This is a genomic window from Candidatus Nitrososphaera gargensis Ga9.2 (assembly GCF_000303155.1).
GTDB classification, from domain to species: domain Archaea; phylum Thermoproteota; class Nitrososphaeria; order Nitrososphaerales; family Nitrososphaeraceae; genus Nitrososphaera; species Nitrososphaera gargensis.
Genome location: NC_018719.1, coordinates 1,486,868 through 1,544,538, shown reverse-complemented (window position 1 = coordinate 1,544,538; position 57,671 = coordinate 1,486,868). Strand labels below are relative to the sequence as shown.

At 48.5% G+C, this 57,671-nt stretch carries 64 protein-coding genes and 1 pseudogene (2 of these 65 running past the window's edge); 45 read left to right on the top strand and 20 right to left on the bottom strand.

Features of this window, described 5'->3' with window-relative positions; genetic code table 11:
• Positions 1 to 999, bottom strand: partial view of a cupredoxin domain-containing protein gene (locus NGAR_RS09265; protein ID WP_015019445.1) — the 5' portion only. 342 nt of this gene lie to the left of the window's left edge; only the first 999 of its 1,341 coding nucleotides appear in the window; its start codon is at positions 997 to 999; its stop codon lies beyond the left edge, outside the window.
• 145 nt (positions 1,000 to 1,144) lie between these two features.
• Between NGAR_RS09265 and NGAR_RS09260 the strand changes: the two genes are divergently transcribed.
• The 3 genes from NGAR_RS09260 (at position 1,145) to NGAR_RS09250 (ending at position 3,636) form a co-directional block, all read left to right on the top strand.
• Positions 1,145 to 1,828 carry a PDDEXK family nuclease gene (locus tag NGAR_RS09260; protein WP_015019444.1) on the top strand — a complete coding sequence of 228 codons (684 nt, stop codon included), beginning with the start codon at positions 1,145 to 1,147 and terminating at the stop codon, positions 1,826 to 1,828.
• Positions 1,829 to 1,982: 154 nt separating this feature from the next.
• A complete protein-coding gene (locus tag NGAR_RS09255) occupies positions 1,983 to 2,513 on the top strand; it encodes a hypothetical protein (RefSeq protein ID WP_015019443.1) in 531 nt (176 codons plus the stop codon).
• Complete coding sequence (locus NGAR_RS09250) at positions 2,503 to 3,636, top strand: DUF3179 domain-containing protein (RefSeq protein ID WP_148681243.1); 1,134 nt, start codon at positions 2,503 to 2,505, stop codon at positions 3,634 to 3,636. Before NGAR_RS09255 ends, NGAR_RS09250 begins: the two co-directional genes overlap by 11 nt.
• Here the strand turns inward: NGAR_RS09250 and NGAR_RS09245 are convergent.
• The 3 genes from NGAR_RS09245 to NGAR_RS09235 form a co-directional block, all read right to left on the bottom strand.
• Positions 3,633 to 4,142, bottom strand: a complete 510-nt coding sequence (locus tag NGAR_RS09245; RefSeq protein WP_015019441.1) for a hypothetical protein — start codon at positions 4,140 to 4,142, stop codon at positions 3,633 to 3,635. The genes NGAR_RS09250 and NGAR_RS09245 overlap by 4 nt on opposite strands.
• Positions 4,143 to 4,148: 6 nt before the next feature.
• Positions 4,149 to 4,568, bottom strand: a complete 420-nt coding sequence (locus NGAR_RS09240; RefSeq protein ID WP_187147446.1) for a TlpA family protein disulfide reductase — start codon at positions 4,566 to 4,568, stop codon at positions 4,149 to 4,151.
• Between the two features lie 147 nt (positions 4,569 to 4,715).
• Positions 4,716 to 5,273, bottom strand: coding sequence for a hypothetical protein (locus NGAR_RS09235; RefSeq protein WP_015019439.1), 558 nt, complete (start codon positions 5,271 to 5,273; stop codon positions 4,716 to 4,718).
• A 64-nt stretch (positions 5,274 to 5,337) separates the two neighbouring features.
• On the opposite strand from NGAR_RS09235, the gene NGAR_RS09230 reads away from it, so the two are divergent.
• The 9 genes from NGAR_RS09230 to NGAR_RS09190 all read left to right on the top strand — a co-directional run bounded on the left by NGAR_RS09230 (position 5,338) and on the right by NGAR_RS09190 (position 13,555).
• Positions 5,338 to 5,724 (top strand): winged helix-turn-helix transcriptional regulator, encoded by a 387-nt coding sequence (locus tag NGAR_RS09230; protein WP_148681241.1) that lies wholly within the window; start codon positions 5,338 to 5,340, stop codon positions 5,722 to 5,724.
• A 72-nt stretch (positions 5,725 to 5,796) separates the two neighbouring features.
• A complete protein-coding gene (locus tag NGAR_RS09225) occupies positions 5,797 to 6,075 on the top strand; it encodes a hypothetical protein (RefSeq protein ID WP_015019437.1) in 279 nt (92 codons plus the stop codon).
• Positions 6,076 to 6,306: 231 nt separating this feature from the next.
• Complete coding sequence (gene merA / locus NGAR_RS09220; RefSeq protein WP_148681240.1) at positions 6,307 to 7,713, top strand: mercury(II) reductase; 1,407 nt, start codon at positions 6,307 to 6,309, stop codon at positions 7,711 to 7,713.
• Positions 7,714 to 7,862: 149 nt separating this feature from the next.
• Positions 7,863 to 8,264, top strand: coding sequence for a hypothetical protein (locus NGAR_RS09215; protein ID WP_015019435.1), 402 nt, complete (start codon positions 7,863 to 7,865; stop codon positions 8,262 to 8,264).
• Positions 8,265 to 8,280: 16 nt separating this feature from the next.
• Positions 8,281 to 8,808, top strand: coding sequence for a hypothetical protein (locus NGAR_RS09210; RefSeq protein ID WP_148681239.1), 528 nt, complete (start codon positions 8,281 to 8,283; stop codon positions 8,806 to 8,808).
• Between the two features lie 66 nt (positions 8,809 to 8,874).
• Entirely contained in the window at positions 8,875 to 9,261 is a 387-nt protein-coding gene (locus NGAR_RS09205) for a CBS domain-containing protein (RefSeq protein WP_015019433.1), read from the top strand.
• A gap of 30 nt (positions 9,262 to 9,291) precedes the next feature.
• Positions 9,292 to 9,759: a CBS domain-containing protein gene (locus NGAR_RS09200; RefSeq protein WP_015019432.1), complete on the top strand. Its 468-nt coding sequence runs from the start codon at positions 9,292 to 9,294 to the stop codon at positions 9,757 to 9,759.
• 95 nt (positions 9,760 to 9,854) lie between these two features.
• Complete coding sequence (locus tag NGAR_RS09195) at positions 9,855 to 10,844, top strand: hypothetical protein (protein WP_015019431.1); 990 nt, start codon at positions 9,855 to 9,857, stop codon at positions 10,842 to 10,844.
• 11 nt (positions 10,845 to 10,855) lie between these two features.
• Positions 10,856 to 13,555 carry a type IV secretion system DNA-binding domain-containing protein gene (locus NGAR_RS09190; protein ID WP_015019430.1) on the top strand — a complete coding sequence of 900 codons (2,700 nt, stop codon included), beginning with the start codon at positions 10,856 to 10,858 and terminating at the stop codon, positions 13,553 to 13,555.
• 197 nt (positions 13,556 to 13,752) lie between these two features.
• On the opposite strand, the gene NGAR_RS19345 is transcribed toward NGAR_RS09190, so the two are convergent.
• On the bottom strand, positions 13,753 to 13,908 hold the full coding sequence (locus tag NGAR_RS19345; protein ID WP_407637202.1) for an SEC-C metal-binding domain-containing protein: 156 nt from the start codon (positions 13,906 to 13,908) through the stop codon (positions 13,753 to 13,755).
• Positions 13,909 to 14,003: 95 nt separating this feature from the next.
• The gene (locus NGAR_RS09180) at positions 14,004 to 14,474 is read right to left on the bottom strand and encodes a HEAT repeat domain-containing protein (RefSeq protein WP_015019428.1); all 471 of its coding nucleotides are present in this window, start codon (positions 14,472 to 14,474) and stop codon (positions 14,004 to 14,006) included.
• 225 nt (positions 14,475 to 14,699) lie between these two features.
• On the opposite strand from NGAR_RS09180, the gene NGAR_RS09175 reads away from it, so the two are divergent.
• The 3 genes from NGAR_RS09175 to NGAR_RS09165 all read left to right on the top strand — a co-directional run bounded on the left by NGAR_RS09175 (position 14,700) and on the right by NGAR_RS09165 (position 19,065).
• On the top strand, positions 14,700 to 15,026 hold the full coding sequence (locus tag NGAR_RS09175) for a hypothetical protein (protein WP_015019427.1): 327 nt from the start codon (positions 14,700 to 14,702) through the stop codon (positions 15,024 to 15,026).
• 58 nt (positions 15,027 to 15,084) lie between these two features.
• Positions 15,085 to 17,307: a helicase-related protein gene (locus NGAR_RS09170; RefSeq protein WP_015019426.1), complete on the top strand. Its 2,223-nt coding sequence runs from the start codon at positions 15,085 to 15,087 to the stop codon at positions 17,305 to 17,307.
• An 81-nt stretch (positions 17,308 to 17,388) separates the two neighbouring features.
• Positions 17,389 to 19,065: a DEAD/DEAH box helicase gene (locus NGAR_RS09165; protein ID WP_015019425.1), complete on the top strand. Its 1,677-nt coding sequence runs from the start codon at positions 17,389 to 17,391 to the stop codon at positions 19,063 to 19,065.
• 46 nt (positions 19,066 to 19,111) lie between these two features.
• Here the strand turns inward: NGAR_RS09165 and NGAR_RS09160 are convergent, their stop codons facing one another.
• On the bottom strand, positions 19,112 to 19,705 hold the full coding sequence (locus NGAR_RS09160) for an IS1096 element passenger TnpR family protein (protein ID WP_148681238.1): 594 nt from the start codon (positions 19,703 to 19,705) through the stop codon (positions 19,112 to 19,114).
• Between the two features lie 909 nt (positions 19,706 to 20,614).
• Between NGAR_RS09160 and NGAR_RS09155 the strand changes: the two genes are divergently transcribed.
• The 10 genes from NGAR_RS09155 (at position 20,615) to NGAR_RS18425 (ending at position 27,221) form a co-directional block, all read left to right on the top strand.
• Positions 20,615 to 20,929, top strand: coding sequence for a hypothetical protein (locus tag NGAR_RS09155; RefSeq protein ID WP_015019423.1), 315 nt, complete (start codon positions 20,615 to 20,617; stop codon positions 20,927 to 20,929).
• On the top strand, positions 20,926 to 21,375 hold the full coding sequence (locus NGAR_RS09150; RefSeq protein ID WP_015019422.1) for a hypothetical protein: 450 nt from the start codon (positions 20,926 to 20,928) through the stop codon (positions 21,373 to 21,375). The genes NGAR_RS09155 and NGAR_RS09150 overlap by 4 nt, the downstream gene beginning before the upstream one ends.
• 181 nt (positions 21,376 to 21,556) lie before the next feature.
• Positions 21,557 to 21,865: a hypothetical protein gene (locus tag NGAR_RS09145; protein ID WP_148681237.1), complete on the top strand. Its 309-nt coding sequence runs from the start codon at positions 21,557 to 21,559 to the stop codon at positions 21,863 to 21,865.
• A 160-nt stretch (positions 21,866 to 22,025) separates the two neighbouring features.
• Positions 22,026 to 22,544 carry a hypothetical protein gene (locus NGAR_RS09140; protein ID WP_015019420.1) on the top strand — a complete coding sequence of 173 codons (519 nt, stop codon included), beginning with the start codon at positions 22,026 to 22,028 and terminating at the stop codon, positions 22,542 to 22,544.
• 5 nt (positions 22,545 to 22,549) lie between these two features.
• Positions 22,550 to 22,792 (top strand): hypothetical protein, encoded by a 243-nt coding sequence (locus NGAR_RS09135; RefSeq protein WP_148681236.1) that lies wholly within the window; start codon positions 22,550 to 22,552, stop codon positions 22,790 to 22,792.
• Between the two features lie 175 nt (positions 22,793 to 22,967).
• The gene (locus NGAR_RS09130; protein ID WP_148681235.1) at positions 22,968 to 25,286 is read left to right on the top strand and encodes a hypothetical protein; all 2,319 of its coding nucleotides are present in this window, start codon (positions 22,968 to 22,970) and stop codon (positions 25,284 to 25,286) included.
• Positions 25,283 to 26,020: a hypothetical protein gene (locus NGAR_RS09125; RefSeq protein WP_015019417.1), complete on the top strand. Its 738-nt coding sequence runs from the start codon at positions 25,283 to 25,285 to the stop codon at positions 26,018 to 26,020. Before NGAR_RS09130 ends, NGAR_RS09125 begins: the two co-directional genes overlap by 4 nt.
• Positions 26,021 to 26,036: 16 nt before the next feature.
• On the top strand, positions 26,037 to 26,399 hold the full coding sequence (locus NGAR_RS09120) for a hypothetical protein (protein ID WP_015019416.1): 363 nt from the start codon (positions 26,037 to 26,039) through the stop codon (positions 26,397 to 26,399).
• Positions 26,386 to 26,604 carry a hypothetical protein gene (locus NGAR_RS09115; RefSeq protein ID WP_015019415.1) on the top strand — a complete coding sequence of 73 codons (219 nt, stop codon included), beginning with the start codon at positions 26,386 to 26,388 and terminating at the stop codon, positions 26,602 to 26,604. The genes NGAR_RS09120 and NGAR_RS09115 overlap by 14 nt, the downstream gene beginning before the upstream one ends.
• Before the next feature lie 473 nt (positions 26,605 to 27,077).
• Positions 27,078 to 27,221: a TRAM domain-containing protein gene (locus NGAR_RS18425; protein WP_228369139.1), complete on the top strand. Its 144-nt coding sequence runs from the start codon at positions 27,078 to 27,080 to the stop codon at positions 27,219 to 27,221.
• Positions 27,222 to 27,533: 312 nt separating this feature from the next.
• On the opposite strand, the gene NGAR_RS09105 is transcribed toward NGAR_RS18425, so the two are convergent.
• On the bottom strand, positions 27,534 to 27,932 hold the full coding sequence (locus NGAR_RS09105) for a DUF6788 family protein (RefSeq protein ID WP_228369138.1): 399 nt from the start codon (positions 27,930 to 27,932) through the stop codon (positions 27,534 to 27,536).
• 510 nt (positions 27,933 to 28,442) lie between these two features.
• On the opposite strand from NGAR_RS09105, the gene NGAR_RS09100 reads away from it, so the two are divergent.
• The 4 genes from NGAR_RS09100 (at position 28,443) to NGAR_RS09085 (ending at position 32,669) form a co-directional block, all read left to right on the top strand.
• Positions 28,443 to 29,132 carry an A24 family peptidase gene (locus NGAR_RS09100; RefSeq protein ID WP_228369350.1) on the top strand — a complete coding sequence of 230 codons (690 nt, stop codon included), beginning with the start codon at positions 28,443 to 28,445 and terminating at the stop codon, positions 29,130 to 29,132.
• An 80-nt stretch (positions 29,133 to 29,212) separates the two neighbouring features.
• Positions 29,213 to 30,019, top strand: a complete 807-nt coding sequence (locus NGAR_RS09095) for a hypothetical protein (protein ID WP_015019412.1) — start codon at positions 29,213 to 29,215, stop codon at positions 30,017 to 30,019.
• A gap of 11 nt (positions 30,020 to 30,030) precedes the next feature.
• On the top strand, positions 30,031 to 31,338 hold the full coding sequence (locus tag NGAR_RS09090; RefSeq protein ID WP_148681234.1) for an argonaute/piwi family protein: 1,308 nt from the start codon (positions 30,031 to 30,033) through the stop codon (positions 31,336 to 31,338).
• On the top strand, positions 31,326 to 32,669 hold the full coding sequence (locus NGAR_RS09085; RefSeq protein ID WP_148681233.1) for a hypothetical protein: 1,344 nt from the start codon (positions 31,326 to 31,328) through the stop codon (positions 32,667 to 32,669). Before NGAR_RS09090 ends, NGAR_RS09085 begins: the two co-directional genes overlap by 13 nt.
• An 849-nt stretch (positions 32,670 to 33,518) precedes the next feature.
• Here NGAR_RS09085 and NGAR_RS09080 read toward each other — a convergent pair.
• The 9 genes and pseudogenes from NGAR_RS09080 to NGAR_RS09045 form a co-directional block, all read right to left on the bottom strand.
• Positions 33,519 to 34,106, bottom strand: a complete 588-nt coding sequence (locus NGAR_RS09080; RefSeq protein WP_015019408.1) for a hypothetical protein — start codon at positions 34,104 to 34,106, stop codon at positions 33,519 to 33,521.
• A gap of 692 nt (positions 34,107 to 34,798) precedes the next feature.
• The gene (locus NGAR_RS09075; RefSeq protein ID WP_148681232.1) at positions 34,799 to 36,310 is read right to left on the bottom strand and encodes a tyrosine-type recombinase/integrase; all 1,512 of its coding nucleotides are present in this window, start codon (positions 36,308 to 36,310) and stop codon (positions 34,799 to 34,801) included.
• 34 nt (positions 36,311 to 36,344) lie between these two features.
• Positions 36,345 to 36,629, bottom strand: a pseudogene (locus tag NGAR_RS09070) (helicase-related protein); the annotation flags it as partial.
• A gap of 78 nt (positions 36,630 to 36,707) precedes the next feature.
• The gene (locus NGAR_RS17520; RefSeq protein ID WP_228369137.1) at positions 36,708 to 36,887 is read right to left on the bottom strand and encodes a hypothetical protein; all 180 of its coding nucleotides are present in this window, start codon (positions 36,885 to 36,887) and stop codon (positions 36,708 to 36,710) included.
• A 95-nt stretch (positions 36,888 to 36,982) separates the two neighbouring features.
• On the bottom strand, positions 36,983 to 37,627 hold the full coding sequence (locus NGAR_RS09065) for a DEAD/DEAH box helicase (RefSeq protein ID WP_148681230.1): 645 nt from the start codon (positions 37,625 to 37,627) through the stop codon (positions 36,983 to 36,985).
• A 223-nt stretch (positions 37,628 to 37,850) separates the two neighbouring features.
• Positions 37,851 to 38,447: a hypothetical protein gene (locus NGAR_RS09060; RefSeq protein WP_015019402.1), complete on the bottom strand. Its 597-nt coding sequence runs from the start codon at positions 38,445 to 38,447 to the stop codon at positions 37,851 to 37,853.
• Positions 38,448 to 38,513: 66 nt separating this feature from the next.
• Complete coding sequence (locus NGAR_RS09055) at positions 38,514 to 39,071, bottom strand: hypothetical protein (RefSeq protein ID WP_015019401.1); 558 nt, start codon at positions 39,069 to 39,071, stop codon at positions 38,514 to 38,516.
• Between the two features lie 138 nt (positions 39,072 to 39,209).
• A complete protein-coding gene (locus NGAR_RS09050; protein ID WP_148681229.1) occupies positions 39,210 to 41,345 on the bottom strand; it encodes a 3-hydroxypropionate--CoA ligase in 2,136 nt (711 codons plus the stop codon).
• A 102-nt stretch (positions 41,346 to 41,447) separates the two neighbouring features.
• The gene (locus NGAR_RS09045; protein WP_187147443.1) at positions 41,448 to 42,137 is read right to left on the bottom strand and encodes a type 1 glutamine amidotransferase; all 690 of its coding nucleotides are present in this window, start codon (positions 42,135 to 42,137) and stop codon (positions 41,448 to 41,450) included.
• An 86-nt stretch (positions 42,138 to 42,223) separates the two neighbouring features.
• Between NGAR_RS09045 and NGAR_RS09040 the strand changes: the two genes are divergently transcribed.
• The 3 genes from NGAR_RS09040 (at position 42,224) to NGAR_RS09030 (ending at position 44,770) form a co-directional block, all read left to right on the top strand.
• Positions 42,224 to 42,679: a toprim domain-containing protein gene (locus NGAR_RS09040; RefSeq protein WP_015019398.1), complete on the top strand. Its 456-nt coding sequence runs from the start codon at positions 42,224 to 42,226 to the stop codon at positions 42,677 to 42,679.
• An 88-nt stretch (positions 42,680 to 42,767) separates the two neighbouring features.
• On the top strand, positions 42,768 to 44,057 hold the full coding sequence (gene dnaG / locus NGAR_RS09035) for a DNA primase DnaG (RefSeq protein ID WP_148681228.1): 1,290 nt from the start codon (positions 42,768 to 42,770) through the stop codon (positions 44,055 to 44,057).
• Positions 44,058 to 44,062: 5 nt separating this feature from the next.
• Entirely contained in the window at positions 44,063 to 44,770 is a 708-nt protein-coding gene (locus tag NGAR_RS09030; protein ID WP_015019396.1) for a DUF120 domain-containing protein, read from the top strand.
• Here the strand turns inward: NGAR_RS09030 and NGAR_RS09025 are convergent.
• Positions 44,758 to 45,384 carry an adenylyltransferase/cytidyltransferase family protein gene (locus NGAR_RS09025; protein ID WP_015019395.1) on the bottom strand — a complete coding sequence of 209 codons (627 nt, stop codon included), beginning with the start codon at positions 45,382 to 45,384 and terminating at the stop codon, positions 44,758 to 44,760. The two genes, NGAR_RS09030 and NGAR_RS09025, sit on opposite strands and share 13 nt — an antisense overlap.
• Before the next feature lie 558 nt (positions 45,385 to 45,942).
• Here NGAR_RS09025 and NGAR_RS09020 point away from each other — a divergent pair.
• The 7 genes from NGAR_RS09020 (at position 45,943) to NGAR_RS08990 (ending at position 53,480) form a co-directional block, all read left to right on the top strand.
• Positions 45,943 to 48,735: a S8 family serine peptidase gene (locus NGAR_RS09020; RefSeq protein ID WP_148681227.1), complete on the top strand. Its 2,793-nt coding sequence runs from the start codon at positions 45,943 to 45,945 to the stop codon at positions 48,733 to 48,735.
• Between the two features lie 97 nt (positions 48,736 to 48,832).
• Positions 48,833 to 50,026 carry an Nre family DNA repair protein gene (locus NGAR_RS09015; RefSeq protein ID WP_015019393.1) on the top strand — a complete coding sequence of 398 codons (1,194 nt, stop codon included), beginning with the start codon at positions 48,833 to 48,835 and terminating at the stop codon, positions 50,024 to 50,026.
• Positions 50,027 to 50,068: 42 nt separating this feature from the next.
• Positions 50,069 to 50,362: a hypothetical protein gene (locus tag NGAR_RS09010; RefSeq protein ID WP_015019392.1), complete on the top strand. Its 294-nt coding sequence runs from the start codon at positions 50,069 to 50,071 to the stop codon at positions 50,360 to 50,362.
• A gap of 396 nt (positions 50,363 to 50,758) precedes the next feature.
• The gene (locus tag NGAR_RS09005; RefSeq protein WP_148681226.1) at positions 50,759 to 50,905 is read left to right on the top strand and encodes a hypothetical protein; all 147 of its coding nucleotides are present in this window, start codon (positions 50,759 to 50,761) and stop codon (positions 50,903 to 50,905) included.
• A gap of 118 nt (positions 50,906 to 51,023) precedes the next feature.
• Positions 51,024 to 51,296, top strand: a complete 273-nt coding sequence (locus tag NGAR_RS09000; protein ID WP_015019391.1) for a hypothetical protein — start codon at positions 51,024 to 51,026, stop codon at positions 51,294 to 51,296.
• Between the two features lie 30 nt (positions 51,297 to 51,326).
• On the top strand, positions 51,327 to 52,784 hold the full coding sequence (gene proS / locus NGAR_RS08995; protein ID WP_228369136.1) for a proline--tRNA ligase: 1,458 nt from the start codon (positions 51,327 to 51,329) through the stop codon (positions 52,782 to 52,784).
• Positions 52,785 to 53,480, top strand: coding sequence for a DedA family protein (locus NGAR_RS08990; protein WP_015019389.1), 696 nt, complete (start codon positions 52,785 to 52,787; stop codon positions 53,478 to 53,480).
• Here NGAR_RS08990 and NGAR_RS08985 read toward each other — a convergent pair.
• Entirely contained in the window at positions 53,477 to 53,719 is a 243-nt protein-coding gene (locus NGAR_RS08985; RefSeq protein WP_148681225.1) for a hypothetical protein, read from the bottom strand. The genes NGAR_RS08990 and NGAR_RS08985 overlap by 4 nt on opposite strands.
• A gap of 763 nt (positions 53,720 to 54,482) precedes the next feature.
• On the opposite strand from NGAR_RS08985, the gene NGAR_RS08980 reads away from it, so the two are divergent.
• The 6 genes from NGAR_RS08980 (at position 54,483) to NGAR_RS08955 (ending at position 57,107) form a co-directional block, all read left to right on the top strand.
• Positions 54,483 to 54,920: a hypothetical protein gene (locus NGAR_RS08980; protein WP_015019386.1), complete on the top strand. Its 438-nt coding sequence runs from the start codon at positions 54,483 to 54,485 to the stop codon at positions 54,918 to 54,920.
• Between the two features lie 4 nt (positions 54,921 to 54,924).
• Complete coding sequence (locus NGAR_RS08975) at positions 54,925 to 55,194, top strand: hypothetical protein (protein ID WP_148681224.1); 270 nt, start codon at positions 54,925 to 54,927, stop codon at positions 55,192 to 55,194.
• A 116-nt stretch (positions 55,195 to 55,310) separates the two neighbouring features.
• Positions 55,311 to 55,661 (top strand): hypothetical protein, encoded by a 351-nt coding sequence (locus tag NGAR_RS08970; protein ID WP_015019384.1) that lies wholly within the window; start codon positions 55,311 to 55,313, stop codon positions 55,659 to 55,661.
• A 30-nt stretch (positions 55,662 to 55,691) separates the two neighbouring features.
• A complete protein-coding gene (locus NGAR_RS08965) occupies positions 55,692 to 56,363 on the top strand; it encodes a hypothetical protein (RefSeq protein WP_015019383.1) in 672 nt (223 codons plus the stop codon).
• 88 nt (positions 56,364 to 56,451) lie between these two features.
• Positions 56,452 to 56,688 carry a hypothetical protein gene (locus NGAR_RS08960; RefSeq protein ID WP_015019382.1) on the top strand — a complete coding sequence of 79 codons (237 nt, stop codon included), beginning with the start codon at positions 56,452 to 56,454 and terminating at the stop codon, positions 56,686 to 56,688.
• Between the two features lie 65 nt (positions 56,689 to 56,753).
• Positions 56,754 to 57,107 carry a hypothetical protein gene (locus NGAR_RS08955; protein ID WP_148681223.1) on the top strand — a complete coding sequence of 118 codons (354 nt, stop codon included), beginning with the start codon at positions 56,754 to 56,756 and terminating at the stop codon, positions 57,105 to 57,107.
• A 71-nt stretch (positions 57,108 to 57,178) separates the two neighbouring features.
• On the opposite strand, the gene NGAR_RS08950 is transcribed toward NGAR_RS08955, so the two are convergent.
• Positions 57,179 to 57,671, bottom strand: partial view of a hypothetical protein gene (locus tag NGAR_RS08950; RefSeq protein ID WP_015017779.1) — the 3' end only. Its footprint extends 725 nt past the window's final position; the window shows 493 of its 1,218 coding nt (coding positions 726-1,218); its start codon lies beyond the right edge, outside the window — the gene reads right to left on this strand; its stop codon occupies positions 57,179 to 57,181.

Genomic DNA, 57,671 nt, shown 5'->3' with positions numbered 1-57,671 from the left:
ACCTGCATCTTCTTCCGTTACGAGCACTTTGAATCTGGCGCCTGCATGACCATACTGCACATCTGACACCGGGAGTGAGTTTGTATCTATATCAATGATGTAGAACCCGGTTGTAGGGAACACCACGGTCAATGCCATCTGGCCAGTGTGGCCATGGTAGGCACCGTTCATGGGCATCATCGGGCTCCCTGCAGGTGCAGATTTTGTCAGGATGAAGCTGCCTTGCCTCACTGTCATGAGGGCGTCGGGATGCATGATGTGCTTGCCGGTTGTCGCGTCTTTGACATCCAGTATCAGGGTTGTAGGCTGCCCTGCTATCACTGTCTCAGGGTTTGTTGACAGGCTGAGCTCTACCTTCTTACCCATGTCGGTGGATATCGTCTTGACGCCGCCGGGGCTCCCAACGTTTACGACAAAGTCATGCGACCGCGTACCAAAGAAGAAGGTCTGGTCAACCTCGGGGCTCTTCATCGGGTCACCCGACTTGAAGACGCGGGTCTGCGCTTCTTTTGGCACGTCCATGCCCATCATCTTGGGTCCAAGTGACGCCACCTGTACTTGCACCGTGTTCTTGCCAGGGTGCATGAATGCATAGCTGAAGCTCTCTATTCCCATGTGAGAATGCGAAGTGGATGTCTTGTAGACTTCTCTGCCGCTTGGGTCCTTTACTATGATTGCCCAGTCGACGTGTGACAATGGCGCACCAGAAGCGGTGTCGGTTATCTTGATGTTCATGTTCACCAGATCTACAGCGTGTACCTCCTTTGGCGTTAGTTCAAAAGAAACAGTAACACCGTCAAGGTCCACTTTCTGCGGTTCGTTTACAGGTGTTGCTGCAGGTGTGCCCTGGGCTGCTGCCTGCTGGATCTCCGGTGAGATAACACCTGTTTGTGTTATCCCAAACAAGGTCCCAGTCAGTAGCGCCCCGGACGCCACAACAGCCAGCAGCAATTTGCTGCCAAGTATGCCTGTGGAATTCATTGGAAACGGCTGCGACATGAAATTATGTATGCATTGCCTAGAATCATTCAGGAACACCCTTAACAGTTAAAGGTAAGGGGAGGCGTCCCCAGTTTTAGGAGTTTGAGGAGATCTTTAACAGTTTGACATCAACCTTATTACCGTTATTGGAGTCATCGGATACATGGCTCAGACCACCCCGACCTTGCAAATAGCAACGTTTGGTAACGATGGTCAGGAAGGAATAGCGTCAGGCATCCGAAACTTTCCGATACACAAATTGGCACTGTTATGCTATAGCACAGATAAGCAAAAGGCTGAAGAATTTGCGAAAAAGTTCGCAAATGTTCTGGGCATACGCGTGACTGTCAACGTTGTTGCAAGAGAAAACGTCGTCAGGGACACCATGGAGAGGGTGAGCGAAATCCTCGGTCGCGAAGGCAGGGAATTTCAGCAGGTATTGATGAATGTCAGTTGCGGTGACAAGTTGATGGGTTGTGCAGCCCTTTCTGCAGCGTTTGTCAACGGCATCAAGGCTTTTGGCATGGATGAAGCGGGGATGCCGATGCTCTTGCCTGTCCTCAAGCTGAGCTATCATGAAGTAATATCTGATGCCAAGCTCAAGATTCTGAGATCCATAAACGACCAGGGCGGTTCTATAGAGAGTCTTGAGCAGCTGGAACAGGCATCCGGGTATGGAAAGCCGCTGCTAAGCTACCATGTCATGGGTTCGAGGGAATCGAAGGGCCTGGTAGATTTAGGACTGCTAGAGGTTGAAAAGGGAGACAGGGGCAGAATATTGGCCAAGCTTACGACACTGGGCAAATTACTGGTGATAAGCGACTCCATCAGGAGTGCTCAACCATGATGGTGATTGTCCGATCACTCCAAATTAACAACGGAAATTTGACCTCCCTGGCGCAACTTTATCTGCCAAAGCCGATCTTGAACTGTTCAAATATCAAATTAAATAATTAAAATCCCTTTACATAGTCGTGACCGAATCGCCCAGTATGATGCATTTGAGTTACAATGCCAAAAGGTCACTATCAAGAGGTCTTGCTGTAAGCGGGATCACGATAGCGGCCTATCTTCTCATAGTGGTTGTGACAACCCCTAGTCTTCCTCCGCTTGCTGCAGTCAATACTGCTTTTGCAATAAACTCGCCTATCATCTTTGGCACGGCGGCAGGGACAGGGACACAGTCGTTCATCTCCAGCTATGGCAAAAGGATGGGCTGCCAACTAAATAAGAGAAAGCATATCGTCGGCGCCGGTTCGGGCAGCACTGCATTCAGCTCATTTCTTTCATTTTTTTCTCTTGTACCGCTTGGCTGCTGTGGAAGTTGGCTTTTCATACTTTCATTTCTTCCATCTATTTTTGGAAGCACCTTATCGGTTGTCCTGATCCAGTACTCTACACCACTTTCGTACATAGGTCTCTCGATTGTGCTTGGTTTTGCAGGCCTATCTGCATTCAAACTCAACAGGGAGTTAAGATTGCGAAAATATCTAGCACAGGGCAAAGACAGAGGTTCAAACCATGGCCGGTAGAACGGCAGGAATGAGCAAAAAGAAGGTTGTCGTTACCATCATGGCAACAGTATCTGCCGCCGTGGTTGTCGCCATCCTTGTGGGTGTAATGACGGGGAAAAATGTACTAAACCAAGGTTCTGACTATCAGGACAGGGCAAACGTCAATCCTCTGAGCGGAAAAGACACCACAAAACCACGATCCATTGTTCCACTTGATCAGATAGTCAGTGGCGGTCCACCCAGGGATGGGATTCCGTCTATCGACAAGCCCAGGTTCGTGTCAGTACCAGAAGCTGGCAAATTCCTGCAAGATTCTGACATTGTTCTTGGTCTTGACATCAACGGCGACATCAGGGCGTACCCGCTACAGATTCTAGTCTGGCACGAGATTGTAAATGACAAGGTCGGCGGTGTTCCCGTCGCTGTAACTTACTGTCCGCTGTGCTTTACAAATCAGGTTTTCAACCGTATGGTAGATGGTCAGACACTGGAGTTCGGGACGTCCGGCAAACTATACAACAACAATCTTGTGATGTATGACAGGGCAAGCGAATCACTATGGAGCCAAGCGCTTGGTGAGGGAATTGTGGGCAAGTATGCAGGTACAAAGCTCGAAAGAATCCCGTTCGATTTAGCGTACTGGAGAGAATGGAAGGGACTGTATCCTGACGCCAAAGTGCTATCTGCGGATACAGGATTTGGGAGACCCTACGGTGCGGATCCCTACGGCGATTATTACACGAGCCCGTCAATATACTTCCCCATTTCAAACCACGACAGCAGGCTCGGTCCCAAGGAGATAGTCATCGGGCTTGAGCACGACGGCGTGTACCGCGCTTACCAGCTGTCGAAGATAGAAGAAGAACATGTGATAAACGACGACCTTGCCGGCAGGCCTGTTCTGATAGCGTCACACTATCAGTTCATGACAAGGGTATTTGAGAGGACAGTAGACGACCAGGTTCTTGAATTTGAATACAAAGACGGCGTCATGACTGACAGGCAGACTGGAAGCGTATGGGGTTTTGATGGTGTTGCGACGGATGGAGAGATGACAGGCAAGAGATTACAACGGCTGCCGCTTGATCAAGGATTCTGGTTCGCGTGGGCGGCATTTCATCCCGGGACTGAGTTATACTAGGAATCAGATGGAAGATCAAATCTCCCGCCAGGGTTGCTCCAGAACGTGCCCTGCGCTACCTGCCTTTTGAGCCCGCCAAGCTTGTATATCGAGAACAGGACCATAGCTATCGAGATTCCGGTGAATACCGGGGAGTAGGACGTGAGAAACAGAGTTGGTCCAAGGGGCAAGAGTACTCCTATAAACGAAAAGCATGCAGGACACACACCTACCATGAACCCGACAACAGAGCCGGCAAACCCCGCCCTAGCCTTCTCCGGTCTGCAGTCAAAGCACTTGTTCTTCGCATACAGATATAATGAAATGAACATGCCAAACAGGACGGAGAAGGCCAAGTATGCTATAGAGCTTGGCGGCTTTTGGTAAAGATCGAGGAACCATATCTCAAATGCAAGTGGCGTATTTACCAGCTGCAAGACAGGCATGAGCAAGAAAATGCCTGCAGCTGCTAACGCTGCAACGGCTGGCTTGTCCTTTGTGGCTGCTACGAGTCTTATGTAGGCCATGTTATGTCACACGAGACGGGCAAGCACTTGCTTGACCTTTGAATACTCGAGTGGATTGAGGTCGACCCATGTGATTTTGCCGTCCTTGTCCAACACGTACTTGGTGTCAAGGTAGCGCACCTTGTACGCTGTGGCCATGCCGACTCCCTCTGCCACGTACCAGTCATCCCTACCATACTTGCCCTTCCAGTCGACGTACTGCTGGTCGCCCTCCCGCGGGTCAACAAAGACTATAAGCACATCGAAGGCGCTTCCTCCTGTCTCGTCGTCGTACTTGGCAAGGTTCTGCGCGCCTATCTGGCAGGGCGTACACCACGTCGTCGTAAAGAAAATGAACAACGGCTTTCCTGTAAACGTCCGTTTGGTGACCGTTCCCTTGACAGGATCTACCAAGGTGAAATCAGGAGCTGAATTTCCGACCTGCAAGCCTTGTGGAGACGTTTCTGAGGTAGCAGTAGTGAGGTTGGGGCCGGTTCCCCGCTGACCTGAAAAATTCAGCGAAGCTGCGACAGTGGCTATTACAGCTGCGGCGATTATGCTGCCAATAATTGCATATTTGTTTGCGCCAGCCGTCTAGCATCCCTCCGTCTTGCTTACCTTGCTTGACATCATGTATGTACCTGCAACCAACACTGCTATGGTCATAGGAGCCATGTACTGGCTGTACAGCGAGAGGGATGAAAATGCTGCCGAACCTATGGCAAGCGTGAGCGGCCCGGTGCCGCAGCAGGAGAAGCTTGTAAAGAACGCCGGAAGAAGACCGAGCAATCCTTTTGACTTGGAAAACCTGTTCATCCTGCATGCTCTTGTCATCCTTCTTGCGTAAAACATGAGGGAGATGTTGAGCCCTACCAAAAACGACGACGCAGCAAGGAACGCGATGGCTCCGTAGAATATGAAGAAAAACACGTTGCCAGCAATGATGGCCGATATGCCCAGTGACGTAAAACGGATGATCGGGTATGGGCCCGTGACCGAATGCAGACCTGGCACGTACGACACTACGCCAACCACCACCATATACAGAATGCCGTAAGCCAGCCCCGACACGATTAGAATCGCTGCATATCTTCTCTCAGAAAGCACATCGAGAATCGGCCAGAACCTTGAATGACGATTGACGCACTGCATGCCTCATTAATTACTGTAAATTGCATAGCATTTATACTATCAAGTTTATAGAAAGATAGTGGCTATGGCAAAGCATAGTGAAGGCGTGGTATGCCTCTGTCCTTTGGAGGGCGTGATCGACATCATCAGCAAAAAGTGGGCGCTTTTGATAATAAACGAGATAGGAAACCACAGGCGCATACGGTACAACGACCTGATGAAGGAGATAGAAGGGATTAGCCCCAAGACGCTTGCCGATACACTCAAGGAGCTGGCAAAGTACAACCTCGTCAAGAGGGAGGCGTTCAACGAGATACCTCCGAGGGTCGATTACACTTTGACAGAGGACGGTAAGGAGCTGAGGGAGGCAATAATACCTATCCTGCGATGGGCTCTGACGAAAAAAGGGACGGTGGTTGCGCACTGCTCGTGTACACTGATAGAAAGGGGCAAGAAGATAGAGGGCATCTAGCTATGCTGGAGCATAGCGGCTTTCCTTTCCGAAACTTAGCAGCTTAAATAACTTGTCAACGCAGCTAGGTCCATGTTCTGCTGCGCAGGGCTGTTCGGCGGATTTATTGCAGGAGCTGCGACCGGGATACTCTGGGTGCCTTTTGTGACTGCAGCCGCAGGAGCTGGGGGCGGGCTGCTGATTGACATCAAGATGTTTCGCGCGTTGAATAAAAAGAACGATAGTAAGGAATCTCATCTTGGCCGGATGTGCTGCGACGCGTTGAGATTGAGCAAGAAAAAAAGAAGCAACCTGCGGCCACTGAAGCTTCCGCAACAACTATGCACAAAGATAGTCACTATGTTGATATAAACGTGATAGCTTAAATCCTATCTATTCTATAGTATTGATGCAATGTGTGACTGTTGTTGCGGAAGCGGAATGAACGAGAAAGAGTCTGAAAAGAGGGCGGACGAGATACTGGAGGAAATCAAGCAGACACGCAAAAAGCCCAAGGTGGAATGATCGGTGTGTTTTTTCAGACCTCTATCATTTTTTAGTTCCAAGAGAAATTACATGAAGAAGAGCAAGAGAGAGAAAACCATGGAAAACAAATATGACCTGATAATCATTGGTGGAGGTGCCGCAGCATTCAGCGCCGCCATCAAGGCCAACGCGTATGGCGTCAAGACCGCCATGATTGAGCGTGGCAGGCTGGGTGGAACATGCGTCAACGTGGGCTGCGTTCCAAGCAAGAATCTTCTCGCGGCAGGTGAACACCTACAATCTGCAAGGAAACCTGCTCACCCCGCGATAAAGCCTTGCGACGCCGATTTTGACTTTACCCGAATTATTCATGATAAAGACAAACTTGTAGGCAATCTCCGAAAGCAAAAGTACAATGACGTTCTGGAATCCTTACAGTATGTCCAGCTCATTGAGGGAAGCGCGGCTTTTGTTTCCAAGAACCAGGTTAAGGTGGATGGTAAGGTCCTCTCTGGAAAGAAATTCATCATAGCGACCGGCTCTTCAGCTTTCGTGCCAAAATTCAAAGGCATAGAGGACATCGACTACCTCACAAACATAGAGGCGCTTTCACTCAAAGAAAAACCGTCATCAATGATAGTTGTGGGAGGAAGGGCTCTGGGTCTGGAGTTTGCCCAGATGTACTCCAGGTTTGGAACCAAGGTCACTCTTCTTCAGAGGAGCGACAGGATAATCCCTGAACACGAGCCAGAGGTCTCGGCAGCTTTGCACCGTTATCTTGCTGAAGAATGTATTGAGATAGTGACAGGAGTTAACGTCAAAGAGGCATGGCAGAAGAATGGCGGCAAATTCATTAGAGCATCTGTGGACGATAAAGACAGGGTTTTTGAAGCAGATCAGCTTTTGATGGCAACTGGAAGGAAGCCCAACACTGCTGACCTGCATCTTGAAAACGTGGGCGTTAAAGTCAGGCAGGACGGCGCAATAGTCGTCAATTCGGAGATGCGCACGTCTGCTCCTCACATATGGGCTGGCGGCGACGTGGTGGGAGAGCCGATGCTTGAAACTTTGGCTGCCAAGGAAGGCGCCACTGCAGCGGAGAATGCTCTTACCGGAAGCCACAAGAAAATAGATTTGCTGTCGGTTCCTTCTGCCATATTTACTTCCCCTCAGGTAGCATCAGTCGGGATGACTGAAAAGCAGATGATGCAAAGGTACGGCTACTGTTCCTGCAGAACCCTTGACATGGACAAAGTCCCAAAGGCCCTGACCGTGAACGACACCAAGGGGCTGATAAAAATGGTCGTTGACCCGAAGAAGAAAAACCGCATTGTAGGTGTTCACATCCTATCAAGCATAGCCGCGGACATGATTCACGAGGCAGTCCTAGCAGTGAAGTACAAACTCACAGTCGACGACATTATCGACACCGTGCACGTGTTCCCGACCATGAACGAGGCGATAAAGCTGGTAGCCACTTCGTTCAAGCAAGATGTGAGCAAGCTATCATGCTGCGCGGAGTGACCGCTTCTATTTTTAAATGAGGAGGGCAAGGAGCGTTGTGCAAACAATCAGTGTGATAGTATAAGATAGTTCTCGCTGCAAAAAGCGGACAGTCCTCACCTTTCGCGTTGTTAAATACGCATGCAGTGTGTTTTTTTGGTGAAATGTGATTGTTCATTGATGGAGCAGTAATAACTTCGAATCTATCCTCGGTTTCGACCCTTGTCATGTGGATAGTGATCTCCCTTGTCGCATCTCTAGCCCTGAGTCATAGACTCACATTTGTCAGGGGAGGCTCCGAGCAGGAACAGGCAAAGGGGCAGAGGATCATAGTTGGAGGAATATTGGGAGGTGTTGTAATGTACCTCGCACCCTACTTGGCCACATGGCTGACAGGCATCGACTATAGAAATCCTCCTGCCAATCTGCCACCCCAGCTGGTATCGATGGTAGGAAACCTCCTGACTATGATCCAGTACATAGGAGTCGCAGTGATAATTGGAGGGATAACGTGGGGAGCCATAGAACTTACCCGAAATAGACACATCCTGACAGGCGAAAGACGAAAGTAGATCAGGTTCTGGCAGATTGAACAGGCAGGCAGCTCTTCGTGTATTCAGAACGTTCTTCCTCATCTCTCTGGGCGCGCCCATCGTATTCTTTATTTATGATAGTTCCAGTTCAGGCGTCCTTTTCTCATTCACAAGCTTCCTTTATCTGTCAATATGGGCATCCGGACTTTCACTCGATGTGTGGACTACCTACAGGTTCTATGCTGCGGACAGGGTGAACTTTTCAGTCAACGAGACCAATGCAGTATTTTCAGGGCTTGTAAGGAGGTTTGGCTTTGCGAAGGGTTTGGCGGTACAGCTGGCCATTATAGAAATTCCTACCGCCATGGTTCTTGTTGTGCTACTGTATCATGTATATTACGCGTTTACTGAACACTACTCAAATGGTGTTGTAGCCGTTTTGAATTCGCCAGTTTCATTGTTATCTTACCTGCCTGCGGCCCTCTGCCTGTTTGGAGTGATACACATGATTGACGCCTTTGTGAACCTGAATATGGAACGTGAAGAAAAGAATCGTAGCGGCATAAATAGCGGGACGCGATGAATGATTGCAATGCGGTACATAAGATGCCTACAGTTTATCTGACTGTTAGACCAAGTTATTCTACGATTGGCAATAGAACAGAAGCCGATAAGGGAGGCGGTTCCACATATCTTCAGGAGGCCAGTCCTGTCCGTTGAACCCCATGATTCGCTCCTCAAGGCTGGGACCTTTCTTGCCATAGGGCCGCAGATCTATGTCGACGGGCTTGTGGTTCTTGACGGAACCAGTCCGGTAGGAAGGATAGGCGGCAAGAGCATTATCAAGCACATCTTGGAATCCAGAGAATGGCAGTATGCAAAAGTAACCGATATGGTGGACAGGTCGGTATACGGAGTTGATGCAGGATCCAACCTAGGCTATGCGCTTGACATCTTTGATGAAACAAGGTTTGCATTCGTGCCGGTGACAATCAACTACAAGATTGCAGCTTCCCTTACCATTCGCGACATGTAAAGGCATGTTATTTCAGCAGGCACCTCTGGATTGGACAGGCCTGTCAAGGAGATTTCGTCCCCCATCGTAGCGCTTGAAAATGATGCAAGCGTTGGGAATGCACTTGCGGCCATGGTTCAGAACAACGTCCGAAACATGGTGATAAGGGCTGAAAAGGGCAGCGGTGCCAACAACATGCAAATCATCAATGACAGGAAGATACTCGAGTTCCTTCTGAGCCACGACGGAAGGCAGATGATGTCTGAAAAAGGCCTGACGGGCCTTTACGAGATCAAAGTTGCAGAGCTTGAAATGCTTGTACCAAAACAGGTCGAACCGGACATGCCTGCCAGAAAGGCCGGAGAATTGATGTCTGACATAAGCACGCCATGCTTGTTGGTAAATGCCGCTGAACATCCCCATCATCCTGACTCAATAATAACGCCCTGGGATATCGTGATGAGAGGATTCAGAAATAAAGACGGTAGCGCTGCACAAGAAATAGACTTACTGGGTTAGAACCAAATTGCATGCTCTGTTGCTTTTGCAATTGGGTAGGCTTTCTGCTTATATTATTTTGGGCGTTGGGATGCTGGGCAGGCGGGTTTGCGATTATGATCGAGGTCAGACCGTTTCAAATAAGCAGCTCACAAAAATATCCAAGTGATGGCTACGTAGAACTATTGCAGAATTTGCATTCGAGTGGGAGGAGTTGTAAGATACTGCTGCAATGCGACAAATCTCAAACCTATCCAGACAAGCTGTCGGTCAGGTACTTCATAGACATTGATGACCACGACAAAAGACAGGTTGTAAACAGCCTGTCAAAAATGCCAGTACAGATCCTCACAGGCTCGCCTCGACCAAGACATTATGGCTATTTTGCAGAATTAAAACTCAGAAGACCGTATCCCCTTCCCCTGATAGACCATTCTTCCAAAGGAGAGAATAATTCAATCAACCCATTTTCTTCTGCAGCAGGAAACATAGCTGAATCATTGTATGGCGTGCCGTCTATGCTGGAGATAGTTTTCAAAGCAGACACTCATGCAGCTGCGAGAATATGGAGCTACCTTGAAAAGTTTGAAAAGAAATTGCCATCCTCTGACATACTCTCCCAACTGGCCAGCATTGGCACAGGATTTGCAAGTGAAGCTGCACGTTTTGGCTCGACCAAGAAAGGCGCATCCATGGGTCCGGCCAAACAAGACAAGGAGCTATCACTTTTTGAAAAGAACCTGCTTGATGCCATGAAAACCAAGGCCAGATCGCACGCATTTTTTCTCACAAAGATAACTGTATTCGGTGAGAGCAGTGGCCATGTGGAAAATATAGCGAAGCAATTTCCAAATTGGCATAACGGGTTCTCTGCAAGGGTAAAGAAGGTCGATCAAAAGGAAGGGCCTCTTCCGGGAGCTGCGCCACCAGCGCTATCACGATCTAGAGCATCCCTTCTTTTCTCATTCCATGAATATAGGCTCGCAGTCCTCAGCATGGAAGAGATATTGTCTATGATATCAGTCCATCCGTCACCACAACAGTCAGCACACTTTGAGCAGGGGGTGTCAAGGCCGGGGGCAGATTCCTCCATGCCATCCAAATAACATGATGACAGATGGGATTATTCGAACGCATCAGAAAGAAGCCGGACGGAGGGAAGGAAGGAAACAATCAAGAAGAGTTTGACATTTCCAAATACGTAGAACCCAACACAGAACCTGTATACCTGCTGGGCGTCGACAGCAACACCGGAGAGAAGAAAGGCCTGTACAAGAGCGACAGGGGACATACGCTCATAATAGGAAGGACGCAGTACGGCAAGACCACTCTTATAGAAACGCTGATACTTGAGCATGTACAGGAAGACGAGCCATTCGTCTACATAGACCCGTCTGGCGATTCTGTTAACAAGATACTGGCGTTGATACCTGACGAAAAGAGAAAGAACACGATACTGATAGACCCTATGACAATACATACCCATGGCAAGGTAGTCAAGATTGACTTTCTGGAATACTCGAACAGCCTGTCCCGCCTGAAAGTTGCACAGGGTTTCATTGATGCGGTAAAGAAGCTCTCGGGCGGGATGTGGGGGCCTCTGCTTGAGAGGATAATGAGAAACACCATCCTGCTTCTGATAGACCAAGAGAAAGGTTCCACCGACATAACAGACTGCTATTACGTGGTAAACAATGTTGAATACAGAGAACGACTGATGAGAAACTGCTCAAACAAAGACGTGGTCAACTTTTTTGTCAATGACTTTGGCAGGATAAGGCCAGAGTCTCTGGAACCTATCCTGACAAGGCTCAACACCATCCTTGTCGACCCTCTTGTAAAAGAGATGTTCAAGACCAAGAGGAAAGATGGTGCTGTAGTCAAGACTCTTGACCTGAGAGACGCCATTGACAGCGGCAAATTCGTCTTGGTCAATCTATCAAAGGCAAGACTGGGCGACATGTCTGCGTTTATCGGCAGCCTGCTACTTGACAAGATATTCCAGACTGCAATAAGCAGGGCAGACGAGAGAGTGAAGGAGAAAAGGAGAGCATGTTACCTGTACGTAGATGAAGCCCACACCTTTGTCACAGATGCAGTGATAGACATCCTCCGTGAGGTAGCAAAGTACCGTCTCTACCTCACGCTGGTTAGCCAGTACCCCTCCGGATTTACCGAAGAGATAAAGAAAGCCGTGTTTGGAAACTGCTCTACAATCATAACGTTCTCTGTAGGGCCTGACACTGCAAAAGAGATAGCGCCTTTCTTTGCACCTTATGATACACAGACGATAATGCTCCTTCCTAGGTACGAGTTCATGGTAAGCACCAAGATGAAGGGGATGCCACTAAAACCATTCTCACTCTCAACGCATTACAAACAGATCAGTGACTCGGAATTGATCATGAGAAGCGAGGAGTGCATGGTAGAAAGCCTGTGTATATACGGGCAGGAGGTAAGCTCGGATCTGGAAGACAAAGCTGACAGCAGTGAGACTATTGTTATCGCTCCGAAAAACGCTTCCTTTCCGAGGCCGCCATTCTTCACCACGCCCCTAAAGTGGTTTATCCAGACAAGGCTCTTTTTTGACCGAAATGGAATGACTACAAAAGCTCTCTTTGAGCAGGCCGTATCATCGCCACATCACCACAAACCCTACAATGCAGGGTTCCAGAAGGTAAAGGCAGTATTACACGAGATGGTCAGAGAAGGGCTGGTGCAGACAACCCAGATAACTGCTGCAGACAGTCAATCAGACGAAAAGAGGTTCACATTTACGCTGACAGAGTCAGGGTTGAAGCCTTTTTACGAAATACCGAAAGGCGCCAGAGCAGGCGGGGACGTACATCTCAACTGGATTGACCTCTTCCTCCATGCGTTCTGGAGGATGGGATGGTACTGCATTGCAGACAATGGACATCTCAGCGAAGGGCATTCGGACATCTATGCATTCTCACCAAAACTGGCAGACAACGGTTCAAAATACGACTCCGACGAATGGGAAAGCCCGCCGGCCTGGGCTGTGGAGTTCGAGGTGTACCCCGAACGACATCCAGACAGGGTAATCGAGAACTATCTCCGAAACGCCGCCAGCGGGATAAGGACAGTCTTTGTAACAGACAGCGAAGAGAGGAAAAAGAGGATACTGCAGGCATTGAAAGAACGCAGCATTTCTGCTTATGTGCCGGTCTTGCTTGTAAGCAGGGCTGCAACTCATTCAAATGTAGAAAAAGTGGTCCACGCATTAACCGCAATCAGGGAACCCGCATTACTGAAACAAGTGATAGCGGATGCAGAATCATTCGTTTCAAAAGGACAAGAAAAGGAGAACGTAAGAGATGATGTGGAGATGACTGCAGAAAAGCACAGCCGGGTGGAAATGACGTCTACTGCTATTTCAAGACCCGAAGTCGAAGGGGCGAATATGAAAGAGCGCGATCCAGAAGATGATGATGATGCAAGCAATACAGATGTCTCTGGCGAAAATGAAGAGCAGATAATATGGGGTGAAGATGTGGAGAGAGGAGAACCCTCAACAACGGTCATGGATATGCTGTATCAGGAACTTGCTGACGACGAGTCCTTGGTCAAGATCCTTCTGGCGGTAAAGGAGAACCCAGGTCTGAAGTCTTCTGATATCTTGCCGAAACTGGACATGCCAAGGAGGACGTTTATGCGAAAATCGCTGAAACTGAAAGAGCTGGGATTGATATCCGCGATGGAAAGGGTGCCAGGCTACACAATAACGGAGAGGGGAATGGCGCTTCTTGAGGAGATCCGAAAAGGAAAGCAACGGTGGCTAAACCGTCCTGCTTGAGGGTTAGACTTCGCTCAAAAGTTACCGGCGCCCTTATTAAGTACGGCCATAGCTCCACTCTATGGACGTACTCTCAGAAGACAGGTGCAGCTGCCAGGAATGCATGGATGAACAGGCAGAGATGTGCATAGCGAACCATTGTGAATGCTGCAAGCACTGAAAACAACCATCCATGCTGCAATTTTTTCTAAAGCCAGTCATACCATTTTCAGGCAGCACTTCTTGAACTTCCTGCCGCTGCCGCATGGGCACGGGTCATTCCTTCCAACTTTTGTCTTCCCTGAATTGTGGCCCTTCGATTTAGGCGAAGGGGTGTTCTTCCTATAAAAGTTGCCGGGTCCTGGGTTGAATATGTCAAGAGGGTCTCGCGGGATGTGGTGTTGTAGGTGGTCAAACTTGCCGGCGTAGATGTCCAGTACCGTCTCGTAATCGATGTAGGCTGTATCTATCAGCTCTTGAACAGGTCTTCCAAGAACGGGAGTGTGTCACTATCCTTGAACTCTGCCAGAGTATCTGCCAGTATGCTCCTTGCACTTTCGTCGCCTTCGTCCGTTATCGCCTTCTTCAGCACCTCTACAGACCTTGACTTGATTTCCGGGTAGACCCCGGATATTATGACAAGTGCTCTGGCGGCACGGTCCCTTACATACTCGTCAAGTCGGGCATCTGCTACCATCGACGCGAGTGTGTCAGAGCCTTCGATACCAAAAGCTGCCAGCACATATGGCATGTCTTCGGTAATCCAGTCTCCAGTATCGTCATAATGGATTCTCATCGCACTGTAGACAGCAGAAGCAGCTTCTTTCCCGCCAATCTTTGACAGGACGTGCATCGCGCAGATAGGGGCCCAGACAGAGAATAACCCCGACTCTGTATCCCAGTACTTTTCCTCCGTCACCATCCATACCAGGTGCGGCATGGTTTCTTACTTCCTTGCAACGATGGACCTGACAGTTTCCATGTCTGTTTCAGGGCCGCGCACGGCAAGCCTCTGGACCAGAGATTCAACCGGCTCTTTCACGAGCCTATGTAACGTCGGTTCAAAAATAAGCTTATCTGGACACAGCGCAAAGGCCGGCCAGCCCTAGACTGGTAGCCGATGTTTTTATAAGTGGAAGCCCTGACAGTATGACTGCTAACCATAATGGCACCGGACGAAAGGCTCGCACAATTCTTGAAGAACGGCAAGGACTGGGAGAGGAAGGCCACAAGCGTACCGGGGGTGTTCCTCATCAAGCTGCCCCAGTTCAAGGGAAGGGCTCCCTCCCTTGCCATAGAAGTCAACCCCGTAGACGCCTCCGGCGCTGCAACAAAAAAGAGGGGCATAGTCATCAGGTCGGCGCCGGAGCTTGAAGAGATAACCAAGCTCCTGATCAACCCCAAGCTTGAGCAGCTGGCGCACAGCATCGACGAAGTCAACCCCGAGAGGAAGCCTGCAGTGAAGGCGGGCGAAGACGTGTTCGAGATCTGAACTGCTTTTATATTTCGCTCCGGCAACTGTTATTCAGGACAGCTACTGTGAATAGCAGTTGACCCAAGCGTCTTTTGCGGAACATCCGCTCGTATGGGAGGGCACCATCGACCACAGGTTATACCAGAAGAACATAGCAGACGCTGCAAGTCACAAGAATACCCTGGTCATCCTACCGACTGCGCTTGGCAAGACGATGATAGCAGCCCTTGTGTGTGCAGACATGCTCTACAAATACCGCGACAAGAGGGTGCTGATGATGGCTCCAACGCGGCCGCTCGTATCACAACACCTGAAGTCCTTCTCCGCGGTGCTGAAAATCATGGAAGAGCAGGTGGCAATGGTGACTGGCAAGACGGTACCTGAAGCAAGGAGGGCGGTGTGGGACAAAAGGGATGTCAGGCTCGTCTTTGCCACTCCAGAAGTGGTGAGAAACGATCTCGAAGAAGGCAGGCTGCACCTGAAAGACTTTATCCTGCTGGTCTTTGACGAGGCACACAGGGCGGTAAAGGACTACGCCTATACTGCCATAGCAAGGGAATACGTCGGCCAGTCGATGCACCCTGTAATACTTGCCATGACCGCAAGCCCGGGAGCCAAGAAGGAAAGGATACAGGAAGTGTGCAACAACCTGTACATAGAGCACGTCGAGTACAGGAGCGAAGAGGACGGCGATGTCAAGCCGTACGTCAACCCTATTGACGTCAAGTGGGAATGGTTCGACCTGCCTGAAGAGTACAGGTACATTGCATCCGTTCTCAGGTCGATGCTTGACGAGAGGCTGAAGTGGCTTGTCCAGCGCGGGCTTTTGGGCAAAAAGAAGGACACCCGGTGGATATTCAAGCGCGACCTGATAGAGGCTGGCGAGGCGCTCAGGTACAGGCTCGAGCTTACCATGGAGGAGCAGCGCGGACCCATTTATGTCGCCATAATGAACCAGTCTGCCGCGCTCACTCTGTACTGCCTTGAGCTGATAGAGAGCCAGGGCGCCCATTCGCTCAGGGCATTCTTTGAAAGGATAGAGGAAGAAGGTGGCAGGGCACATGCCGCGCTGCTCAAAGACCCCAAAATAATGGAGGTGAGGGCGCTGGTTGAAAAGGCTCCTGTAGAGCATCCGAAGGCCCGGCGCATAGTCGAGCTTGTAAAGGAGTATTGTTGCGGCTCCTCCGACAGTTCTAACAAACAACAACAAAAGGGCCGGGTGCTGGTATTCACCCAGTACCGCGACACTGCAAGGCACATAGTAGACGACGTGCTCTCTTCTACAGGCATCAAAGCATCAAGGTTCGTCGGACAGGCCAAGCGGCAGGGGGACGAGGGCATGAACCAGGACGAGCAGGCAGCAGTGCTCCAGTCTTTCAGGGAAGGCGAATTTGACGTGCTTGTGGCCACGTCCATAGCAGAGGAGGGCCTGGACATCCCTGAAGTGGACCTTGTGGTATTCTACGAACCCGTACCAAGCGAGATAAGGTACATCCAGAGGAGGGGCAGGACCGGCAGAAAAGCAGCCGGCTCTGTGGTGATACTTGCCGCAAACGACACCATAGACACGCGCCACCTCTATGCCAGCAAGAGGCGTGTGGAGAGGATGAAAGAGTCCCTTTCGTCCATAAACGCGGTACTGGCGCCAGTAAAGAGGGCTTTCCTTGAGCCAAACCCTGTGACTGCAGAAGAGCTCGCCGCGCTCGAAGGGTGGAGGGCAAGGGCGGAAGAGCGGCTGCGGAAGGAGGTGGCAGAGGAGATAGGGAAAAAGAAGGGTGGCGGCCCGGTCGATGCCGCGGTACTTGACGCAGAGGTCAAAAGCCGCATCCAGCAGCTCAGGAAGAAGGCGATATCGGCCGAAGAAGAGATGCTCACCGGCGCATTCCAGCGCGAGGTGGAAAGGGCCGCAAGGCGCATACATACCGAGCTTGCAAAGGCAGGAGTCAAGGGAGCAGACGTGGAGCTTCTGCGCGAGCACCTTTCGCTGGACTACCCTGTGCTCAACGAGGCACTGAAGAAGCTTGAGAAGCTCAGGAGGCTGGCGTGGCGTAACGAGGACACGGTGGTGCTGGCAGACAACCTGGCTGCAGCAAAAGGTGACATCTATTCCATCCGCGTTGAAAAGGTGATGCAGGGCCGGGCAGTGGTCATGATAAACAAAAAGTGGCGTGCAAGGCTCAACCATTACGATTACAGCGGTCCCAGAGAACTTTTGAAGAAGGGCGCGACCTTTGACGTGGTAGGTGAGCTGTACCGGCAGGAAGGGGTACTGGGCCTGAAGGTAAAGCAGATAGTCTGAAAGTGGATGATGATGGAAGCTCGCAGGGAGCCGCAGCTCGGATAGGTTAAGAAGCATGCGTTGACCAACTAACAGGTAGAGTTGACCAACGCACAAGAAGAAAAAGCTGGTACAACAGCCCCGCCTTCCGGCGCCACCAATGCAGCAGAAGATGCCGTTGCCAGTAGTAGTACCATCATCAGGCACGAAGGCCAGACAGTGGTAAAGCAACGTAACGTGGCAGAGGTAAAGGCTAGGGCCGACAGGCCGCACTTTGTCTATAACCGGGTCTACGTAGGCCTTGCCAAAGGGCCCTGCGAAGAGTACAGCATCGATAGGGATACCTCCGTCCTCACCCGGGACAGCACCGTGGCAGACTTTATGAAAAAGCCATATGCCCTGATCCCGCAGGCAGAAGGAAACACCTACCTGCTGGTGGTTCCAAAGTGGATCGACTACAAGGCTGGCTGGCTTGAAACCCAGACAGAGACTTACAACATCTACAAGGTTGACCACTATGCGACCTGGGCAGGCCTCGTACCTGAGGAGTTAAGGGAAGAGCTCGATCTGAAACCTAGGTTCTTGACCCTGAAGATCCAGGGCGACTATCTGGTTGGAAGCGAGGACGAGCTTGATGATGCGTGGATCAGGTACCGTGACTCTCTGCTCAGAAGGGAGGAAGGCATTGGAATCCGCATAAAACCGTCCAGGGCATCCCGGTTCAACCTTGCTTCTAGGCTTGTCGAGGACGGCGTCATTCCATGGACTTCAAAGCCAGTAGAACAGAGGTGGAAGTGGCAGACAGACATCCAGCTGCGGCCCTACCAGCAGGAAGCTTTTGATTTCTTTCTGAAAAATGGCGCCATGACCCTTGTCTACCCTTTTGGTGGAGGCAAGTCGTTCTTTGGCGTCTATGTGGCTGCGTGCATATCCGGAAGGACGCTTGTGGTCGTCCCTTCCCTCTCGCTGATCTCTGTGTGGCAGAAGTACATCATGGAGCACTTCCCTGACAGTGGCTCGAGGCCGTCGGTAGGCCTGTTTTATGGCGCAAAGAAGGAAAAGCACAAGGACATAACCATCGCAACATACGACAGCGCGCTGGCGCACCTTACAAAAGAAAAATACGAGTTGCTCATCTTTGACGAGTCGCACCACTTCCCTGCCGAAACATATTCCCGCCTGGCGTTCCTGGACGCCAGGTACCGGCTCAGCCTGTCAGGGAGTCCGCACCGGGAAGATGGCCGCAGCGAGCTCATTTACGTTTTGGGCGGCGCTCCGTACGGCAGCGACTGGGAGCGGCTATTCAAAGAAGGATGGGTAAAACGCCCTGAAGTCTACCTTCATGTCACTTCAACAAAGTTGATGCTGCTCAAATCGCTGCTCGAAGAAAAGCTGAAAGGTCCTACAATGGTGTTCTGCGACACCATTGCGATTGGAGAAGACACTTCAAGGATAACCGGCCTTCCATACATACACGGCAGGCATTCGCTGAAAGAAAGGTCTGAGCTGGTCAGAAAGCACCCACGGTTTATCGCCAGCAGGATTTTTGACGAAGGCATAGACCTGCCGGACATAAAGAACATCATAGAGATAGACTTCCTTGGCGGCTCCAGGAGGCAGCAGCTGCAGAGGGTTGGGAGGCTGATGCACTCTGTGCTTGAAGGAGCCGAATACCACTTGCTCATGTCGCCGGAAGAACTGGCAAAGTACGGGAAGAGGCTGTACGGGCTTTACTCCAGAAACTTCAGGGTCAGCGTGGTTACAGAACAGCAAGGATAGGGCACAGTCTTCCTTCAGTTCAACTCCATTTGGAGCTGTTGCTCTTTTACCCTGTGTATCCACAGACTCCTGTCCTGGGAGAATTGACGATCGGCAGGGCCATGTCTTCTCCACATTTGTGGCGTTTGAGGCAACTTGCGCAGAACATGGCCTCTGGGCCTTCCCAGAAGCACACCGCACAGACATCGGTAGCTGCAGCTTTCTTGCAGGACGTACATTCAAAAGATATGGGGTCGTTCCTTGCAGCAAGCACCACCGGGCCCCTCTTCAATTTTCCTGGCCTGACCGCAACAACCTTGAGTACAAGCTCGGTGGTGCTGCCGTAGTCGTACTCGTAATCAAACGTCATACCCGGCGCAAGAATCGTGTCCAGCGCAACCCGCATGTCCTGGTCACTCCCAAAATCAGGGTCAGGGTAAGATTCGTACTCCTCGTCGTCTATTATGAAGTGGCTCAGGTGCCCGCAGCATTCAAGCCACGTGCGCCTGAGAAATGAATCGATGTCGGTCAGCCTGCACCGGGTGTTCGCATCTACAAATAGCCAGTACTCTGGCATGTACCTTGACCAAGCTTTGATTAGAAAGACTCTGCTTTCTGCTTTGTCACTGCCTTTGCTGGCGGCGCCTGTGATTCTGGACATAAGGCTCATCTCTCTTTCTTTGCACGATTCAAGGTGGTGCCCCATTGAAGGACCCGCGAAAGACTGGGAACAGTAGGTGCATTTACCTGACGTCATTGTTGCGCATCGCACGACCATGGCACGGACATAAAATGGTGGTAAGCAGGAGTATTTTACCTTGCTGCCGATTTCTTCAGCAGGTCATCTTCTTTTGCGCCGCGGAACAGTTAATTTTTTCCGCCTTTTATATCCACGGCGTACTGGACTGGTAGTTATCAACTACAACAAAAAACCTACCGGACGAACCGCACGTTTCAAAACGGCATGCACATATGTGCGTGCACCACCGGCGTGGCACGGATGGCCACAAATTTTTCCTAATGTAAATTCTCCGCAAGAGCCTTCAACTGTGCAGTTCTGCACGAAAGAGTGGCACCAGTGGTGCCAAAAATCGATTGAAGTGGCACCAGTACCTGGTAAAAATGGCACCAGTGGTGCCAAATTTGAGGACATCCGGCCGGCATAATTGGCACCAAGGCGCTATGCTGCAGTGAAAATGGCACCAGTGGTGCCAAAACCAACGGCAGAATCGGAAAAGGACAGCGCCTATAGCAACGGCAAGCACTGAAAAACAGTTCAGCAAGAGACGACCTTTTCAGTGACCGAGTCAACAGGTTCAAACCATCAATACCCAGAAAAGGCCGACTCGGCGGGATGGTGTGGAACCAAAGCGAGTTAGGCAAAACTAACTCTAGCGTTTCAAGAGAGACGACCGCATCTACGCTACCATAACAGTCTGGAATTCAGTCCCAGATTTCTTTTGTTGTTGCGTTGCAATTCGAAGAGGCATGTAGTGAGGACTATCCTGGAGCGTGGGAGTTGGCGGGCTAGCTTGCAAACACGGCCCTGACACAACAAGGAGGTGATAAGATGGCTGTGAAAAATATGAACTACGATGACGACGGTGACGACGGCAAAAGGAACGGAAACGGAGGTTACGACGAAATCCTGTGCAAAATGTGGATTGATGCAGCAACGACAGAAACGAACTTTGCTGTAAACACGGCAGTAAGGAAGTACAGGAACTCCAAAGAACAGATAGACTATCTGGTAACGCTGGACAGTATCCTGCTCCGGTACCAGGAAATAGTCACAAAGACAGTAGCCGAACATGGCAGGCAGGCACAGGCAATTGCAGAAGAGATAAGCGGCCTGGCAGCGGCTGGAGGTGACTTCGTGCTATGACCGGCAGCAACATCGACCGTAGGGAGGAAAAGTCTGGAGTAAATCAAAGAAATCGAAGACAAACAACAACGAGAACCGGAAACGGAATGACCATGGAACAGCTTATCCGAGAAACAAGGAAGGAGGTTTACAGAGCGCAGAAAAAAGAAGCAATCCCGAATAAAAACAAGGAGAAAAGTACCGTACGAAACTCAATGCAGCAGCAACAAAAGGTCATTCCACGCGAAATGCAGAGATATCTGACCAGTGCTGCGGTGCAGGTGAATGGAGGTGCGCTGACTGCACACCTGCAGGAATTCTGCAGCAAGATTCCACCCGGCAGCTACAGGGTAAAGGTCCTTGTCAGAAAAAACAACAAGGTAACTGTAAGGATGACGTACAGAGGAGAAGAACAACAACAGCCTGTGCAACAACAGCCAGACATCAGTACCCCGGCAAGCCTCTAGGATTTTTGTAACAATCTAGGGCGCGAACCGTCCCCAGCCAGCCTTTAAAACATGCGTCAAAATCCTGGCTAGAACCATCAACTGGATGGTGGGCTGGAGGTACATTGATGCAGCAGGTATTTCTGTTCTGCAAAGCGCAACTTACCGGGCATCAAGACAAAAACACTGGGAGGTGTTTAAAATGCACAGCACACACAAGGAATCAAAGAACGTTCTGTTGGCGGTGGTAGAAGAGGCAAAAAGAGGAGTCAATAAGGAAAGGCTGCCAATCGAGAAAAGTTCCGCACAAGTGCCCCGAACTACCATTCCTTTGCTGTCAAAGCTGAACGATTCTGAAAAGCATCGGGCAGCAAAGATGGCCGCCATCGCTGTAGAGATGGATGGAGAAATCCATTTCATGCAGGTAAATAGAATGGTGCCAGAAACAGCGAAGATAGTACGAGACAGCACTGGCAGGTTCGTAGGACTGCCGGCAGTAGTCGGCGGCTAATCCGCAATGGTGCTACTTCTGTCCGGTAACACCCCACATTATTTTTTTAAAACCACTCTTTGAATGGGACGTCCAAATCGACGTTTTCCTGGTCCCTGCCTACTATCGATAGTGGTGGGCAGAGTGGAGGTGAGAGCAACAATAGAGGAGGGAATCTAAAATGACGAGCAACAACAAGACTGTATTCAACAACGACGACGGAAAGAACAAGGAAAAGAAGAAACTGAAAGAGATACCTGCGATCAGGTCGATCAACGGCAAACTGGTACCGGTGATAGAAGTCTACGAAAGTTTCACAGGCTGGTACTGGTTCGTAACTGAGAGGACGCCTGACAGGGACAACCCAGACGAGTGTTTTGGTTTGGTCATCGGTCTGGAAAAGGAATGGGGCTACATAGACCCGCCTGCCATCAAGGCGGAACTTGGCAGTCTCTTTTGGAAGGTGCATCAGAGGGACGTCTGGTCAATTTCACACATAGAGATGGTAAAGGTGGAGGACTGCGCCGGCAACAGCGGTAACGACGTATGCCCGCTGTGCAACGAACTTGTAACAGAGTACCAGACAAGGTACATCGAAAACGAAAGAATCGTCCACGAAAAATGCACTAGCGATGACGCAGACAACGACGATGTCAAGAATGCAGACGGTCGGATGTCTGACAATCAAGAGGCTGAATAATGCCGTTGGCTGCAGGGACAGGAAGGCTACTAGAGCTCTGGACCGACGAGCATGGTGAGCATTTTGCCATAAAGATATCCGGAGACGCAGATTTCAAAGCGGCAACGTCCAGATACGTCAAGTATGTCAGGATAGTCGACACTGGGCTTTACCTAGCGGACCAGACCTACCAGTGGAAGTATACGCTGGAGCAATGGGTAAAGAACTACAAGAAAGATCAGCAAGAGTCAGACGGCGACCGACAGTAGTAACAACCAGAGCAGAAGGGGCCACAAAATAATCGAACCGATGGCCATCCGCAGCATCAACCTCATCTACATTTTTTCAAGCCACTCTCTAAGAAGGACGTCCAAGTCCTGGTCCTTTCCCTAGACGGCAGAGTGGAGGCAGCTGCAAGAAAGAAATCCAAAGGAGGGATTGAAATTGTCTATAACGAATAACTGTACTAACGAAAACGAAAACAAGATCAAAGCTACTGCCACAGAGGCAGTCAGGATCTACAAGCCTACACTTCTAAAGGAGGACCCGTTGCCACTTGACAGGGCGGAGCTTTCGTACGCAGAGAAGTTACTGCAGGCCTCAAGCGACGGGCTCATACCTGTAAAACTGGAGGAGGATGTTGTAATCCAGCGCATCTCCCACGACCTATATGCCAGTGCAGAGTCCGGATTTAGAGAGCTGTACAACAACGAAGCCAGGGCATGCAGGATAGCAAGGAACCACTACTACAACGATGACGCAAGTCCAAGGATAGAGGTAACCCTCGTCCCATCGGAGAGGAAACTAGTGATCCACGGGATAGACAGCATGGGGATGTCTCAGGAGAAATTTCTGACTGTGTACACTGTCCTTGGCAGAAGCGATAATTTTGACTCGAAGGAAGTCGGCCAGTTTGGCTGCGGCCGCGCAAGTTATGTCACGCTGTCGGACATAATGGTGCTTGAGACGTACAGCAGGGAAACTGGCGAAAAGTACGCAGTCATGGGAAAGAACGGGATTGGCTACAACGTGCTTCCCCCGCCAACAGACCTGAATGAATACGGTACCAGAATAACCCTGACCCTGCGTCATGGCATAAGCATCGTTAATCTGGTCAAGTACATGATGAAGGTATGCATGTTTTCAGGCGTTGACACCTACCTGAATCTGGAAGAAGACATCTCTACAGACGGATTGCCATCATACCGTATAGAGAAGGTCCATACCAAGGCAGGAAGGTACAGGCTCGGAACGATAACGTTTGCCGAGTACCTCGAAAACAAGGTACAGACAGCAGAAACCTGGAGACCGCTTGTAAAGATGGTGTTCGTCGAAGCGAAAGAAGACACCGACTTTTACCTCTATGGCATCATCGCCATAAGAAAGGGATATGACAACGATCTCGTCGCTGAAATTCCTGACAACAGCTCTGGCGAAACGTACCTCCTCGGCACACCCATAGAGGCAGATGGGATACAGCTGCCCTTCTCCCACTGGGTCTTGAACATAAAGGACGAAAGGAAATATCCGCCGACTGCAGACAGGGAGAGGCTCAGCGATAATGCAATCAACGCGATAGAGGACAAGGTAAAGAGCAGCCTGAAAGAAAAACTGCAATTCCTGAACCTGAAATCCGTGCAGGAGTACGTAGAATCTCAGTACAAGCCAATCTACAGAGTTCTGGAAGGGATGGGACTTGGAGAATACCTCTCCGAGTACACCGTAGACCTTGCCAAGTTTGTCGAGATATCTGTAAAGACACCTGAATATCCTAACAGGACAAAGATCAGAGATCTGCTAGCACAGTCGCAGAACCTGTTCTATCTCGACAGCCTCAACGAAAACAAGATCGCCCTGATACGGTCAAAGGTGCCGGATGCCATAGTTTTCAAACTGAGCAGCGGCAAAAAAGAGCGAGAACAATCCTCTTCTTCAACAGTAGTAGTGGATCCCTTCCAACTGTTCAGAAGATTCGATGTAAAGTTCGGCGAGGAATTTATCCGTGAAAACAACCTGAAGATGAAAAGAAGGGAAAGGATAGTTCCCGAAGACCTGCCGGTGCACGAAGCTGGCGCAGGATGGTACAGCTGGGGGAGATTCAGGACTGTGAAAAGGCACACGACCAGAACTGCAAGGGAAGACATAGGCAGGGATACCATAAGGGTTCCTGAAGGCTCGATGAGAACGTACCTGCGTCTTCTGTCTATGGTGAAGACAAGATACAAAATCGTCAAGGATGACAGAGAACTCGAGAGCAGTGGCACAGGAACAACCCTGAAATCGTTTGTCGACAGCATAGGGAGGAAAATGGTGCAGACAAGCGACGGCAAGATGAGGGTAACAGATACCATCACACACTCTAGCAAGAAGAAAATGAAACTTGTCCTGTACAGCGATCCTTCAATAACAAGGCACATGCATTCGGAAGAGCACCTGTCAATTGCAGGAGACGACGACCTTCTCTTTGAATTGATGGCCTTCTGCGAGTTTCATAGAATCGAGTACACCGCAGATGTGGACGGATCAGAAGCTCTGGCACATGTAGAGGGTCACAACTACAGAAGGAGCGAATTCATTGCAGACCCAAGTTATCCCAAAATTGGCGATTCAGAAATATTGTACAGCGTAGCCCATGCAGCAAAAGCAGTCAAAGACGGGAAAATGCTGAACATATTCCTCAACGCTGTCAGGTATTCAAAAGAAGCTGCTGAAGTCAGAGAGATGAGGGAATACCTGATTTCAAAGGAGGTGGGCCATAGTTGACCGCCGACACAGTTTGCGTCATCCTCGAGGAGCGAAAGGACATGTTTGTCCTTATCCTCCAAGGCAAGGTGCAAACGGTGCCACTAACGCCATACACCGAAGTAAAGTACAGGCATTTCAACGGAAACAGAATAGCCTACAGATTCAGTGAGGAAATGCAAGTACAGGAGACGTACGACGACGGCATATTCAACTGCTCCTACAAGACTGCACAGATGCAGATAAGAAAACGGGATGCAGTAGCCGAAGCAATTCTGCAGCACTACGGATGCGGGTCCACGTCAGCATACGAAAGGCTGTTCTTGCAGGAATATGCGGACAGGAACTGCATCGACCTGCTAAAGTTCATGCTGGCGGGATACAGACAGAGGCTCCGCTTTGAAGAGAAAAGTACTGACGACGAGGCAATCTACATCGAAGACAACTTCAAGGTGGACAGGCACGGAAACGCATACGTAAAAGACGAGCACGGATACAGGAGAATCTGCATAGTCGTCAAGGGGAGCCTGTCTGAAACATGCGTCGAGACTCCAATTGGAAGGGTATCACTTGATGAAACAGCGCTGACAATACTGGCAAAGACGATGTTCCTGCTGAACCCAAACCTGGAAGATGAAGTATTCAGAAGGCAGATGCCGTCTCGAATGCTGGCCGCGCTTGAAGAACAGTCACAGGAGGGAATGCCGTTTTGGCCTCGCCTTAACTTCTTTCCGGATAAGACGATGATAGAATAGCAAGGTGGCAGAAAAATTGGAAAAAGAATTGATCGACGAAGTAAGGGCCAGACTGCATGCCATGATAGACGCAGCAATAGACGAATATTCTGCGAAATTGAACAAGAGTGCAGGACAGCAGATACCAACTCCTGACGGACTTGACATCGACAAACTTCCATGGCAGAAGAGCAAACACGGCCAGTACGAGTACCTGTTTCCGTCACAGGTGCCAGACAACCTCAAAACAGCACTGAAAAACGGCAAAGCTCAGATCAGGGACTGCATATTGTACCTGACAAAGCAAGGGTCTGTAAGGAGATATCGCATTACAAGCAACAAGCAGACTGCAAATTCAAGTGCGGCATCGGCGGGTGGCGGTGGAGATGTCAAACGATAACATCTGCAAGAATACAGTGCGACTTCCCAAAATAACGTCGGTACGAAAACTAACCCGCATACTAAACGACGCCATGAGAAACGGTGAGAAAAAGCTGGTCAAAGAAACGGTTCTTGAAAATACGGAGACTGCGAAAAAAGCAATCCCATACCTGAACATGAAATACAGACACTACGTACGAAAGGTTTTGGAAGGTTCCGGGTAATCCTGTTCGATTCGGTCGAAAACCCCGATTCTGGACTTTTTTTCGGTCCAACGTCTTCCAGGGCAAAATCCCCTGACGATGGTGCTCCTACCAAGAGCGCCTGCTCAGCATCACACATGCTGGGTTGGCCTGTCCTGCCCAAATCCTCAACAGGATACATGGGACCGGCCGAAACCTAGGGACATAGTTTGTCCCTACGGTCGGGATAGTCAACAGCTACTACAGATTCTGATACAGTAGCAATGCCGTCATAAATCACATTTTACACCGGTAGCTCGGACAGGTCTTGGTTTTCCTTGCCGACTGTTTTATTTTCGTACGACGACTCGATATTATCGAGTATTTATAGAAGAAGCCGCTTCCGTGGTTACAATGAGTTACGGAGAAAGAAGAGGCGGCAGCGGGGGCGGCTTTGAAAGGCGCGACTTCGGTGGCCCAAAACCAGTTGAAGAGGGCAAGGAGTACATGTCGAGGTGACAGAAATCAGTCGAAAGGGAGACGGTATCGCAAGGGTCCAAGGCTTTGTGATATTCGTCAAAGGCGCCAAGGTGGGCGAAAAGACCAAGGTCAAGATAGTCAGCGTAGGCCCAAGGTTCGCCACGGCAGAAAAAGTCTAGGCTATACAATCAAGGAGCCTAGCTCCGACTCATTTTATCTGACTTTGTCATCCGATGGCCGTCTGAAGTCATCATCTTGCGGCATTCTTGCCTTTCTGTCCATTTCTCTCGATCGAACCTAGTGCATCCTTCTTTTCGACAATCTCTAATTTTCATAATGTAATCGTATCCTCATAGTGCAGCCCACATCATCCGTTTTCCCCGCATTCTCCATTTTCATGTCCAATTCTCTTTTACCTTATCATACATTTTCTGCTCTTTGCGCAAGCCTGTAAGTAAGGTTCTCATCATGGTTCAAGCAATCGTTTCATATCATTCTAAATCTGTCTTTACAAGCTGCGTAATGCTCATAATTGCTCCAAGCAGCTGCTGATGTCTTCTCTTCATTGCTCTTAACCTCTTTTTCAAATTGCTTACCCTGTAATGGTAGTTTTTGTAGTGGTTTACGTCTGTCTTTTGCTTGCCCAGGTATATCATTTCGACCTTGCTGGCAGAAACCCTTCTTTCGAGGTAGTAGTATGGCCCATGTCCTTTCTTTGCCTTTGCGCAGTAGCAGTTTGGACTCCCGCACCTGATGAATCTGATCTGAATCGAGCCGGCGTATTGAGCAGATAGCCACTCAACCTGTTTTTGCATATCCTTGATCTGCTCTGCAAGAACTTTTTCTTCTTTAATCATTCTGCTCAGTTGTGAGCATAAACCAGCGCTCATCTGCCCGTACGCATATTGAAAGTTGATAAGGTGCCTAGCACTCTTTGGTTCAAAGTGGTTGAGCTACGTTTTGGTCTTCGGCATTCCCTGGTTTGATGTTCACTCATGCAAATCAGAATCCATCGGAGATCTTGTAGTGGAAGAAGCACAAGAACACAATCTAACAGTTGACAGATAGAAGCAATTTTGAACGAACGGGTACTGCATGTATATGGCGAGAATTTTTTCCATCTTAAATTTGGTGTAAACTAATGAATGCAGATTGTCTGAAATTAGCTGTTCATCTTCTATCAACAACAATCGGTGCATTCGCTGTAAAGACAGATGCGCAGAGATATTCCAGGTTAATGGCGATTTCTGTCTAGATTGCTGGCAAGAGTTGACGCATCTAGATATCTGATTTGCATGGCTAGCAGTATCGCACCATATGCCTTTCTGTCTTTTTACCTTTGTAAATGAAAATAGTCGTTGCTATCCATTCTCTTCGTAAGAGAAATCCTGTGCCTTGCAATGCTTTCTATCGGCGCTTACTATGATCTAAAAACAAGAGAAGTCAACGACAGATTATGGATGGTTTTTGGTGCCGCAGGGTTAGTTCTCTATCCATGGGAATACGTGTCTGGAGCAACGGCCGACGTGCAGATGATTCTGGTCTCTGTATCTTTGACTGCTGCGATTGCAGTTGCTCTGTACAGGTATAGCTTCTTTGGAGGCGCAGACGCTAAAGCGCTAATGGCTATATCTGCGATTATGCCAGTTTACTATTCCCCATCCACTTTCTATGTTCATCCAATAACAGGAATTATGGTGTTGACAAACGCTGTACTTTTTGCTATGGCAGTGCCTCTGTACAATGCGCTGAGCAATCTTGTAAGGGTGACAAGGGGAGGGCGGATTTTTGAAGGTTTTGATGAGCCTGTGTGGAGAAAGGTGCTGGCATGCTTTGTGGGTGCCCCTTCAATCGGGCAAAAATGTCACCACTCTGCGATCGAGTGCGCGGCGGATGAGAAGAAAAAGTTCTCCTTCCGCTTGAACAATGATGAGGCGTTCAGCAAAGATGGATGTCATTCAAGAATTCCTGCCAATGGTCCTGTGTGGCTTTCCCAAAATCTGCCATTCTTGGTATTTCTGCTTGCAGGATTCCTGGCTGCTATGTTGTTTGGAGACCTGCTATTAACGACGATGCTGCGGTACCAATGACTTTATCGACTATCATAGATACTCGACAACCAACACTAATGAGAATGGATTAATACTTCATATTACAAGAGGGATGGTAGTTGGAAATAGAGGTATTCTCGCTTTATAAACGATTTACCAACATATTCAAGCTTGATGTTCAAGGTGGAAGCATCTATGAGAGCTATGTAGCAGATGAGAACACTCATTTCCATCGCGGCAAGTATTATACTCATGTCAAGACACCTGCAAAAGTTGAGCACGTTCATCCGGATGTAGTAACAAGTTTGGTACGGAAGGCATTTACTCAAAAGTTAATTGCAAGCGGATACACGGTTGATTTCGAGACTGCATTTCAAAGCAGAGAGGATGAAATCCGCAATAATGCTTTCTCGGATATAGTTCAAGTTTTCAATGGCTTTCGATTCAGAATCCTAGGAAGTAGTAATAGGATCTATATGATCTGTGATCCTCATCTTGTTATCCGCTCCAAGGCATCAGTAGGCCATATCCTTTCACTTGGGGTCCCCATTGCGATTCTAACAGGCGTAAAAGTATCAGAGCTGAGTTCCAGCAAAACTATAGGCTACATAAAGGAACAGAATTTTCAAGGCGGTAAGATAAGAATTCAGAAATTCGACAAGCCGGGCCCCGAAGACGTAGAGCCTAATTCAATATCAATTGAACCCCGCCCAGAAGTAATCCACAACATCTTATCCTACGCGGGAAGAAATGTAGACTTCATCACACTGCAGCGGCAAAAAAGTTTGCTTGACAGCAAAACGGCATCACGTGATCGATTCTCTCAAACGCTCTTGACGGTAGATAAGCTGAGGAAAATCTTTCCTTTAATCTTCGGTGATTTCACTGTGAACCTAGCGAAAGATCCGCTTGTGGTGCAGGTATAATGGTCGATTACTTGGAAGGCGACGCAGTAGATCATGAACCGAATTTGTTATTTGACAAATTCGATTCTTCTGCAATACATCATCAGGTCTATTGGGGACTAAGGAAATTTGGTCCGTATGAAAAAAGCAAGTCGAGAATAAAGCTAGCCATAATCGCACCAAAAGACAAGTTAATTCAGACAAAGAGCATAGTGAGTGATCTGCAAAGTGGCAGTATTTCCATTCTTCCAGGCGGCATGAAGAGTTTCTTCAGATGTGAATTGGAATTAGTGGACGAAAGAGTGATTGACAAGCCAACCGGCGATGCATATTCTAAGATTGCCAATGAATTCGTTGCAGCCTCTAATCCTTCAAATTTGGATTTAGTTCTTGTGAACATTCCAAAAACCGGCCAATACATACTTGATAGTCCGTACTATAAGGTCAAAGGAACGCTTGCATCTGCAGGCTTTGTCACGCAGATGGTAACGGAAGCTACATTTGCCAATCTTAAATGGTCCTATCTTAATTTGGCATCAGGTATTTTCAGTAAAGCAGGAGCAATTCCTTGGGTATTGCATAGTCCAATGCAAAACACAGACATGATTCTAGGAATTTCTAAATCCAATATTCTCCCGCCTGATGAGGGACCTAGCCAGATGAAGAGGTACGTAGGACATGTTAACGTATTTGACAACAATGGAAAATGGATGACATTCGAAAGCAATGCGGAACCGTATAACCCCAAGGAAAAGAAAGAGATTTCGACCAAACTTGGAGAACTTGTAGGTAGGGCCGCAGCGAAATTCAGGGCAATGAAGAAATACGAACCAAAGAAAATAGTGCTTCACAATAGTAAACGCTTTGGCAAAGAGGACAGGGAAGCCATAATCGCATCTTTAAGAGCAAATCTTTCTGATTTTAATGTCGCATTCGTGACAATTGACGAAAGTCATCCCTTTAGGTTATACGATATGTCTACGGACGATGGAAGCTTCCCAAGAGGGTACTTTGCATATCTTGATAGAAATGATGCCTTGTTGTCAACCACAGGACAATCGGCTGCGGGAGGCAGAAGGATAGGAACCCCCAAAATACTACACATATCTTTGTACCAGCCTCTATCTGAGTTTATTACAATGGAGGAGGTCGTCAATCAGGTGGTAGGTCTAACGAAACTGGATTGGGCCACTTCTATGGCCTTCGTCCGTGAACCGGTAACGATACATTTTGCTAATGAAGTCGCCTATCTAACAGCAGCTCTAACATACAGTCAGTGGCGGTCGATTAATGGGCCGGCGATAAACTCTATTCTTAATCAGAGGCCATGGTTCCTATGATTTCAATTAATACAAGCGACCTTGAGAGAGAATATATCGGTATCCTGGAACGCGACCTGTACGATGTAGGTCAAGTCGAAAAAGACCCTCTTGGCAACGCTATTTACCTATTCTTCATCAGTAGAAACAAGATCAAGACGAGCATAACAGAGAATCTAATAGATTGGGCAAACAGCTATGTACACACGGTACTAGGCCAACATAAGTTAAGCAGATTTCAGGATAAGGACGTCACTTCGGCAATACTATGCTATTATTCACTGAAGCAGTTAGATTGCTTGAAAGTAGTTGTAGACGTTAAGCTAATTGATTCTTTGCTAGACCGGTATTGTTCAAGAGACAGATACTTCGACGAGTTTACTCATTCATGCATAATCTTATTTTCACTTTACGACATCAAGGAAGGTATTACAAGCTATCAAAAGGTACTCGCATCTATCCTAAAAGCAGTAAATTCTCCGGAAGTAATGAACGATCCAAAAAACCTTGTCTTTTCAGCGATATTGTTAGATGCCACGCAAGACGTTCAGCTTTTGAAAAACTTACTACATATCACATTAGGGCACATCAATGAAAAGAGCATCCCTTACAACGATTCTATTTACTATGCATGGCTAGTTTGGCAATACAAGGAGCTATTTGAGAAAAATGCATTGACACGAGTGCGTGGATATGTCAGAGAGGTGATAGAGGGATTGAGATGGTCGTTAATAGAGAAAGAAGAACTGGAGGAGATCGAATCGATATATGGCAGAGAAGAAGGTCCGATGGTACTCTCTAAGATTCAGATAAGTGTCAGTCTGGATCTCGTTTCTTCGTATAACAAAGAGCCAGGAATACTCAACAAATTGGACCATACAGTTATTTTGGCTGATTTGAGGGTAGATGCAGTAAAACAGAAAATAAACGAAACAAAGAAAACTGTCAGCCTCCTAGGAGACGCGTCTGTACTTTTGCAATCTGCAGAAAAGAAAATCCTTGACGCTGAAACGAAGCTGGCCGAAGATCCCGATGCCTGTCTGGACTTGCTTGGGGAAGCAATGGAATCCCTATGTAGAACGTATCTTACCCAGCGGAAAATTCCCTTCAAAGCACTATCGGGACTCGAACTACACGATAGCGTAATCAAGGATTGGAAGGAGAAATCGTCACTGCCATGGACAGATCTGAAGTACCAGACAGGCTTGCGACATATCCTGAGAGTTTGGGCTTTGAAGAAGCATGAGGCATATAGTACCAACTTGCTGGAAGAAGCTTACTTCATTTTATTGGGATGGCGAGGCTGTTTTGAAATTATCAGAATGATAAAGGAAACGAATCCTGTTTCCTAGACCTAAATTGTTATCTCATTGTTCTTAACCCTGAGGTACAAGTAAGAGGTATGAAGACGTATTCTAAGACAACGCGCAATATAAGATGAAGAGCTATTCGCAAATTCCAAAGACATACGAGAAAGAGCTTTTTTCAAAGGGTAGTACGGACCAAGTTTTACAGGATAATCCCAAATTGGTAACTAGGCTAGCATGGCAGTTTTATCGTTATAGCTTCATAGATTCACACAAAGCTATGCTGGAGCAATTAGAAGAAGTCAGGAACGAGATTAGCACCTATCCATGGCTAACTGGCGAGCATTCTAAGCAGGAATTAGTCCCACTTTTTGCCATGTTTAATTCTTACATGAACAAAGCTGATTTTTACACGCAAACAAGCCATAATATAACGAATAAGTTATAAATATTTCAAATGAACGTGGACTGGTCGGGATTTGAGGTCTGCGCGTATGCGGACTCACCACTCCAACGGATTGGGTTTGAAATGGTTGTCTTGGTCATTTTTGAGCAATATGACATACAAGCTTGCATTACGTAAATAATTTTGTAGTACATGACAAAACCGAAGTATGAAAATCCAAGGTCAAAAGTCAGTTCAAGGACAGACCATTCATATAAACGGGTAATAACAATTCCGGAAAAATGGTGTATATAATGAGAGTAAAGAGCGGTGATTCGGTATAATGGGTTCTGGATAACCGAAGGTTATGAGCCCTACTGTAAGGTGGCTAACGTAGTAGAAACTTCTATTATGACTTGAGTAAATCTCTTTTGAATTTGATTCTCTTTAGCGTGAGTTTACAGAGAGCGGCCTTCAGAGCAAGTTTGTTGTCTTCGTAATTCAGTTCATCATCGAGCCAAGCAAGTGAGAGCAAAAAATCGCCATCTCCGTATTTTGCGTAGAATGGGAGTCATCTTCTTTTGTCCTTGGTAGGTGACGGGCAGCGGCTCGACGCAAGTTTCAATATTTGATTCAATAATAACCGATCGACGAGAAGTGATCTGACCCTTGTGCAAACCTACCATACCTGTAGAACCAATAACGTGATTTATGTTACATTGTAGTCCACTTGAAAAACCTACTAGTGATAATCTTAATTCTCTCGCAATAATGTTCAGCTGAAAGAATCTCGTAAAACCTACCTCAAAGGCTCCGTGTTGTTCCTGTGCACTAGTAACTACGGGCTCTGTTGTGTCCACAAAGCGTCTTAGCATCGAATTATATGCGTAATACAGTGGCACATCTGCCACGTTAATGAATAATCCTCCGTTTTTGACGTATGAGAATATTTTTTGAATGCTAATATTTTCTTTAACGTCAACTTCCGGATACACTTCACCATATGGGTTTAGAACAGCTACGACTGAGTCGAACTGAGTTTCGGCATTGATATACCTTATTCTTGCCTTAATGCCGAGTTCCTTAGCCGCCACCAACAGACCTTCTTCCCACTGGCCGGGTGTGAGAGCTGTCCCTGCGGCTATTTCCTTATAGTTTTCGACTCATCCCATATCGGTAAGAATTCCGATTGTGACGTGTCTTCCTAGCCATCTTCTTCGTAGGGCGGACTTCTTCCAAAAAGGAGATAGTACTCCGGCGCCATAAAGCACGAGAACTCCAATAATGCCAGTTAATGCCGAGATTGTCAACACAACAATTAACTGTGTGGTTTCTTGATGCCAATGAAGACCTTCTAATAGGAAGCGATATAGGTCGATAACTAGTGGGAAAAGGTCGGCGGCAACACCAGCCAATACCAAAGCAATTGCCTTCTTGTCTGAGTATTCTAGCATGATTTTCACAGAGGAGTGGGTAGTGGTATCGTAATTATTTTTACACTGATAAGTCTTCGGCGGGTCGTTAGTGATGTTGCGAAGGAAAATATGGCAAATCTGCGCAGAATTACCAATGTAAAATTTATCATCTTTTATTCGCACATTAAGATGATTTTTTGATTAATGCCCAATGGAGGATGATCATACCGCTGCTATCATCGATCTGAGAGCGTTCAAGGAGTTTATCAGGACTAAGTATAGTCACAAAACTCCTCTCTACCAAGTGATAGTTGCAGAAAAAGATGAGATGCCATGTGAGGAGTATGCGACAAAGTTCCTGACATGGCTCAAGCTTATCCAGATATCGTCAGCTGATGGTCTGTCTGAGTATGGCCGGCGCAGCTGACTATTACCTGCTGTCTCGACTCTATTATATGGTCGCACTTCCACCCTTTTGACAGGTAATCTGGCAATTCGTCAAGCGGAATTACCTTTTGTTCGTTGTTCTGGACAGCAGCTGCGTTGCTGACCGACTGCAACAGTTTCTCCCTTGCCCTCTTTGCTATCTCTTCATCGCTCAGCCGCAGAATGTTTTCTTTATCGATCTCTTCTTCGGTGTAGCCGGCAAGCAAGAGCATCCTTTTGTATGACTCGTCCCTAAGGTTCAGCACCCCATCTGAATTCAGGCTAGAATTACTCTGGAGGAAACTCGCGGACCGGGCAAAGGCTTTGCGCATATCATCAATCACGGTCTCAGGCAGGCTGTGCTTGTTGGTTGTGTATCTGTTTTCTATGTCGCCTTTATGCCCCATAAAGAACGTCCTGTAGTCTCTCAGAATCATTCCTCTGCTCTCGGCAAGCATGAGCTGGGTCGCAAAGGTGTGCCTCAGGTCGTATGGCCTCAGGTTTATCCCCACCTTTCTCATGTATGTCCGGGCAATTTTGCCGACACTTGCGGCAGTTAAAAACGGCCTTCTGGACTTTTCAGGGACTATCAGGGGTGAGTCCGGCACCAGCACCTCGCCTGATTTTATCCTCCGGTAGAGGTATTCCCTGAGGTATTCACATGTCTCAGACGTCATGAAGGTAAAGTACTGGTGCCCTGCCTTGCTGAGCTCCTTCCTTACGACCAGCATGCACGGTATCCTGTCAAAGGCTATGGTGTTGCTATTGCCATTCCCATCTCCATTCCTAACCTTAATCTCCAAGATATCGCCCACCCTCAGACCATCTGAGCCGTCATAGTTTCCGATGACTTCGGGACGCAATCCCGACTGCGCTATGAGCGATTCCACGCACCTGGCCTCCGGAGGCGAGTTCAGAAAGAGCGTCCTCAGCCTGTCCTGCGCTAGCGTGCCTTTGTCTTTCAGGGTCGGGGCATCCCCTACGCCTCTGATCTTTATCTTTCTCTTCAGTTCAATCCCGTTGTGAGAGAGCCATGACTTCACAGCCTTGACGCCGGATGCAATGTAGCTGCCGGCATGATTCTGGCCTTCCATGCGCGTTACAAAGTCAAGGAGAAAGTTGTACGCCCATCTCTCGTCCTGCGCAGCCTTTTTTACAATCTCCTGCAGAGTTATGCCCGTGGTCTCGCTTATGAGGCCGAGCCGGCGCAGGTACACGTCCGCCGTCACCTTCGAGCCCCTGCACAGGTTGTCGTACCATCTTCTCACGTCCTCGTGCTGGAGGAGCTTTCTGTACTTGCCTCTGCCTTTCTTTTTCCTCCCTGTCTTGCCATCTATGCTGTCGCCTTTCTCTGCCCGACCCACACAATATGCCGCCTTTTTGACATTTAAGGCGGGTGGGCCCGAGACCTTTTGGTGCCGAAAACCACCGGGCCCGCCTTTTTTAGTTCGATCCTCCATCCAGCTTTGCCGTCGAAATCCTTGAAGGTTTTTTTCAAATTTTATTATCTTCAGCGTCGCCACTGGTTTCCACCGCCCTTCTTACCAATGCCAAGATGCCGTCATCTTTTGTGTCTGACACATAAACCAGATATACTAATGCAGAGTCTTTGCCGTCTGCTTTTCGCAGCACCCTGCCGATCCTCTGGACTATCTGGTTCATGTTCCATGTTGTTGCAAGAATTATCTCTATCATTGCTTCAGGCACATCATAACTAATCTCCAAGGTATGAACGGACAGATGCGCGCAGAATTTCTTGCCCCACTCTGATAGAATTTTTTGTCTCTTGTACCCCGGAGTATGCTGTCAATGAGAGCAGAACATATTCCGCTGGCTCTTAGCAACTGCCTGAGCTTTCTAACTGATTCCAGAGTCTCGCTGAATATCGTGACTTTTTTCGCCGCGATATTGAGCAATGATATTCACGGCAGCAGCCAGCTTGTTCTCTGCTGACGCAAGCAGCCGCTTTCTTTTTTTGACGTTTAGAAACCAAGCTCTTGTCTGCCACCGTGGAAAACCGTTCTCCTCCTTCATCAATACCATCATATCTCTGGCATCATATCTTTTGAAGCGCCTCGAAATATTTCGTATCTTTGTGCTGTATCCGTCATAGAGAGCCTGCTCTTTGTATGTTAACGATACATTGATGGGAAGTATGATTGGCCTTGCCAGTCTTTTGTCAAGAACCGCATCTTGATGAGGTATTTTCTGACAGGCGGAAGAAGACCAATTATTGCTACATTTCTTGGATCATTTTTATCTATTGTTGCAGTCAACCCAAGCAGAGCCTTCCCATGGTTCTCGCTGATGATGGAATCAAATATTATCCTGCCAAAGGCTCCTCTTGCAAGATGGACCTCGTCAAAAATCACCCTGTCTGCTCTTCTCACGATTCCTGGATTGGCAAGGGCGCTGTGGTAGGTAGCAATTGTTATTTCATTGATCTGTTTTTCTTCCCCAAAATACCTGCCTAGTCTTTCTGGCGATACTTTGTACCTGACCAGCCTGTCGTAATTTTGCTGAACTAGGACTTTTCTTGGGACCAAGAGAAGGACATTGAAGCGCCGTCTATTTGCTCGGTCAAGGACTGCCAATCTTCTTGCACATTCAAACGCGATTTCTGTCTTGCCTATCCCGCTTCCATAAATGACTGACCCTCTACACTGATTAGATATCCATGTCTCCACTGCTTTGACTTGGTCCGGTTTTAGGGCAAAGGAAAAGGACAGGTCGGTTATGGCAGGAGGACGATGATGATGGTTTGTTTCAAAATTCATGTTAGGTGGAGAATAATGATTGTAGTCGTCATCAGCAGGGCTGCGTCTGGCAGGCTCATGATTTTTTTGCTGCGAGCTACTACATGCAAGCAACTCAAAGGCAGATGTAAATATGATATGCTGCCTGGGCTCCAACCCGCTTCTTTTTTCTTCATGGAGCCAAGCCTTCAAGCTACGACAATATTAAGAAAGCAGGACTACGGGGAGAGGGGGACTATTATTGTTATCCGGTCAAATCACTGGAGCCGGCCTTTCTTCCTCCTCCAAGCAAGGCAAACGCGCCGCCAGCCGCGTACGCGATTGCGATCAAGATCCTTGACAGCATCACTGCAATGTCCTGATGCATCGCAAACAGCGAGCTATCGATAACGACCGCGGCTGGTATCGCGGCAAGTGAAATCACTGCGACTATCAGCTGCTCGCGGTTGTCCGCATTGCCATACTTTTTAATCAAGAGGTAGGTCGATAGGTTGCCAAGCCCTATGCCCAGCAGGATGAGGTACTGGTAGAACGACGGAAAGGCAGCTATTGCAGCAAACGGCCCTGCCCAACAAATGCCATTGAGTGCTTTTGCGCCAGATGGCCACTTGACGCTTGTCCTCATCCTGCTGCGGATTGCAGGCGCGGCTTTGCGGAACTTTGCAGCGCCAGCCCCGAACACTGCGCCAAAGCTGCCAAGCCATATGATGGCATAGTAATAGAGCGGAAGGCTGTTGATGTACGCAAACTCGCTCATGACAGAGGCAGCTCCTACCACTATCGACACGCATACAAAGAGAAAGCCAAAAGCCCGGCGCGTCTCGACTGACGGATTCTGCAACAGTACACGAGTGGCTGCAAATGCTAATTTAAAGATATAAAAAAGAGAGAGACAGGATAGGATAGCTCACTGCTCTTCAGCCAATTTGTCTATTGGCTCGCCTGTTGGCAATGGCGCATTTCTATCTACTCTGTACTTCAGTATCTCTGGAAAATCTGGTTTCACAATGACGTTTCTTCCAACAGCTATTATCTCGGACTTGGGAATATCGAACCTGTAGTCATAGTGACCAAATACTACGATCTTGTCTTTAGTTTCCTTTACGACATGCCCGACATGGTCTTCATTGTTTGTTCTGACGCCTTTGTTGAACAATGATTTTGGGTATTCTCTTTCATATGTCGCCAGGTCTACATTCTCTGGCCGTGTCCAAGGGTCCTTTGTTGCCTTTCCCGTGGGCAAAGGCTCTTCTCTGCTAACTTTGTATCTCTTTGCTATTTCATACATCGGCAGGTCGATCAGGACGTTGCCGCTGGTAAATTTGATCTCTGACTTGGGTATGTCGTACCTGTCATCGCCACCACCAAACACCACGATCTTGTCATCGGTTTCCCTCACGACGTGCCCTACATGGGGAGAATCGAGCGCTTTGACGCCCTTGTTGAAGTACTGTCCTGAAGTCATGACGGGATATATTGGTGGAAAGAGGTATTTAAGACAGCTTACTAAGCAAAGAATTCCTGTGCATATGTTGTGCGCTCAAGTATGTATATGTTGGTTGATTTCATTCAATGAAAAAGAAGAAGGGAGAAGAGGCTACTACTACTGCTTTGCCTTGCCGCTTACCCTTGCCCACTTTGCCATCGCGCCGGCGGCCGTGACCCATTCTATCACAGAGTGGTAGACAGGCACGTTTGCGTCCTCGATGCGCTGCGATATCTTTTTAGTGAACGGGCCTCCCATCGCGCCAATCAGTATCGGCTTTTTCTTTTGCTTCTGGAACGACGCCAGCACGTCAACAATGGTTTCCTCTAGCGGGTCGTCTTGGAAGACAAACCACGGCATGACGATGTCCACATTGGGGTCGTCCATGAACGTCTGTATTGCAAACCTGTAGTCGTCAGCGTTTGCAGAGCCGGTGATGTCTGCTGGGTTGCCGCTCTGGATGACGTACGTCGGCGGGTAGTGGTCTTTGAGTGCCTTCCTGCTCTGCTCGGTCAGCTCTGCCACCGAAAGGCCTAGCCTCTCAAAGTGGTCTATAGCGTTGATGATTGGACCTGCGCCGTTTGTGACCATCGCCACCCTGCCGCCATTTGGAACTGGCTGCCACGCAAGAGCTTTGAGCGCCGCTGTCAGCTCTTCATAGTTGTCGACAGAGATGATGCCTGCCTGATCAAGCGCGCCCTTGACTACTCCGTACGAGCCGCCAAGCGACCCCGTGTGCGACGCGGCCTGCTTGGCGCCTCTTGCAGTCCTGCCATTCTTGAATACAACGATAGGCTTGCCACGCTCTTTGATCACCTTCTTTGCAGTATTCATGAATTTGCGGCCGTCGCCAAGGCCCTCGACGTAAAGGCCAACGACCTTTGTTTGCGGGTCTTCTGACAGGTACCAGATCATATCGGCCTCGTCGACGTCAGACCTGTTGCCGTACGATATCATCTTGCTCATGCCAAACGCGTCCGAGCTCTCCATGAACGCTATTCCTACTGTGCCGCTCTGCGACAGAAACGCCACGTTGCCCTGCTTAGGCCGGATCATTCTCGCATGTCCTTGGAACGCGCAGTCAAGGCGGTTCTCACCGTTGAACATGCCGATGCAGTTGGGACCAATGATCCTGATGCGAAGCTGCCTTGACAGCTCTTTTATCTGCGCTTCGATGGCGGCGCGCTCACCTCCAAGCTCTTTGCCACCGCCGGAAATTATGACAAAGTTGTGTATGCCCTTCTTTGCCGCCGACTTGAGCAGGTCAGGCACGAACTTTAGGTCGACCGTGACTACAACAAGGTCAATCTTGTCTGGAATCTCGTCAAGGCTCTTGTACGCCTTAATGCCCATGATCTCCGGATAGCCCTTTGCATTGACTGGGTACACCTTGCCCTTGTAGTCGTGCTTGACCATGCTCTCAAGGACAGAGTTGCCCACCTTGCCGGCTTCAGGCGACGCGCCGATAAGGGCGATCGACTTGGCATTAAAGAACAGGTCCATGTATTCCGAATCGGGCTGCGCCTTTGAAATTACTTCCAGATCCGGCTTTTCACGCAGCAGGATCTTTGCATCGACCACGACATAGTCGTTTTCATAGAATATGACTGGGTTAAAGTCGATGCTTTCATAGTATGGAGCCATCTCGGTTCCAAACTTGCCAATGTTGACAAGCGCGGTTGCAAGCATGTCCATGTTGACCGCTGGCATGCCGCGGAAGCCTTTCAGGATCTTGTTGCCCTTCAGATCTTCTATCATGCTGATTGCGTCCTCCTTTGTTATCGGGAGGACTCTAAACGAAACGTCCTTGAACACCTCGGTGTAGATGCCGCCGATTCCTGCCATGATTACGGGGCCAAACTGCGGGTCATTCTGTAAGCCCACGATAAGCTCGATTCCGCCGGGAGCGGCCATCTTTTCAAGCAGGACGCCCTTGACGCTGTTGTACTGCTTGCTCAGCCTGCCATACATATCATTGAACGTCTCCTTGACTGCGGCCTCGTTCTGGAGTCCGACCTTGACTCCCTTGACATCTGTCTTGTGCAGGATCTCGGGCGACACTATCTTTGCGACGAGCGGAAAGCCCACCGCCTGCGCCTGCCTGCCTGCCTCGTCCGCGCTCTTGACAAGCGCGTACTTGGGGACCTTCACTCCATACTCCGTCAAAACCTGTTTAGCGAGCTCTTCTGTGATTACTTTCTCTTTTGTCGAATAAACATCATTAAAGATCTTTTGGACCTTCTCGTTGGTCATATTGAGAAAAAGCCCGTTCAGCTTCCTATATAGTTACCTCAAGCTTGATCCGTAACATCTCCGGTATAAAGGAACTGATTCTTGTACCATTCTTGGAGCGCGCTACTTTAGCACCTTGGAAAAGTTGTTGTACACCAGTCTGCACCGCGCAGCCAGCTGCTCCAAGTTGCCGGGGGCCGGCAGTATGCTTTCTGGCTCTATCCTTTCTGCGCTTATTTCTGTGCTGTATTCTCTAATCCATGATTCTATCAGCTGCCTGTCGACTTCAAGATGGAACTGGATGCCTACTGCAGAGCCGATCCTGAACGCCTGCGGGTAAAGGTCAGAGTACGCAAGCATCTTTGCATTGGCCGGCAGGTCGTACGTATCGCCATGCCACTGGAAGACTCTGATCGTTTTGTCTGTGACACCCCTGAAAATGTCGTTGCTGCTGGCCGGAGTCACGTACACATCCTGCCACCCTATCTCCTTCTTTTTGCCCTTGTAGACCCTGCCGCCGGCGGCCTGCGCGATTAGCTGCGATCCGAGGCAGATGCCTAGGACCGGCGTGTTGTTCTTTATCGCGTCCTTGATGAGATCTTGCTGGCGCTGGAGGTATGGTAGGTTATCATAGACTGCCATCGGGCCTCCGAGGATCACTATGGCGTCGTAGCCTTGAGAACTTGCAGGGACGTGATCGCTCTGCGCATTGATCTTTACAATTTCAAAGCCGTCATCTCTGAACATCTGCTCAAGTGTGCCGAGGGTCTCACATACAATGTTCTGCACGGACAGTATTGTCTTGCGCTGCAACAACAACCCGGTATTGTCATACAGCATATTTATGCCATGTGAGGGAAAAATGTTAAATCTCACAAGCGCTAGATATCAGCTGGCCGATGGGCTATCAATACCACAACAACGCCAATGATGACGAGACGGTCGAACGGCTGCGCAGTTTTATCGGCATGCTCAACGAAGAATCTGAGAAGGGCTCTGTCATCGTGGTTGAGGGCAAGCGTGATGCAGAGGCGCTTTCAAAGGTCGGGTTCACCGGTAGCCCCGCAGTCTTCCATCACTTTAAGGGCGTCGCAGACTTTCTCGATAGCCACGACAGTGCAAGCAAAAAGAAGAAGATAATCTTGCTCCTTGACATGGACAGGACCGGAAAGTATCTCACAAGCCGGCTGGTGTCGCAGCTGCAGTCCCGCAGGCAGAACGTGAGCCTGTCATACAAGAGAGCGCTGGCAAAGATTACAAACGGCAAGGTGAGGCACGTCGAGGACTTGGTGATCTATGCACCGCGCCTATCCGGCATAACAGGAAGCCGCAAAGACCTGTACTTTTACACCTGAGCCCTTCCTCTCGTAGTTCACAAAGCACTTATATTCAAGCAAAGAAAAATGTTTCACATACCAACAAACTACGAGGTTATGAAAGAAATTGCCTAGCACAGGTATCGTGAAATATCATGTTAAGTTAAAATTTGAAGTTGATGGTTTGGTTGAGAAGGCCGACATTATCGGTGCTATTTTTGGACAGACCGAAGGTCTCCTCGGACCCGAGATGAACCTCAACGAGCTGCAAAAAGTATCCAAGGTGGGAAGAATCGAGGTGAACGTCGACACCAAAGGCAACATGGCAAAGGGAGACGCCCTGATACCAATGAGCACCGACATCTCTACCGCTGCGCTGATCGCCGCGGCCATAGAGAGCATCGACAAGGTAGGGCCATTTCAGGCCAAGTTCAATTTGGTAGGGATCGACGACATAAGGGCCATCAAGAAGAAGGTTATCGTTGACCGCGCCAAAAAGATAGTGCAGGACTGGGCGACCCGCACGATAAGCGAGGGCGAGGAAATGCTCAAGGACGTATACGACGCAAGCAAGCCGGGCAAGCTTACAAGCTTTGGCAAGGCGCAACTTGCATGCGGAACCGGGGTTTTCGATTCTGACTGGATAATATTGGTAGAAGGCAGGGCGGACGTCATTAACCTGCTCCGCGCAGGGTTTGACAACGCCATTGCAATCGAAGGCGCGCGCATTGACGAAACTGTGACAAAGCTCACGGAAGGCAAGCGCGTCGTGGCGTTCTTGGACGGAGACAGGGCAGGCGACCTTATCCTGAAGGAACTCCATGGCCTTGTCAAGATAGACAAGGTGCTCAGGGCCCCGCCTGGAAGGGAAGTGGAAGAATGCACACCAATCGAGATCGCCGAGATCTTGAAGGATGCGCTTGTCCCAGAGGCGCCACAGCAGCAACAACCTCAGCCGGCACATGCACACCACGATCGCGACCGCGACAGGAGGCACTCGCGCAGGGACAGGGAACGGGAGCCACGCGATGAGTACCGCGCACCGCCACCATCGCAGCAGCATGAGCCCGTGGCAGTGCCAGCGCAGCCGTCCAAGGAAGTGATTGCCGAAGACAGCCCTGAGATACTTACTGCCATCCGTGATGTATATCCACAGATAAACGAGACGCTCGAAGCGGTAGTACTTGACGGCTCTATGAACAAGCTGCTCAAGGTGCCAGTGTCCGAGGTCATCAAGAGACTTGACAGCGCCGAGGGTGGCAAGCTGCTGGTGATCGACGGCATCGTCACCCAGAGGCTTGTAGATGCAGCCGACAAGGCCGGCATCGAATACGTCGTAGGCCACAGGACGACTGACCTGAAAAAGCCGGGAGACATCCGCATTCGGACCTTTGGCGACATTGGGATAAGCAACTAGCGATAATGCCTGAGATCAAGCTCCAGCACATACTGACCCTAGTGGAACTCCTGTCAAAGGGAGCCCGCCACAATTTTGTGGAAGTCACGACTACAGAGCTTGGCAAGAACATCGGCAGGTCGCAGCAGGCCGCGTCAAAGCACCTGCTTGATCTGGAAAATTCCGGCTACATCGAGCGCGCAAAAAAGGGCCAAAAGTTTGCAGTCAGGGTCACGGACAAGGGCTACTCTGAAATACAGAGCCTCTTTTTCTCCATGAGGACCGCGCTTGAATCCACGCCGGCCGTCATCGATTTTGAGGGCAACGTTGTATCTGGGATGGGCGAGGGCGCCTATTACATGTCGCTTGAAGGCTACAAGAGGCAGTTCAAGGAAAAACTTGGCTACGAGCCGTATCCTGGCACTCTCAACGTCCGGCTCACAGATCAGATCTTCATGAACGCCCGGCGCGAGCTTGGCAAGCACCCGTCGATATTCATCGACGGCTTTAGCGATGGCACACGTACCTATGGCTGGGTAAAGTGCTACAGAGCATCTATAAATGATGGCGCGGTGGAAAACGCCGCAGTGCTGGTGCTAGAGCGCACGCACTATGACGACAGCATGCTGGAAGTGATAGCGTCGGAATCGATCAAGCAGGCGACTGGCATCAAAAACGGCGACAGGATAAAAGTGCGGGTCATGCTCGGCGGCGGTCATCATCAGATGCCATAGATCGAGTCGCCAAGCTCCTCCTTCATCTTTGAGCTCTTGGAGCCGGGTATCGGTGTCGACAGCCTTATCACGTGCACGTTGAGGTTGCGCTTTTTGCAGTTCTCTGCCACGTCTTTTTCGCTGTGTGCCTGATCGTACCCAAGGGCGATGACGTTTGGCTTGACGTATTCTACGGTGTCATAAAGCGTGCCCTCTCTGCCGATAAGGACAAGGTCGACAAAGTTCAGCGAGGACACCAGCTCCTTGCGCTGGCTTTCGTCGTGGTAGATCTTCCTGTCCTTCTTTATCTTCTGCGCTGTCGACTGCCTTGCGACAACCACTACAAGGACGTCGCCCTCTGCCTTTGCGGCTTTGAGCGTGTGGATGTGGCCGGGGTGGATCAGGTCAAACACTCCTCCAACGAGCACCACCTTGAGCGCGTCGCGCCCGATAAACGTCAGCTTGCTTGGGTCGGACTTTTCCACAAGACCCATCTTGGCAAGATGGCTTACTCTGGAATTGTAAAATTCCTGGCTAAGCGGCAGTCTAGCCTTGAGCCTGTCATACGCTGAAATTGAAGGGTCCAGCGTACTCGCATACAGCGCCGCAAGGATGGCCTTGTCTACGGGATCCATCTGCCTAATGATCTCTCTCCACTACCATATGAGGCAATAGCGAATCATGGGTGATCTGCTAATGCTATTAACGTTTGGTCTTGTATAGTTTACAATAGGTGAATGACTGAATGGTCCTTGCAGGCATTCGATAGCTGCCTATGATTTCTGAAGTATTCGCGGAATACGAAAGGCCAAGTTTTACAGGACGTTTCCTGTAGAGATAATTTTTATTAAAATTGCTAGGTCAGTTATACAGAAATGTAATACATAAAGCTACCTGATCCACGATGCAATATGCAATCAAAGGCAAGTACGGTTATGACTGCTCTAAAATAGTTCGTCTTTTCTGAAGATTGCATGGCAATTCTTAATAAGAGTATGGCAGGCTGAGTCTACTGATGCATCACGGTTAAGCCGAGTCACAAGGCTACATTACTCGGATTTCTTACAGTGTCACTATTGGTATTGATTCCCAGCTTTGTCAACCTGAATTCAACTCCCTCTCTTTTTTCTTCGGTATCTGCACAGCAAAATGATGACAGTGCTGATATTCAAGATGGTGAATGCGAAAATCTTGTGGTAGACGATATCAGCTCAAGCAACAATATCGTGGGTAGGCAAGTCGCAGAAAATGTGTTGGATAATAACCTTGGATCATTATGGATAGCCAGAGGGACTTCTGCTTGGATACAGGCTGACCTTGGTGAATCCAAAATAATCTGCGATATTGAGATTACTTGGCTTAGGATATCTCCCAGACAGCAGTATGAACTTAAGATATCTATCTCTGTCGACGGTATCAATTACGACATAGTTCATACTGGCAGGATAGCTGGAAACACTATGTTCATTCCACAACGTTATGATCTTGGCGAAGCAAACGGTAGATATGTCAAGATAACTGTCGACATGGCAAATGCAAACAACTTGATAGGCATATCCAATCTGGTTATCAATGGTCGCGAAGATACCACTGCAGAAGAAGAATTCACGTACACTGTGGATGAACAAATTGAGCCATCGGTGAAGGAATTGCCCGGGATTAAAGGTGGACCTCCGCGCCCTGTTGAAGCTGTCGTGGGACCTGATGGGACACAGGATGAGTTCGTGATAAATGAGGTCATATTTAGACCGCGTGATCAGGCAGAACTGAGCGCGTTTATTGCCAAGTACAATGGGACAATACTGGATGATGGATCGCCTCTGTTGATTCCCGGAGCCAACAGGACTGAGGATTCTACAGTCCCGGAATCAAGTGGGTGGTACCTAATCAGAGTAGACCTAGAACGTTCAAGCCTAAATGACCTCTCCAGTAACATGGAGCAACTGAACCTAACAGGTCAAGTTGTCTTCTCTTCGCAGGACGCTGCAAGATTGGCCGCATTGATTGCTAGAGAATCAGATCAAGACATTAGCCCTAACTTTTTTGCAAGACCTGGTGCAGTAATAGAACATCCTGACTATGGTGGCGGCAACCTTGATGCTGAAAGATGGACATGGATGACGGAGGATGACAATCCGGGGGCACCAGGGGTGCAAGGACTATCTGTAGGCACGGTGAACGCGTGGAACTATCTTAGGTACATGAGGATTCCGCCTCCTCCACCAAGTGGTATATGGAGTCCTGCAATTGTGGCAATCGTTGATGCAGGATTTGACTTGGATCAGACTACCGGACTGCCGCTGAATAACAATAGAGACTACTTTCATCTTGGGGACAACCTGATGCAGGGGGATGTAGTAGATCATGACCTGAGGGCTGGAGGCGATTATGCCGGGTGGCATGGGCAGGGTGTATTTGGCGTTGCTCTCTCCCGACCAAGAAACGGTTATGGTTCAGCAGGCACTGCTGGTGAGATCGCATACCCGATGCTGATAAGGATAGATGGCTCATTCTATCATATGGCAGATGGAATAAGGACATCCGTATTGAATGGTGCAAATGTTATCAATATCAGTTGGTTTGGCGAATGCAACTGGTGGTGCCGCACTTTTACTGGTAATGATAATGCTGTCGAAAGCGAAGTGGGACTGGCGGTTGCAGGAAATGCCATAGTGGTATCAATACCAGGCAACACGCAACCACTCGGACAAGATATCGGTGATAAATATATGATTCCCTGTAAAGTGACAGGAGTGCTTTGTGTGGGTGCCATCATGGGTAATGGTCAGGCTGAATTGTTTTCAAACTACGGTAATGGTGTGGACATCTGGGCACCTGACTGCACCAGATCAACTGTGTCACGGGTTTCAGCCGATGATGATGTAGACGACCTCGGTATCGATGAGCTCTGGCAATTCTGTGGTACAAGTGGCGCTGCTCCATTTGTTAGTGGAATAGTAGCCATGATGAAGATGCCCAAACCAGATATGACCTTAAATGAGGCTGTCGACATTCTACAGAGGACATCAAATCCCAGCACAGATCCAAAGGTAAGTCTCACAGGATATGTAGACGCGTTTAGAGCTGTAGCATCCTTAAGAGAAAATCGACCTCCTAGTGTGAATATCATCTTGCCAGAGGATGGCGCATCTATCACATGGGGGGTCTTTTCTGGAAGAGCAACTGCACAAGATCCAGAACAAGGAGGGTGGTTTTCCAATTCTATCGCCAGCATTACATTTACATCAAACAGGGATGGTCGACTCTGCATCGCAACTGACAGATTTGGCGATTATTACTATTGCCAAAAAAGAAATCTCAGCCTAGGTTCGCACAGAATAACGGCGATAGCTACTGATATTTTTGGTGCGTCTGGTAGCGACTCAATAGACATTGAAGTGATCAATCATGATCCATCTCCGAGGATCATCTGGCCTCCGAACAATTCAGAGTTTAGGACTGGACAGTCTATCGAATTTAGAGGATTTGCTTATGATCTTGATGAATCAATCTCCGACTCCAACCTATCTTGGACATCAAACATTGACGGTCCGATAGGTACAGGCAGAACTACAAGTCGCACTCTCTCCGAGGGCGTACATACGATCACACTTCAGGCGACTGACCTGTATGGGGCAACAGGCGAAACCTCAATCGTGGTTAATGTCGTTTCTGGCGTCGGAATTCCAGAACCTGAGATCACAAGCCCAAGGAATGGCGCGCAATTTTTTACAGGACAGACAATAACATTTGAAGGAAGAGCGATAGATGAAGAGGACGGTGAACTTCCCGGCTCCAGTCTTGAATGGCGTTCAAGCAGAGATAGCTTGCTAGGTACTGGGAATACTATAAGTGTGGTGCTGAGCGGCCCGCCCACGCCATGTAGGCCAGAATTCATTGGTCATACAATAACATTGACTGCAACAGACAGTGATGGAAATTCTGCAACAAGCCAAATCATAGTTTCAGTAGGAACCGTGTGCTAGAGGGTTATAGGATGAATTGAGGATATGTTTTGGCGTATTATGCCTGCAGGATAGATGATAATGCTATAAATGCTACGTCAGACAATTGTGATTATCATTGTCGTCGTCCTCACCAGCCGACATAAAGAAAAAGCTTGAACAGAATTGGATACAATTTCTAAAAGCAAACTCGGCCAAGCTTGCACTTGATGCCATTGACGGCTCAAGTCCGCCTTCCGTGTTTGTCGGCCGCTACGGCTACCCGAAGGTCAGAATAGGCCCCATGATCCCGCCGACGCATGGCGACACGACAATACTTGACAGGACAGAACTGTGGGCCGGCAAGAGCATCGAAGAGATAGCAAATTACCGGCTGTCGCTTGTCCGGGGAGTGTTTACCATGAATGTGCACGACACTTCTGGCCGCTATCTGGAAAACATGCAGGAACTTGCCATGTCCGAGCGGCCAGCTGACAGCGAAGCGACCTTTGAAAAAAAGCCGCTTGCAGACATTGAACTTGACAAGGAGGTCAGGCTCAACACTGAAGCCGCGCCGTTTGGTCCGGCCGCGCCCCTGAAGACGTTCAAGGCATCGTCCCTTTCTGCCGACCAGCGGATCGAGGCAGCCCACTATGACACCGACCTTCGCGCTTCTGACGCAATAATGGAACTCTACCGGCGCGGGGTGGAGACGAGCGGCATCCACAGAGTGCTCAGCGTGGGGATGCTCGGGCTGAAAAAGAACCGCAAGCTGGTGCCGACGCGCTGGAGTATTTCCGCGACAGACGACACTATTTCAAGCAGGCTGATAAAGGAAAACGAAGCCAACCCGTCGATCGACCTCTTTGAGGTGACGCAGTACTCGCACCTTGCAAATTATTATTCGGTAGTACTGATACCGGACGAAGTGTGGAGCTTTGAGATGATCGAGTCCTGGTTCACAAGCAGCGGCCAGATCGTAATGGGCTCTGACTACGAGGACGCAAGGGGGCTTGATCACTACCCAACCATTGCAGGAGCATATTTCGCGGCGCGCCTTGCAGTAGCCGAGCATCTGGCGCACCGATGCAGAAAGGCGGCGGCCCTTGTGCTCCGGGAAATACATCCAGAGTACGTCATGCCGCTTGGAGTGTGGCAGATAAGGGAAGGCGTGAGAGAAGCGCTGAAAAAGCCGCCGCAAAAGTTCGAAAGCATCGAGCAGGCGATATCCTTTGCAAGCGCAGGCATGTCCATGTCACGGCAAGAGATCGCAAGCAAGAGCTGGCTCTGGCGTGCTTTCAAAAACCAGACAAGGATCACCGATTTTGCATAATTCCCAAAGGGTCATATACTAGCATTGCCAAACTTTGCTGGAATGGCTGAAGCACTCCCTGACGGCGTCAAGCACCTTGTCGCAATCAAGCAGGTTGAAAAGTCAATCAAGCTGACAGATCAGGCCAAGGCCGAGCTCCAAAGCTCAGGCATGATGGATGAAAAGGGCAAACTGAAAATAAAGGGCGTCAGCCCCAAGATGCTCAAGCGCATGAAGCTCGAGTCGGTTGACTGCCCTGTCTTGAAGCAGGAAGTCGGGTTCCTGCAGTGCTACGTCTGCAAAAACTTCCACAGCAGGATCTCGGGGCAGGTTTATTGCAAGGGCGAGCCGCTGTAAACGTACGACGTCGTCCTTTCTAGCATTGACTGGTAAATTTCTGACATTACTTGATGGTGTATTGTACTAGATAGATCGCCTGCCTGCTCTGCTTTGTCCCTTAGCTGCAGGTGGTACGTAACATTGGCCAACAAAAAGTTCTGTAATTCTCATTAACGCCGCCGATCAGTTGTTTGATGTTCTGCTCTGAATTCTCTATTACCCTGTCATGCGATCCAATCTTTGTTACCCAGTTTCTAGCACGACAGCCAAAGACGGATTTCAATATTTAACAAAAGTGGATAGATATACTGGAACATATAATGTTCTACTCTCGAACATTATTCTAAAACATGGGAGCATGAGCATTATATAGAATAGGATTGTTACACTCAACGCGATTTCTGACCGCAGACGATGGGAACGGCAAACGTCAAGGAAATTCTCAAACTACTAGAATCAATCGAAGACGAACATTTCGTGGTTGTCTACCGCGACAGTAACACCTTTAAAAAAGTCTATTCGCAGCATGCCAAGAGGCAGGTCGAAAAAATGAAATGGTAGTCCTGCTGCCGTACTATGAAACTGTTGACCAGACCCGGGTCGTGCTCAGGCCGGCATCGATGTCAAGGCTCTGGAGAGGGACGGCTTTTTGGTCTGATGGATTCGTATGCGACATACCTTGGCTTTCGGCAGGACTGCGAGCTATTTTTTCAGTAGGCTGCTGTCGCATGCAGTAGTCTCCAAAAAGAGCGGCATCTGCATAATCGCCGACATGGGGGCGTTCTTTTTGATAAACAGGGTAACAGAGATGGGTTTGGGCAGGAGGATGAAGGTCAAGGGATTCTGCACATACCACCAGAGGGATTTTGACATGTTATCAGAATGCCAAAAGACGACCATCTTTGGAGAAGGCTACAAGGTGCCGCTGGTTGTTGTACAACAAGCTTCATAAATCCTGCCCGTTGTGCAATTGTCAAGCGGCGTGAGTTCGCAACCCCGAGGAGAAGCAGCAGGCATAACGGTCAAAAAGAGCGAGGATTTTAGCGAGTGGTACACTCAGGTAGTCCTCAAGGCCGGGCTTGCAGACTATGCCCCTGTCAAGGGGTTCATTGTCCTGCGCCCGTACGGCTATGCGATATGGGAATCGATAAGGGACATACTTGACAGGCGGTTCAAGGAGACGGGCCACCAGAACGGCTTTCTGCCGGTGTTGATACCCGAAAGCCTACTCTCAAAAGAAGAGGATCACTTTGCAGGATTTACCCCCGAAGTGTTCTGGGTCACAAAGGCTGGAGACAACAACATCGGGGAAAAGCTGGCGCTCAGACCGACCTCTGAAACGCTTGCATACTCTGTCTTTGCAAAGTGGATAACCAGTTATCGGGACCTGCCGTTAAAGATCAACTTTTGGAACACTGCACTCCGGGCCGAGATCAAGGCTACCAAGCCTTTCATAAGGACGTCGGAATTCCTCTGGCAGGAAGGGCACACTGTCCATGCCACCGAAGAGGAGGCCGAGCAGGAGGTCATGACGATACTTGGCATTTACAAGGATATGATAGAGAACTACCTTGCGGTGCCGGTGATAACCGGCTACAAGAGCGACACCGAAAAGTTCGTCGGCGCAAAGTACACTACAACCCTTGAAGGGCTGATGGCTGACGGCAAGGCGCTCCAGATGGGGACGTCGCACCACTTGGCGCAGAACTTTTCAAAGCCTTTTGAAATAAAGTATCTCGGCAAGGATACCAAAGAGCACTTTGCATGGCAAACCTCGTGGGGCGTTTCGTGGCGCCTCATAGGGGCGCTCATAATGGTTCACGGCGACGACAAGGGGCTGGTACTGCCGCCGCAGATCGCGCCAATACAGGTCGTGATAGTGCCTATACACAAGGACAAGGATGCCAAGCTGGTCAAGGACAAAGCCGCCGAAATAGAGTTGGAATTAAAGCACGCCGGTATCCGCGCGTACATGGACAGCCGCGACGAATACACGTCTGGCTGGAAGTTCAACGAGTGGGAGATGAAGGGCGTGCCTCTCCGCATAAACCTCGGGCCGCGCGACATTGAAAAGGGGCAGGTTGAGTTTGTCAGGCGCGATACAAAGGACAAGAAGCAGGACGATCGCACAAAACTAGTAGACACTGCAAATTCACTTTTGGTCGAGATACAGAAGAACCTGCTATCAAAGGCAAGGGCGTTCCTGCAGGAAAACATTTCCCGGCCTGCTTCATACGACGAATTTAAGTCGATAATCGAAAACAAAGGCGGGTTTGTCATGGTGGGCTGGTGCGGGCAGGAAGAATGCGAAGAGAAGATAAAACAAGACACGGGGGCTGACATCAGGGTGCTTCCATTTGATCAGAAAGACAGGCCGGGCAAATGCATCTACTGCGGGCAGGACAGCAAGAAGGCAGCGATATTTGCAAGGGCATACTAATTGGTAACTCTTGATGACCTTTTCCCATTCGACACCGAACTTGGTTATCTCGGCATCCTGATAATCAGTTTTGTTGCCAGCCTCATACCGTTCATTCCAATTCCATATTTTCCTCTTCTCATAACGGCTTCGTTCAACAGCAACTTTAACCCGCACCTGATCGCGCTTGTCAGCGCGTCAGGTATCGTCGCGGCAAAGACGATAATATTTTTTGCCAGTTATTACGGCCGCAAGATCCTCAGCGACCAGACCAAGCACAGGATGCGCCCCCTGCAAAAACTGGTTAGCCGCTACGGCTGGTTCGGGGCGTTCATTGCAGCCCTTACCCCTATACCAGATGATATCGTCTACATCCCGCTTGGACTTGCAAAATACAACCCTTGGAAGTTTGCAACTGCGACTTTTGCCGGCAAGATCCTGATGAACGAGGCGATAGTTTGGAGCTCGATCTTTCTTGGGAGGCCGTTTGTTGAGAGGATACTTGGAGAAACGACGGATCCGACATGGCTCATCGTAGGCGCTATAGCAAGCATTGCAGTGGTCGGGGTAATCATCTACTATTCACTCAAGATAGACTGGGCCAGAATAATTGGAAGGTGGTTCCCTTGGGCGCTGGAGAACGGAGACAATAACAACAATGATGATGACAATGATAATAACAGCAAAGACGATGATGAGAAAAAGGAAGAATCCTAGTCAACAAGCTTTCTGTCCGACGCAATGCCTCTTTTCAGTTCCAGATCGATATAATCTTCGTTCATGCCCATGACGCAGTCTGTGACCACCGCCTTGACAGGCTGGAAATGTATCTTGCCCTGCGGCACCCTATTCTCCTTTTGCATCGCAAGCAGCCGGGCTTCTATGCCGTTCTTGTGTTCTTCGCATACGACAGCAAGCATATATTCATCATCGCCTTCATTCGATTTTACGGACACAACATACGATGGTGCCAGCTGGCACTCCTGTCCATCAACCTTGGTAGAGCAATGCTCGGGCAAAATCACATTCCTTTGTTGCAGATAATACAATATAACAATAACTGACTTTGATTTATAAAACAATATGCTAGTTATGAATTCTCTCTGGTAGCAAGAATATACTAGCCTTATTCCCGAAGATGGAGCAACCGTTAGGGACCAGAGGGTATTGCTAGAAGAGGAAGGGGGAACTAATAAAAATTATAGAATTTTCTTTGGGATATGCGTTTGGCGCTTTAGAAATAGTAAATTCCCGATCCGTTCAGAATTTGTATATCTCTCTCAAACCGACATATTTGGAGATATATCGAGGGCTGACAATAGGCATTCCTGACATATACACACATGAAATTACATGGGCCTTGCAACTATGAAGGCATTGATAAGAGCATATGGAAAGGAAGTCTAACAGTACAAAGACACATTTGAGAAGTATATATCTCCTAATATTGATACTATTTCAAGAAATCTCTAGCAGAAACAGCCACTGTCTCTTACTGTAGTTGACTATTACAAAGCAATGATAGGCAGGATGATGGGGCAATCGCATATAACTATTGATGCGACAAAATGTCTTCTAATTGCACAAGAATGGTTGCCGGTTTATGATTACTTTGAAAGGCAATTTGAGATAATGAAAAATATTCGGGGACTAGAACAGGATGTAGATTTTCCTTATATTCTTCGCTATTGCTATTAAGCAGGATTTAGTAGAACATCGATGTCGGCTGACTCTAAAAGGGTATTTTTGGAAGTAGGCTCCTGCCGAGCCCACTCGAAATATGGGAACATGGGCTATCTTTTAGACCAGAATTATGCCATGCATGATTCAGCGAAGAATGCCGTTAAACTTACTGACTATTCAACGATGATCACTTCGTACTTGACTGATCATTTTTCCGAGATTATTCCTAACGGCAATGGAGAACTTCATTCTCTAGGTCTTTTTCTTGGGAAGAATATACAATTCATTCCAAATGATACTGGAAGAGCAATAGTTCCCGATCAAATTCACGAATTTATGAAGAAAAATGCAGTCTTTGAACGAGCATTTGGGCGCGGAGTTGGAGAAAATTTCGAATTACTTGACGAAGCCCTGCAGATGTTGATTCTTGAACATGTTGGACACTCATATAGAATTTGGTGTGGGGTTGGCTGATAGCTTGGGGGAGCGCTTCATGGAGCTAGGTTATAGCAACAGGGAAAGGGTTCTAAAGAAGACCTACCATGGTATGCTGTTTTCCAGGTATTTTGGACAAAGTGTCGGTCGCCTATACGGTAAGATGTCTGATGATCTGCGGTCAGTTGTTATGTGTCATGTAGAAAAGAACGCCCAGTTTGCAGACAGGTTGGGGATGGGAGTTGGTTATGTGTATGCAACACTAGAGCCTACATTGCAGCATGAAGTAATGCAGAAAGCAAAAGAGTTATGACCTCTCGCGAGGTCTGTGATTTGGGTTGGTCTTACATTTGCATTGTTGCAAGACGATGACGCTAAAAAATAGTATCAATGGCAGACAGGAACTTCTAAATTGATGTCGGCTTTGGAATGGGGCTGGCGCTAAGCTATCCGAATCTTCCAGATGTACTGCGTAAGTTTGTACTCAATAGAGCGGTTACAGATTGTCAATTTGCGTTTGGAGCTGGAATATATGCTGCACACTTTCACAAAGAAGCATATCCTAAGGACCTGTTCATATTACTACATACAAATGCAGAGCTCGCTTATGGGCTTGGGTTAGGTTTTGGGACCATCTTTTTCTACCTTCCAGAACAATTTCAATCAGAGCTCGATCTTCTCATAAAAAGCAATGTTAAACTAGATGATGGTCTTGGGTCAGGGATAGGCATGGTGATGAAGTATCTTCCCACAGAAGTACAGGAAAGGTTCATTAGTTAAGCTTTCACCAGTGATGGTTTTGCAGCTGGCTTGTGTTATGGCCTTGGGTATACGTGGCAATACATTGGCGAAACCTTAAGGCAAAGGGCAATTACCTTTGCAAATTCAAATAATGACTTTGCACGCGGGCTTGGCGTTGGCCTTGGTTTTTTGTATTCCTATTCAAAGAATGAATTGGACCATGATTCCTATAAGCATATTTTCAAAATGGATCCAAACTTTAGGAGGGGTCTTGGCATCGGAATGGGGAGGGCGTACAAGTATCTATCAGAGGACACCCAGCTACAAGCATTGCGCATATCAGAAGAGGATGTGGAATTTGCAATTGGGTTTGGCGAAGGTATGGGTAGAGTATACCCCCATCTTGAAAATTCACAGAAGAAGCTTGTTATGTCTTACATAAATGACGGAGACAGTGGCTTCTCAAGAGGTCTCGGCATAGGTTTTGGATCAGCATTTTCATACTTTGAAGATAAGGTAAAAAAAGGCATACTTTCACATATTAGGCATAATGGGCAGCTATCATTGGGTCTAGGCTCAGGCCTTGCAGCGCATATCTCATATCTATCTGAGCTAGAGGCATTCAAGATATTTGAACTAGCAAGAAGCAATTCCTTGCTTGCAACAGGTCTTGAGGAAGGATGCGGAACTATGTTTCCATATTTGTCACAAGTTACAAAAGATTGTTATCTTCCAAGGTGAGCATTAAGAGTTTTGCATTTGGTTGGCTTTGTTTAAAAAGTCACCAATCCACGCTTGGATTGCTATTTAATTGCATGACTTTGTTTTTATGGGTTATTACTTTTTACACAAAGCCGCCTTTACCAAAAGTGATAAATTTGACAAAGGATTCGCAATTGGAATTGGAAGTGTTGCTGCAAACCTATCTAAAGATCTATTGCATGAAAGCCTTCTATCTGAGGGGAAAAGGAATGAATCTTTTGCAGAGAATTTCGGCTTTGGAGTCGGACATATTATTTCACTACTAGATAGCGATAAAAGACATTTTAGAAATAATGAAGAATGACGAAGACTTTCTTGCTGGCCTTGGAGAAGGCCTTGGCCATTATATCTCATCAATAGGTAGTCGTCATGTTGAAGAGATTATGCATAAGTTCTGTGAATCTTGCTAGAGGCCTCACAGAGAGTTTTACATACCTAAACCTTGCTGAGGTGCTTGGAATGCTTGAATACGTCGGCCTTAATCATGGATACGGCAAAGTACTAGGACAAGGTCTTACAGAAAAATTTGCATCCCTAGATGAATGGAAGCAATCCTGGATTCTTGATGCTCTTCAAAGGGATAACGATTTCTCAAGAACATTTGCTAATAGGATCCAGAAGAATCTTACATACCTGTCACTACAGATGAGAGAAAGAATAAAGGGTTTGGCGGCGAAATTTCCATATCTTGAGAGATCGCCTCTTGAAAAAGAAAAAAGATGAGCGATTCAATGTGCGACTACGATGACGATTACACTAGATTTGCCAAGTTTCCCATAATCAGTACCTGGCAATTAGCCACCATCAATTATAACTGACCTGCTGTTTTTGATCTGTACCGAGTACACCGCGCCGTATTTCTGCTCCAGTCCCAGCCGCAGAAAAAGCAGCATATGAAAGTACGTAAATTCTGCATCGTATCTTCTCCCGTACCTTCCGCGCGTCGCCTTGCTGAGGTACTGCCACTTGATGTACACCCACTCATTCTGTATAACAAGCGATGCCAGAACATAGAGGAAGCGCAGTGCTGGACTCCTGGATGACGTCCTGGCCCTGCTCTTTCCCATCGCCCTGTATGACGATTCTATGCCAAATCTCCTCCGGTACTCGTCAAACATCCGCCCTACCGGGATATTGACAAGGCCTGCGGCATAGTACATGTACTGGACGCCGCGTTTCTTCCTGTACCTTTTCTTCCGGTATTTGGCAACGGCATACAGCCTGAATGTGCATTTCTCGCCGGTGGCAGAATCTGTCATTTCGCAGTCCGGTACGACGAAACTATCC

Coding starts and splice junctions, on each gene's coding strand:
- NGAR_RS09260 (WP_015019444.1), top strand. CDS start 1,145: ATGGCTCAGACCACCCCGACCTTGCAAATAGCAACGTTTGGTAACGAT.
- NGAR_RS09250 (WP_148681243.1), top strand. CDS start 2,503: ATGGCCGGTAGAACGGCAGGAATGAGCAAAAAGAAGGTTGTCGTTACC.
- NGAR_RS09245 (WP_015019441.1), bottom strand. CDS start 4,142: ATGGCCTACATAAGACTCGTAGCAGCCACAAAGGACAAGCCAGCCGTT.
- NGAR_RS09235 (WP_015019439.1), bottom strand. CDS start 5,273: ATGCAGTGCGTCAATCGTCATTCAAGGTTCTGGCCGATTCTCGATGTG.
- NGAR_RS09230 (WP_148681241.1), top strand. CDS start 5,338: ATGGCAAAGCATAGTGAAGGCGTGGTATGCCTCTGTCCTTTGGAGGGC.
- NGAR_RS09225 (WP_015019437.1), top strand. CDS start 5,797: ATGTTCTGCTGCGCAGGGCTGTTCGGCGGATTTATTGCAGGAGCTGCG.
- merA (WP_148681240.1), top strand. CDS start 6,307: ATGGAAAACAAATATGACCTGATAATCATTGGTGGAGGTGCCGCAGCA.
- NGAR_RS09195 (WP_015019431.1), top strand. CDS start 9,855: ATGATCGAGGTCAGACCGTTTCAAATAAGCAGCTCACAAAAATATCCA.
- NGAR_RS09190 (WP_015019430.1), top strand. CDS start 10,856: ATGGGATTATTCGAACGCATCAGAAAGAAGCCGGACGGAGGGAAGGAA.
- NGAR_RS09180 (WP_015019428.1), bottom strand. CDS start 14,474: ATGCCGCACCTGGTATGGATGGTGACGGAGGAAAAGTACTGGGATACA.
- NGAR_RS09175 (WP_015019427.1), top strand. CDS start 14,700: ATGGCACCGGACGAAAGGCTCGCACAATTCTTGAAGAACGGCAAGGAC.
- NGAR_RS09160 (WP_148681238.1), bottom strand. CDS start 19,705: ATGTCCAGAATCACAGGCGCCGCCAGCAAAGGCAGTGACAAAGCAGAA.
- NGAR_RS09155 (WP_015019423.1), top strand. CDS start 20,615: ATGGCTGTGAAAAATATGAACTACGATGACGACGGTGACGACGGCAAA.
- NGAR_RS09150 (WP_015019422.1), top strand. CDS start 20,926: ATGACCGGCAGCAACATCGACCGTAGGGAGGAAAAGTCTGGAGTAAAT.
- NGAR_RS09145 (WP_148681237.1), top strand. CDS start 21,557: ATGCACAGCACACACAAGGAATCAAAGAACGTTCTGTTGGCGGTGGTA.
- NGAR_RS09140 (WP_015019420.1), top strand. CDS start 22,026: ATGACGAGCAACAACAAGACTGTATTCAACAACGACGACGGAAAGAAC.
- NGAR_RS09115 (WP_015019415.1), top strand. CDS start 26,386: ATGTCAAACGATAACATCTGCAAGAATACAGTGCGACTTCCCAAAATA.
- NGAR_RS09105 (WP_228369138.1), bottom strand. CDS start 27,932: ATGAGCGCTGGTTTATGCTCACAACTGAGCAGAATGATTAAAGAAGAA.
- NGAR_RS09100 (WP_228369350.1), top strand. CDS start 28,443: ATGCTTTCTATCGGCGCTTACTATGATCTAAAAACAAGAGAAGTCAAC.
- NGAR_RS09085 (WP_148681233.1), top strand. CDS start 31,326: ATGGTTCCTATGATTTCAATTAATACAAGCGACCTTGAGAGAGAATAT.
- NGAR_RS09075 (WP_148681232.1), bottom strand. CDS start 36,310: ATGGAGGATCGAACTAAAAAAGGCGGGCCCGGTGGTTTTCGGCACCAA.
- NGAR_RS09065 (WP_148681230.1), bottom strand. CDS start 37,627: ATGAATTTTGAAACAAACCATCATCATCGTCCTCCTGCCATAACCGAC.
- NGAR_RS09055 (WP_015019401.1), bottom strand. CDS start 39,071: ATGACTTCAGGACAGTACTTCAACAAGGGCGTCAAAGCGCTCGATTCT.
- NGAR_RS09050 (WP_148681229.1), bottom strand. CDS start 41,345: ATGACCAACGAGAAGGTCCAAAAGATCTTTAATGATGTTTATTCGACA.
- NGAR_RS09040 (WP_015019398.1), top strand. CDS start 42,224: ATGGGCTATCAATACCACAACAACGCCAATGATGACGAGACGGTCGAA.
- NGAR_RS09030 (WP_015019396.1), top strand. CDS start 44,063: ATGCCTGAGATCAAGCTCCAGCACATACTGACCCTAGTGGAACTCCTG.
- NGAR_RS09025 (WP_015019395.1), bottom strand. CDS start 45,384: ATGGATCCCGTAGACAAGGCCATCCTTGCGGCGCTGTATGCGAGTACG.
- NGAR_RS09010 (WP_015019392.1), top strand. CDS start 50,069: ATGGCTGAAGCACTCCCTGACGGCGTCAAGCACCTTGTCGCAATCAAG.
- NGAR_RS09005 (WP_148681226.1), top strand. CDS start 50,759: ATGGGAACGGCAAACGTCAAGGAAATTCTCAAACTACTAGAATCAATC.
- NGAR_RS08980 (WP_015019386.1), top strand. CDS start 54,483: ATGTCGGCTGACTCTAAAAGGGTATTTTTGGAAGTAGGCTCCTGCCGA.
- NGAR_RS08970 (WP_015019384.1), top strand. CDS start 55,311: ATGGGGCTGGCGCTAAGCTATCCGAATCTTCCAGATGTACTGCGTAAG.
- NGAR_RS08960 (WP_015019382.1), top strand. CDS start 56,452: ATGGGTTATTACTTTTTACACAAAGCCGCCTTTACCAAAAGTGATAAA.
- NGAR_RS08955 (WP_148681223.1), top strand. CDS start 56,754: ATGTTGAAGAGATTATGCATAAGTTCTGTGAATCTTGCTAGAGGCCTC.